Source organism: Sphingobacterium sp. NPDC055346 (assembly GCF_053645235.1).
In genome coordinates this window covers 757,717-815,387 of record NZ_JBSHMI010000001.1, presented here as the reverse complement: position 1 = coordinate 815,387, position 57,671 = coordinate 757,717, and the positions used below count along the sequence as shown (strand labels likewise).

Sequence of the window (57,671 nt, the reverse complement as noted above, 5' to 3'; positions counted from 1 at the left end):
GTCCACAACCATCTTGTCATGACTGAGCCTAAAGATATACAGGGAGGTATGGAAGAAGATGTCATCTCCCAATATTTCCGTATGCCAAACATCAGAGAAAAACCGCTCAGATTCCTGTAGCTTCTCTTTCAGGGAATGGAAGACCAACATGCCTTTATCATCACCTTCAAAATACCCAAGTTCATCCTGTCCACCTACATATATCCGGTCATTCTTGTCAATGGCCACCGAGCGAACCACAGTGGCATTCGGAAGTGGGTGAATTCGCCAGTTTCTGCCATCAAAGGATAGTAAACCTTCATTGTTCCCAAAATACATAACCCCTTTGGAATCTTGGGCCACACACCAATTCTGCAATCCCCCCTTATAGATGCTGCTTGTATAATTGAATATCTGTGGTTTAGAAATGGTGCCCTGCGCAAAACTATCCAGTGAAATAAATAATAATATCAGAAATAGAAATCTAAAGCAATAGTTCATAAAAAAGTATTGGGGGATAACCTATAGGTTAAAATTCGCTATGTAATATTACAAAATAAATATTTAAAAAGATTGTTGCAACAAGCTATAGTACATAATGATGCATTAAAGGGCATACCGAAGGATAGATTCCCCTCTGTGTTTGATTTCCTTTAAATTTCAAGGAAGTTAAAAATTATGCCTATCCTACCTTGCCAATAACTTCTGGAAACAGCATTCAAGCGGGTATAACCTTGCGTTCCATCCGCCATAAACGCCAAATCATTTCCATCAGCTGTATGGCCGTAATGGTAGCCTAAGTCCAGGAGTAACCTTAAGTTTTGATGGACAGTCCAAATAGGTGATATCGATGCTGAAACTTGATACCCTTTTGCGGTATGTTCAAAGCTTTTTGGATGGGCAAATTGAGTCATCAGGTTCCAATTACCCTCCGCGCGATAGTTGATTTGATGATATTGAAGGTTTGTTTGGAAGGCTAACCTTTCCATTGGGTTATAAATCATGTTGACACCTGCATATGGTCCCTTCCAATTCGTTTTATAGGAACTGTTTAACGTATTGCCTCCCTGTTCGATTCCATCATCTGACAACCAATAGTTATGCGAGGAAGTCTTATATCCAACCAATGGCTCTATATCCAAAGATTCACTTGGCTGAAAAGAATAAGCTAGATGGCCATAAAAGGAATGGTCAGAGCCTTTTTTGTTTTTTATATGGAGTTGATAGGAAGGGTTGGTTCGATTATCTCCCAAATAATCGATATCTGAAACATTGCCGCTTAGGGTCTTTCCAAAACTTCCTCCAGCTTCTATGGAGAGATTAGGAGTAAATTTAAATCGAGAAGCAATGGCAAAGTCAGCAATAACCAATTCTGTCCACTTCAGCTCTGATTTGATATTGGGGTTAGTACCCTCTAAATTTCCAGCAATGGACCAATCCATTTTTTCCAACCTTAATCCGGTTTTGCCCACAAAGATCAAACGATCTTGGCTTTGTGCACAGGTCAAAGCAGGTACAAAGTACCCTAAAATTGCAAGGAAAATGATTCTATAATGAAGCATAAATCTTGTTAACAAAAACACCAGTGATCCATTGGACCACTGGCTTTTTGGGAATTTATTATTCTAACTAATTGTATGCAAAGGTTTCCCATGCTTGGGGATAATCTCGTTCGCAGGTCATTGCCTTAAGTCCATTCTCTGAGGAAACATATTTACCATTATTTCCCTTTAATGCGACCCTTCCATCAGGCATGACCTCCCAGGTGAACTTTTCCCAGTCCCCCATATTTTCTCGGTCACAGGTCATGGGCTTAAGACCGTTCTCGGAAGAGAGATACTTATTCATGCTCCGTAGGCCAACCTTTCCATTTCCGGCGTCAACCACGGTAAATTGCTCCCATGCCTGTGCATTTGGCTTATTACAGAAAATAGGGCTTTTACCGTCCTGACCAGTTACATAAAGATTATTGCTTCCTTTCAAGCTGATTGTACGCCCGATGACAGAGCTGTTTTCCATCTTATAAACACGGACATAATCCACTTCCATTCTTCTCGGCCAGATATTTGGATCTGGATCACCTCCCCAATCTCCGCCTACCGCTAGATTCAGGATGATGTGGAAATCGTGGTTGAATGGCCAAGAACCCCAACCCGAATAGTCGTTATGTACCGTATAGTATTTATTGTTGTCGACAAAGAAGTCGATGCGGTCAGGAGACCACTCGACTGCATATACGTGATAGTTCGAGGTCGCATCGCCTACATAGGTTTTTCCGGTGCGCTGATTGCCAATCCTGAAATAATAATCCCGGCTATGCACAGAACCATGGATATTGTTCTGGTCCTTGCCCACATGCTCCAAGATGTCAATCTCACCACAGTTTGGCCACCAGTAATTGGTCGTATTGTTCCAGCCATATTTAGTTTCATCATTTGGATAAAGCCAAAAAGCTGGCCATGTTCCCCAACCTGAAGGAATTTTAATGCGAGCTTCCATCCTGCCGTAGCTCCAGCCAGCTTTAGAGTTTAAGCGGCCTGAAGTGTACTCATGTCCATTCCCCCAATCCCTTCTCGCTTCAATGATCAGGTTTCCATTCTCAACACGCGTGTTTTCAAGCCTATTGGTATAAGCCTGTTTCTCATTGTTTACCTGTCCTGGATTCCAAATGACGTGGCTCCATTTCTGACTGTTGGGTTGGCCAGAGTAATTGAACTCATCAGACCATACCAAGCTGTAGGTAGCTGCGCGTGCAGTTGCCTTAAATTCTTCGACTTGGTTTTCAGTGATTGTAGTCTCCTTTTCGCAGGAAACCATTCCGAGCAATGTAAAGAGGGACATAGCCCAAGTGACGCTCTGTGTCCATTTAATTTGAAAGATTCTCATAATAAATTTGGTTTATAGTTTAATTGTGATTTTCTTTATCATTGGTTATTCAAAATCCCTGGTCTATGCCGCCCGTATTCCCCAAGACGGATTAAAATTTCGAGATAGGAAAATCCATTATTAAAGTTCCAACAAAACTTTTATGCGAGAGTAAAATCATGGCCCTACATTGTCACTACAGAATGAAGGATTTTGAGATCTTTAAACGAAAATATCATACACAAATACACTACAGTTTTGAGTTAATCTATTAATATTCAGAAGGTTAGTTTTTGTAAAATTTTTATTACTTCAATAGGTTGCAATAGCCCTTTATTGACTGGAAAGGGGCTGTATAAATGAAAAGTGTATTTGAGAAGTGTAATTATTTATCCAAAATATTTAACCGCAGAGCATGATATGTATTATAGAAACCCTCCCAACTTTATCCCCACCCTCCTTTCAGATACTCTGAAGGAGTCTCACCAAATTCTTTTTTAAAAGCAGATGTAAAATAGAAAGACGAAGATATCTCCACCCGATACATTACTTGGGTAATTGTTGCATCTTCAGTCAAAAGAATCTGCCGAGCTCGTTCAATTCATTTTGGGCATCATCAGGTCACTTATGATCAGGTCTGGCAATTGACTCTCTATAATTTCCAGGGACTGTTCGCCATCCTATGGTTAGAAGGACCCTAAAGTTCGGCTGTCCTGAGATGATTTTCGAATAAGGTCAACACAAGATTTAATCGGAAGATTGAAAGTTCTACATGTTTTGTACAAATGCTAGAATCAGTCAGCAAGTTTTTTATGCTTTATCTATCAATAAGTTACATCTAGTGGAACCTTTTTGTTCTCCGTGGAACATTTTGTAGGAAACTGCAGCAAGAGGCCTAAATATAAAAAAGGTATTCAATGATGCGATCGATTTGTGCTTAGATATTAAAAGCCAGGGATTTTGTCGTTTTATATCTAAGGATATTTTTTCCTATCTTTCTTAAAAAATCAATTATGAGCCAATCCACTACCCTAATCATTGGAACTGGCCTTTCGGGTTTAGTTGCGGCCTATGAGATCACTAAAGCCGGCAAAAAGGTCATTATGTTGGATCAAGAGAACAGGAATAACTTGGGCGGTCAAGCTTTTTGGTCTTTCGGTGGTCTGTTTTTTATCGATTCGCCGGAACAAAGAAGGCTATCGGTAAAGGATTCCTTTGCATTGGCAAGGCAGGACTGGATGGGGAGTGCAGCATTTGATAGGCCGGAGGACCATTGGCCTAGGCAATGGGCAGAGGCTTACCTGAAATTTGCCCATCAGGAGAAGTATGCCTATGTCAAGGGCTTGGGGATGCGGTTCTTCCCGATTGTGGGCTGGGCTGAAAGAGGAGATGGTCGGGCACAGGGACATGGAAATTCGGTCCCTCGATTCCATATCACCTGGGGAACAGGTCCTGGAGTAGTGAAGCCTTTTGCGGAACATGCCCTAGAAATGGAGAAGAAAGGTTTATTGGAGTTTAAGTTTAGGCATCAGGTAAACAGAATGGAGTTGGTTTCTGATGATACGATCAAGCTGTTCGGCAATCAATTGCAGGAGGATGATTCAGAAAGAGGGAAGGCAAGCAACAGAGAGGTTATCGGCTCCTTTGAGTTTGAAGTAAACAGGGTGGTTATTGCCAGTGGTGGAATCGGAGCGAATCTGGAGATGGTGAAGAAGCAATGGCCAGAGAGGTTGGGCACCGCTCCGGAAAGGATGGTCTGTGGCGTGCCGGCCTATGTGGATGGCAAGATGTTGCAAGCAGCAGAAGAAGCCAACGTACGATTGATCAACAAGGACCGGATGTGGCATTATACGGAAGGTCTGGAAAACTGGGCGCCCATCTGGCCTAATCATGGTATCCGGATCCTTCCGGGACCTTCATCGATTTGGTTGGATGCCTATGGAAAGCGATTGCCGGCGCCATATTATCCGGGATTCGATACGCTGGGAACACTTAAACATATACAAGGAACAGGGAAAAGCTATTCCTGGTTTATATTGAACCAAAGTATTATCAAAAAGGAATTTGCCTTATCGGGATCGGAACAAAACCCAGACCTGACCAATAAAGACTATAAACTGATCGTGAAGAGGCTCTTTGGGAAAAAAGCGACCGCGCCCGTGGAAGCATTTAAGGAGCATGGGAAGGATTTTATTGTATCAGATTCCATCGAAGACCTTGTGGAGCGCATGAACAAGCTCAGTGGTGAAAACCTCTTGAAGCTGGAAGATGTGCGTGCTATCGTGGAAGCGCGGGATTTGGAATTGGACAATAAGTTCAGCAAGGATTTTCAGGTCAGCTATCTACAGAATACCCGACGATACTTTGGCGACAAGATCGCGCGAACGGCAAAACCCCATAAGATATTAGATCCCCATCATTACCCTTTGATTGCGGTACGGTTGAACATCCTGACCCGAAAAACCCTTGGTGGGATTGAAACCAATCTAAATGGCCAGGCCTTTAATCTGTCCGGAACCTGCATTCCAAACCTATTTGCGGTAGGAGAAGCTGCTGGATTTGGTGGTGGTGGGATGCATGGTTACAATTCCCTGGAAGGTACATTTTTGGGCGGTTGTATTTTCACGGGAAAGATGGTTGGGCACTACATTGCTAACTTGCCTCAGGATAGGTAAACAGAAAACTTCCTCAACAATAGTTTCTAAATATCAAGCGGAAGCCTTGATAATCAGTGGATTTTTGAGCATTTTTAAAAACAATAATCGAAATTTTGTTTAAAAACGGATGTGTTCAACCAGTTTTTCAAATATTTTAACAAATTGTTTGAAAAATGAAAAACTATTATTTAACTTTAGTCAAGCGATGAATAAAAGAGAACAGGTAAAGAGTCGGATCGAACAGGCCGCGATGGAATGTTTTGAGCGCTATGGTTTAGATAAAACCACTTTAGAAGATATTGCAAAGGCCGTTGGGCTGAATAAAACATCGTTGTATTATTATTACAAAAAGAAGGAGGACATATTTATCGAGGTTGCCCTGCGCGAAGGAGAAAAATATATCCAAACTCTACAAGAAGCTACAGCAGAGAAGACCGAGATCGAGGATTGTGTGGCCTTTTATCTGGAGTCAAGGTTCAATTACTACACCCAGGTGTTGAATATGAACCGCGTTTCGGTTGAGACCTTGCACAAACTTCTGCCTAGATTTTTTGAACTGTATGATGCCCTGATGCATCGTGAAAAGGAATTCTTGACGGCCCTTTTGGAAAAGGCCATCCAAGAGAAGAAGATCAGGATGAAAGATCCAAAGGAAGTGGCTTCCGTACTGATCAATTTCACCGATGCGCTGAAGCATAATGTTGAGCAACAAGCTATTCTCAAGAGAGAAACCAATATAGACTATACTCAGAGCCTTAAAGACATAAAGACCCTCGTGACTTTAATATTTGAAGGAATAAAATAGACTAAGCAGATCCCCAAGGTAATTGAGTTTATGGAGCTTGTTTGTAATTGTAACGAATTATAAACTAACCAAATAACCATGAGAAAAATTGCCTACATAATTTTGGTGATTTGCTTTCTTGCACCTTTTGCCGCAATTTCCCAACAGATTGTCCAAGGTGTTGTCAAAAACCAGATTACCCAAGAGCCAGCAACGGCTATTTCTATTCGCGTCAAAGATGATCGTGCAGGAACCTTTACTGACGATAAAGGCCACTTTCAACTGCGGTTGAACAAAGGCTTTCCCCTGACCCTATTGATTTCCTCCATAGGCTATGAAAAGCAGGAAGTGCTGGTCGAAAACAATCAAAGCCCTATTTTGATCGACCTCGTCCCAACTTCCACCTTAGCGCAGGAGGTGGTGGTTTCCGCAAGCCGTTCCGTACAGACCAAATTGTCCTCTCCGGTAACCATTGAGCAGATCAGTACCAAAGATGTGCAGAACTCGCCACAGATCAACTATATGGATATGGTGCAGGGCCTACGTGGGGTAGATGTTACGGTGTCCAGCTTGGGTTTTACCTCGGTTACGACCAGGGGTTTCAATACCAGTGGTAATACCAACTTTACCCAGATTGTAGACGGAATGGACAACCAGGCTCCGGGACTGAACTTCCCATTGGGATCGGTTATCGGGCTTACGCAATTGGATGTAGACAATATTGAATTATTATCAGGAGCTTCTTCGGCGCTCTATGGTTCCAGGGGATTGAACGGAACCATGGTAATGACCGGAAAAGATCCGTTTAAGTATAAAGGGTTAAGCGTTTTGGTGACACAAGGGGTAAACCATGTCAATAGCAAAAAGAACAATGACCCCGTATCGGCATCGCCGGTTTACGATTGGGTCATCCGATATGCCAATACCGTAAACGATAAATTTGCCTATAAGATCAATGCTCAGTATTCGAAAGCAAATGATTGGGTAGCCAATGATATGCAGAACAAGAATGGACCTGGAGGTCCAGATGTAGATCCGAATTACAATGGTATCAATATGTACGGAAGTGCAACAAATACGGATATCAATCCTTTCCTATATGCGGCCATGATGGGTAATCCGGCTTTGACGCCCTTGATCGAGCCCATGTTGGCAAAGCCAAACTATGTGGCTAGGACAGGGTACCCAGAATGGGGCTATCTGGACAATAATGCCAACATGTTTAAGGTGAACACTGAACTTCGATATAAGATAAATTCCGATTTGGAGGCTATCGCATCGGGAACCTTTGGTACAGGGAACATCGTCTATACTAATGATACCCGATATCAGATCAATGATTTCAAGGTGGCGCAGTATCGATTGGAGCTGAAGAGTGAAGATTGGTTCGTTAGGGCCTATACAACCCGTGAAAATTCTGGAAATACGCTGATTGCGGGACCGACCTCGCAGTTGATCAATGAGGGTTGGAAAGTAAGTTATGATGGCAATGTAGGTGGATGGTATCCTGAATATACCGAAGCCTTGGTGACAGCATTGGCAACGGGTTCGGATATGCAAGCGGCCCATATTGCCGCTAGGCAATTCGCTGATCAAGGAAGATTGGTAGAAGGCTCTGAAGGATTTAATGCACTGAAAAAACAGATTTCCCAAACGCCTATCTCGGAGGGGGGAACACTCTTCTTGGATCGCTCAAAACTGTATAACGCTGAATTCCAGTATAACTTCAGGAAGCTGATTCCATTTATGGATGTCATTGCCGGTGTAAACTGGAGACTGTACAGCCTGAACTCCAAAAACACGCTTTTCCCTGATTTGGACAAGCCGATCAACGTGAAAGAATATAGTGGCTATCTATCTCTTGGAAAACGTCTGGTCGACGATCGCTTGACCCTGAATACGTCCTTCCGATTGGATAAGAATACCCTATTCGGCAAGCCAAAATTGACCTCGAGAGCGTCGGCGGTCTTCCAGACAGCTTATCAGAATTACCTGAGGTTCTCTTATCAGAATGCCTATAGTTTCCCTTCTAATATCCAGGCTTTGCAGAATACCATGAATGGTTATAACAGTTACTCTTCAGGTGGTTCGAACCTTTTGTTGAACGATCATTATCACTTCAACGAATTCCCGCCATATACTTTGGCAAGTGTCCAGGAATTCCAGCAAACCAATGATCCTACTGTGCTAAAGAAATTTGAGTACGATGATATTAAACCCCAAACTGTCAATTCATTCGAGGTAGGCTATGCAGCATTGATTGCGAAGCGCGTCATGTTTGATGTATTAGGCTATTTCTCTACCTGGGAAAACTTTATTGGCTACGCGAATGTGGCGAATAGCCCGGGTACCGATGATGTAAATGCGTTTAAGGACCAAAGCAAATATGTGACCTACAATATGGCTTTCAATGGTGGTGAAACGGTAAATACCTATGGTTATGCAGCCAGCGTGAGCGTGGATCTAGGCAAGAACTTTTTGACGAAGGTGAATTACTTCTCAGACTTCCTGAAGAATAAGAACAATAGCCAGATCAATAATTTCAATACGCCAAACTACCATGTGAACATGGAATTTGGAAATAGTGGTTTCGGAAAGAAACAAGTTTGGTCATTTAATACTACCTTAAGGTATAAACCAGGTTTTCATTATGCAGCAGCAGGAGGATTGGGCGAAGGCCAAATTCCATCTTCGACTGTAATCGATGCGCAGATCAGTTATAAGATCCTGAAAGCACGTTCGGGAATCCGCATCGGAGGAACCAATATTACCAACAAATACTATACTACAGGTATTGCTAACCCGAGGATCGGAGCGATGTATTACGTTAGCTATGCCTATAATATTTTTTAAGATTAACCAAAAAAACAAATCACATGAAAAGCATTTCAATAGTTGCAATCTTCTGTTTGGCCCTGTTGGTCGGCTGTAAAAATTCGGCCGATAAGACCAGTGGTTATGGAACGCAATTGAGTTTCGGCCCTGGGGAGGAAGAAAAGATCGAGGAAGCATTCCTCTCGCTAAAAGACAGTACGGAGATTTTCCTGAAAGAGGGAAACTATAACTTCCAGAACTTGAGCATTGCTCAGGTAAACCATATCCTGATCCGCGGTGCAGGACCGACGAAAACGAAGTTGAACTTTAAGGACCAGAAGCAAGGGGGTGAAGGTATCCGCGTTACGGATGTGACCAACTTCAAGATACAGGGCATGGAAATCAGGGATTCCAAAGGGGACCTCCTGAAAAATAAACAATGGTAAGGATATCGTGATTTCCGAGCTGCATGCGATCTGGAGTACTGCCGATTCGACCAGTGGAGGTTATGGTATCTATCCGGTTCTCTGTAGCAATGTACTGATTGAAAACTGCTATGCAGAAGGCGCATCGGATGCGGGAATCTATGTTGGGCAGACCAAGGGTGCTATCGTAAGGAACAGCAAGGCGGCCAAAAATGTGGCCGGTTGTGAAATCGAGAACTCGACGGATGCAGAAGTCTATGATAATGAATTCTACGATAATACCGCTGGATTCTTGGTGTTCGACCTTCCTGATCTGTCCCAGCGTGGTGGCAGGATCAAGGCTTACAACAACAATATCCATGATAATAATTTCAGGAACTTTGCAAAAGCTGGGAGCTTCGGTACTTCCTGGGGAGTGGGAAATGCCTCACCGGGTAGCGGAGTAATTATTTTGGCCACTTCGGATGTTGAGATCTTTGATAACAAGATTACCAATAATAACAGCTCGGCCGTAACCATCGCTTCTGGATTTACCGTAGACGATAAGGCGGCAGAGAAAATCAATGATAAATACTCGCCGATCCCGACCAATATCAAGATCTATGGCAATACGATAACCATGGGGAATGAATTTCCCAAACCGGCCTATGAGCATAGGGTAGGACAATTGATCATTGCCACTGAACAGCAAATGAATGGAATCGATCCTAACAGAAAGAACAAGAGGATCCCTGCGATTCTATATGATGGGGTGACCAGCAATATCATGACCCAAGGAACAACGCCAAATCCTGATCAGGTCTGTATCAACCAACCTGGGGAAAATATGTTTGTGAATGCTGATTTCGCCAATGTTAAAGATCCGGCGAAATGGAAGCCCAACAGCAATGTTCAACCATTTGAATGTAAGTAGACATGTCTAACTTGATAAAGATATCTAGTTGTTTCCTGCTCTTGGTTTTCATGGTTCAAGCATGTCAAAACCAAGGTAAGAAACAGCAAAATACCCCTACTGAATTCCAGTTTAAGGAGAAACTATCTGATTATGGTTTCTTCAAAGGAAAGCTTTCGGAATTGAATCCTAATCCTGAATTGATTTCTTATGACCTGAGCAGTGCGTTATTTTCAGATTATGCTATCAAAGATCGATTTATCGTTTTGCCGGAAGGTAGCAAGATGAAGTATGTGGACAATGAAGAATTGGAGTTTCCGGATTCGACCATCATCATCAAGAATTTTGCCTATCGAAACAGCGATGATGAGAAGATCATGATTGAAACCAGGCTGTTGGTAAAGGACCCCGCCGACCATAATTGGAAGGTGATGAACTACCTGTGGGATGAGAAACAGGATGATGCGGTGAAATTTATCCGTGGTGTTGTCTTGCCTATCAGCCTGAAAGATGATGAGGGGAAATTGCACAAGACCAATTATATGGTGCCTAATACCAATGATTGTAAGCGCTGTCACATCAAGGACTCAAAACTATTACCAATTGGTCCAAAAGCAAGGAACATGAATTATACCCGAGCTGGTCAGACCGAAAATCAACTGGTCAGGTTAGCGAAGGCGGGTCATCTGGAAAATTTACCGGACCTGAAAGAGGTTGAAGCTTTGCCGAATTGGTTAGATAAAGCGAATTTCAGCCGTGAGCAGCGCGCTAGGGCATACCTGGATATTAACTGCAGCCATTGTCACCGTAGAGGTGGGGATGCTTTCAATACAGGATTGTTCCTGGAATATACCGAAACGGATACAGTACGATTGGGCTACCATAAGGGTCCGGTTTCAGCAGGTTCTGGAGCTGGGGGCTTGGATTTTGACCTCGTGCCCGGTTCTCCCGATAGGTCCATCTTGTATTACAGGATGAACAGCACGGAACCCGGAACGGCCATGCCTGAACTTGCGCGATCGATGATACATACAGAGGGGGTGGAATTAATAAAAGATTGGATAAAGCATTTGTAATCAAGAACTATAAAAAAACAGCATAAAGAATTAGAATAATGAATGATTCAATTCTACAATTGTTTGATGTTCAGCAAGAACATCAACAGGAGCTTCGTATGAGTTCTGCTAAGGTGCGCATCGCTAAGCTGCGGCGGTTGAAGGCTAATATTTTAAAGTTTGAGAACCGCATTTTTGAGGCTTTGGATGCAGACCTGCGGAAGAATGCATATGAGTCTGCTTTGACTGAGGTGTATTTTATCTATAGTGAGATTGATTTTGCGATCAAGCGACTTCCTTCCTGGATGAGAAAGAAGCGGAAACCCCATACCTTGACCAGTTTTTTGTCGAAAAACTGGATTCAGTATGAATCCTTGGGCACCTCTTTGATTATCTCCCCTTGGAATTACCCCTTTCAGTTGAGTATGAGTCCGTTGGTTTCTGCAATTGCTGCAGGCTGTTCAGTGATATTGAAGCCATCGGAATATAGTCCGAGGACTTCTGAAGTTATCCGGGACCTCATCAACGAAACCTTCCCGGAAAAGGAGGTGAAATGTGTATTGGGAGAAAAAGAACTGGCAACGGAATTACTTAAACTGCCATTCAACAAGATATTTTTTACGGGCAATCCAGAGGTAGGTAAGATTGTCATGAAAGCAGGGGCGGAGCATCTTTCGAGCGTCACGCTGGAGTTAGGTGGTAAATCGCCGGTCATCATTGCGGAGGATCATGACCTCAAGGCGGCCGCCCTTAAAATTGCCTGGGGCAAGTTGATCAATGCCGGGCAAACCTGCATCGCGCCAGACTACCTCTATATTCCCCAGGGGGCCATCGAAACTTTCACCCAAGCATTCCAGGAAGCCTGTCGGGAATTGTTCTATTCAGATGGTACCCTCGATTACAAGCGTTATGCAAAGATCATCAACAGCAGGCACCAACAACGGATTGAAAGGCTCCTCGACGATGCATTGATGCGGGATGCTAAGGTATTATGGCAAGCTGAAGGCGAAGACCATCAGTCAATATCGCCAGTCTTGCTCACAAATGTAGCCCAGGGAAGTAAGATCATGGAGGAGGAGATATTTGGTCCAATCCTACCTGTTATTCCATATAATGATATTCAGGAAGTGCTAGACCACATCAACTCCAATCCTAAACCATTGGCGATGTATATTTTCTCTGATAGCAATTCTTTTACCGATACATTGCTGAAACACTGCAGTTCTGGGTCTGTCTGTATCAATGATGTGCTGATCCAGGTCTCAAATCCTAATCTGCCTTTTGGTGGGGTAAACCACAGTGGTATAGGAAGCTGTCATGGATTCTATGGTTTTAAGGCCTTTTCACATGAAAGAGCCATTATGAAGCAAACGAAATTCTCATTTTCTAAAATGATCTATCCACCATATCAAGGTAAAGAGTCCGTATTCAAACTGTTGAAAAGATGGATGTAAAAGAGCTTGATCGTTAGTTAGTAGGTTTAATTGATTGAGGGAGTCTCCAAGCATTATTGGAGGCTTCTTTCTTTATTATAAAACCTTGGAATAGTTTCTGTTGTTCTATTCGATGAATCTATAATACGACATCAAATGAAATCTATATTATTTATTGGACCATTAGCGCTATATCTAGCAAGCTGCAATAACCCAAAGCAAGAAGCAAATAATGATAGTCCGGCAGTTGATAGCGTTCAAGCTGTTCCTGAATCTTCAGATACTACCCAAACAGATATACCTGAGAAGGCCATAGAGCTTAAGTCCAGTTGGGATTCCATCAGTCTTCATAAAATGTCTAAAATATCCGATACCATCAGTTTTGATAGTAAAGATTTTAAACAGATCGATGCGGAATTGCACAGCGACAAGCCCGGGAATATCCGTTTTAATCTGATTGTCCTGCCGGATAACAATACCGATGGTCCATTTGGGAAGGATGTTCAGTATAACTTGGATAAAAAGGGGACCTATAAATTGGTCATCGGAGAAAGCCTGATGCAGGGAGACCCTTTTGATGGTCATTATACCATAAGGTTCAAGGGGCAGTAAAAAAGAACCTAGCCTTTTGGGGTAGGCTAGGTCCAAACGATAACCTATTTATTTAGAGAAACTTTTCAGATTGTACCATATGGTTAGGCCGTATGTTCTGGGGTCTGCAATGATACCGGCATATTGCCCGTAACTACCAGGTGCGGCAAGTAATTGTTCGTAATAGTTTTTGTCCGTAAGGTTGCGGCTCCAGATGGACAGGGAGATTCCATTCTCCGCTTTGAATCCCAATCGGGCGTTTAATAACGCATATCCATCTATGTTCAAATATTGGGAAGGGGATGGACTCGATGAGAACTCGGATCTATAGAAGAGGTCAGATCCTAAGAAAAATGAGCCTTCCAGACCAATCAAACTTCCTTTTTGGCTCAGTTCAGCACCTAGGGAAGTCGTCCATTTCGAAATGCCCGGCAATCTTCCTCCGGAAATGTCCTTAAAAGCTTCAGGGCCTCCTACTTCCTCCAGTGGGACCGGGGCATTTGTGAATTTCACATATTTCCCATCTGTATAGGCCGCAGCGGCATTGATCCTGAGGTAATTCCCTATACGCAGGCTCCCGTCCAGTTCTATCCCTTTCACACTCACCTTTTCCGCATTGGCTAGATAACCTCGGTTTACTCCAGGTTCTGGCGTCTGCACCAATGTTTGGTAATCCTTGATATCAGTTTGATAAAGGGTCAGGTTAAGGATGGAATTTCTGCTGGGGCTTGATTTCAGTCCTATTTCTTTATGGTTGACAGCTTCCGGCTTTACCCTTGCGAGGTCCAGTAACACCTCGCCCTTGGCTGTAGGTAATCCACCAACATTGATCCCTACAGGCTTGTAGCTTATGGCATAGGTTGCGAAGGCATTCAGGTTTCGGTTCCACTTGTATTGTACTGATAGCTGACCTGAAAGATTGCCGGCAGAAGCATCGGTAACAAAAGACTGGTTGGTATATACAGTGTTTTTGAGGGCTATTAATGCTGGATCTTCAGTCTGTAGGCCTCCATAGGTCTTTCGATCGTAATTGGCCTCCTTCTTATCGTAGTTATAGCGTAGGCCCGGAAGGAGATGGAGCTTTTCCGTGATAGCCCAGTCTAATTGTGAATAAGCGGCCAAGCTTGTTGTTTTGATGCCGTATTTGGTCTTGATTCCAAAGTTGTCAAACAATCCCGGAGTACTCCACAGGTCGCTGTTGCTGTTCTGGGCAAATCGCCAGAGCGCAGATCCAGCCTCTTCGGTATGGACCGGGTCTGTCCTCAGATCTTGATATAATCCGAATAGCCCAACCACCAAATCGATGTTTTCCCTTATTTTTCCTGAATACCGAAACTCTTGGGAGTATTGGTCGTGGGCCGAATTACCGGCAGAGATGGTAAACACAGGTAGACCAATATAATCCCTGTCATTCAATGGGACCCATTTCCAATAGCGCCAAGCTGTCGTAGATGTTAGGGTTCCATTCCCTATTTTAATATCAGCATTCAAGGATATACCTCCCAGTTCATTGTCAGCTTTTGACTGCGTGTTTAGATCAACCTTTCTTTCAAAGGCGTTTTGATAGGGTTGTTCATACCCTAAATCTTTGATAATAGCATTGAATTGGCGATAATCTGCGCGCTGTGTTTCAACCACTCCCGCTATGCCCCAGCCATAACCATCAGGCTTTTGAATGCTCTTGTCGGCTGCAAGACTGATGTTGACTCTATCATTCGGCTTATAGAGCAATTGTGCCCTGAGGCCTAAGTTATTCATATTGTTGATCGCTCGATTGGTATGGACATTATACAGGGTGCCGTTTCTTTGGGTTCCTGAGAAGGAAATTCGGGCAGCTAATTTATTGCTGATCGGACCTGTCAGGGATGCCTTGCCTTGCAGGAAACCATAATTTCCATAACTCAATTCAAAATTCGCTGCCGGAGTGAATTCTGCGGGTTTTGATGTTACATTAAAAGCTCCTGAAGTGCTGTTCATTCCGAAGAGGGTTCCTTGTGGACCGCGTAGTACTTCCACCTGTTCAACATCGATAAAATCCAACCAAGTTGCCGCAGGTCTAGCCAGATAAACACCATCTAAATAGAATCCAACACCGGGATCAATGCCGTCATTGGTCAAGCCATAGGTAGAACCCAGACCTCGAATATTGAGTGTCGTATTTCTGGCGTTGGAAGCATAAAGCTGGACGGTGGGGGCAAGTTCCTTGATCCTATTGACGTTGAATGCCGAGGCATCATCTATGGTTGCTGCATTTATGGTCGTTATCGGAATCGGGATATCCTGAATCTGTTCCTTCCGTCTCCTGGAGGTCACCACAATCTGGTCCAGTTTTTCCAGGCTCGGTTTTAGAAGGATGGTCGCAGGAGATTGGTTGACTGATATCCGTTTCTTTTGATAACCTATCCTTGATATGATAAGCTTAAAAGGTAGTTTTTGTCCAGTAACAAAGTGGAATTCACCATTTTCATCCGTTTTCACTTGGTGAGTTACACCGTCCAACTGTAACGTCACATCAGGAATAGGTACTCCACTGATGGAGTCCAAAACGGTACCTCTTAGGGTGGCATTGATGATCGCTTGGGGTATTTCTTGTGCTATGCTGCCGTTGTTGCTTGCAAAAAAGGCAATAGCAAGGCTTAGAAAGCTAAAAGTTTTCTTAAAAATCATGAAATAAGTATTAGGGTTGATAGTTACTCCTGGTCAACAGGAGCCTTAAAGGAATGGATTAGCGGAAATGTTTTTCAATTCCCGCTTTAATCCTATTGGGGGAAGATAATTTCGCTGCACATTCGTTCAGATTCAATGCTGAACTTACCTTGCTTATTGTTGCTGTTGTTTTTTGTTAAGGTTTTGAGGGTTGATTTCTTGCTCTTCATTATGACTGTCGTTTGTTTTACAAAACAAATGTAAAGAGTATATTTAAATAAAGTCTACTAATATTGTAGACTTTATTTAAAATAGTTAATAACCTTTTGATTATTAGCTAAATAAAATTTATATAAACTGTAAAGCGAACCTTCTTTTCTGGGAAATAAACTTGCAGATGCTAATTTTTACAATAGAAGTCAATGGATTAATTGAATGAATTTTATTCTTTAAAAATGGTATTCTTCCATGAAATTAAAAATTTTGCTTAAAAACTCTTTTGCTATTCAGCGAATATGAAGTAAATTACATTTTGCTAATTCACATTTTGTACTAGCTAGCCAATTTAAATAGTGAGACGTTTATTTTTTAAGATACTTGTTACCATTTATGTTTTTATACTCATTCTATTCTGTCAGGAGTCTTATGGCCAGTATGGTTTAGAATTTTCCAGTCATGAAAAGGAGCTGGATAAGCGGACGAGCCTTTCGATCGGTACAGAGGAATCAATTGAGCTTGCGAAGCATACGGAATTGACCTTTGATATTCAATTTAAACCTTATCAGCAAGATTATTTCGGATATATCTTCCGCCTCATATTGGATGAGCAATTGAACATCGATCTCATCTATGACCGTAGGCAAGATAATGGAAGGCACTTTAAATTGGTGGTTGGGGATAAATTCACGGACATCAATTTTGATATACCCAAAAACGAGCTTTTCTATCAATGGATCAAAATCAAGATCTTACTTGATAAGGAAAAAGGAAGTTTAGTCCTATCCACTGCGAAGAACAGCTTCACCCATCAAATGGATTTAAAGGGCCGATCTGCCTTTAAATTGCTATTTGGTTTCAATGACTACAAATTCTTTCAGAGCTCCGACCTTCCGCCGATGCGGATCAAGGATGTACAGATATCTTGCGATGAAAAACTTTGCCATCATTGGAAGCTGGATGAAATAACTGGCAATACGGCAAGGGACGATCAAGGCTCTTTAAAGGCCTTTTCAAAAAACCCTTCATGGATCAAGAGGCAACGGCAAGAATGGCGACTTGAAAATGAATTCTATGTTTCCGGACAGGCTAGTGTTGCCTTTGACCAAAAAAATGAAAGTGTATACATCGTATCCGAAGACTCCTTGGTTCGGACTAATCTAGGAGCAACGGTCAGTACTTCATGGCCTTACCTGAATGGACCTCTTTACATGGTTAATGGAAGCCAATCCTTGTTTGATCCAAGCTCAGGGAAGGTCCTCAATATTTCCATCGATCAAAAGCTGGTATCTGCATTTGATACCTTGACAAGGTCCTGGTCCCAATCCTTCCAACATCCTGCACACGGAACGCATTACCTGTCCTTCAATAAATTTTATTCCGCAAAAGATTCCAGCATCTATATGGTGGCTGGATATGGACATTTCAGGTACAAGAGCGCCATCCACAAATACCATATTCCCAGTAATTCCTGGGATAGCCTATCCTATGCCGGAGACCCTTTGTTTCCGCATTACTTAGGCGCTATGGGGGTTGATAAGGGTGCTGTTTACCTATTGGGCGGATATGGTAGTACCACGGGCGACCAGATGCTGAACCCAAAGATTTCCAATGATTTCGTCTTGATGGACGTCAATTCCAAAACCTTCAAGACGCTAGGGGAAATCAAATTTCCTATTCCCGAAGCGGTATGGGCCAATTCTTTGGTCATGGATGAAGCATCCAATACCATGTATGGACTCATGTTCCCTAGGAATAAGTTCAAGTCTTTCTTACAGCTCGTAGCGATGTCCAAAGACGGAAAGAACCTTCAGGAATTGGGAAGTACCATTCCTTTTGATTTTCACGACATCAAATCATTTGCAGATTTCTTCTATTCCAAGGCCTCCAACCGATTTGTTGCCGTCACATTGTTTTATGATAGTGCGCTGAGTCAGAGCCGAGTTCGCATCTACAGTCTATTGGCGCCAGCTCTGCCATACCAGATCTTGGAAGGCAGTGCCAAGGCTAAATCAAACAATTGGATCTGGATAATTGGACTGGCCACCCTTGCCGGATTAGGATTACTATTCTGGCTTAAAAAAACGCATAGAAAAACTCCAGAAACCCAAAAGAATCCATCGGTTGAACGCAAGGATAAGGAAGAAAGCCCAGTATTGGCCCCTATTCTAAAAGAAACAGCTCCAAAAAACAGCAAGATCGATAGGGCCACCATCAATCTCTTCCGAGGCGATATCCAGATCTTTGATCAGCAGGGCGACGAGATCACCAAGCAGTTCTCGCCTTTACTGAAAGAGTTGCTGACCATGTTTGTGGTCTACACCATTTATCGTGGCAGGGGAGTCAGCTCCGAGAAATTAATGGAAATATTCTGGTCCGATAAATCCACCTCCAGTGCAACCAACAATAGATCGGTAAATATCGCCAAGATCAATGCCCTATTGGAGCAATTAGGCGAGATGAAAATATCCAAAAAAAGCGGCTATTGGAGTATTGAAAGCATTGAAGATGTCCATATCGACTTCTCCGACTTTATGTATCTCTTCAATAAATCTGAAAACTTAGATAGACAGGAAATAGACCGCTTGCTCAAAATCCTTGAAAAAGGAGGTTTCATGTTCGATACAGATTATGAGTGGCTAGATGGTATCAAGGACGAGGTGTCCATTCATGCAACCGGACTATTGTCCAGTCTGATGAAAAACTTGGACTTTGAAAAGGATTCCGAGACCATTATTGAAATTGCCAATCGAATCTTCCATTTTGATTCTGTCCACGAAGAGGCCATGGTCTATAAATGTAGAGCACTCGTACAGCGAGGTTACCACAGCCTAGCCCACCAATGTTTCGAGAACTTTTCCCAAGTCTATCAGCAATTATACGATGAATCCTATAACCGGACCTACCGGGAAATTGTATAAAGTAAAATATTAATAAAAAATAAAGCGCTGAATTTCAGTGCTTTATTTTTTATTTCCAGTCCATTAATGTTTTATTAATGCTTTGTTATAGTCCCCAAATTAATCTTGTTTCATAATCAATTTATAAACGATGAGACGAAAGCAAGAAACCTTTATCCTGCCTGATACCTAATCCAACTGGAGCCTTCGGTTTTAGAAACCAAAGGTCGTATCGACACCTATTTTAATACTTGATGGCGACATCAAGAGTGACTACCAATTTTCAACAAATTAAATTATGGGATTAAAAATCATCAATTCCTGCTCATCCTATTGGGGCAGGCGATTCAAACAATTATCCTGGCGATTGGCGATAGTACCAGTCTTGACGTTATCCTTAGGCACCGTATTCGGTCAGCAAAGGAATGTCAATGGTACAGTAAAATCAACCGACTCAAAACCTTTAGCTGGGGCGACCATCAAAAACACCAAGACCGGCATCAGTACCACCTCGGACTCCCAAGGCTTGTTTTCCATTGCCGTTTCACCGGGTGACCGATTGGTTATTTCTTATGTGGGCTACCTTGGTCAAGAAGTCCTAGTCGAGAACAATTCCAATATTCAGATCGAATTGCCGAATGACAATACCACTTTGGAAGATGTCGTGGTGGTTGGATATGGCACGCAGAAAAAAGCGACCCTTACTGGAGCCGTATCATCTGTGACCAATAAGGAGATTACGATTACCAAAAATGAAAACGTCGTAAACATGCTTACGGGCAAGCTTCCGGGGGTCCGTATCACCCAACAGACCGGACAGCCTGGAGCTTTTGAATCCAATATCGATATCCGCGGTATGGGCGAGCCCCTGATCGTTGTCGATGGTATCCCTAGGGACAAGGATTATCTATCCAGAATGGATGCCAATGAGATCGAAAGCGTATCTGTTCTGAAGGACGCATCCGCTGCGGTCTATGGTGTTCGTTCAGCGAATGGGGTATTGCTCGTGACCACCCGCAGGGGAGCCAGTGCAGATCAAGGCTTCGAAATCGGCTATTCCTATAACCGTGGTTTCCAACAGTTCCTGTATGTACCCAATACGGTCGGTGCAGCCGACTTCAGACGCTTGAGGAACGAAGAGCTTTGGAGAAATTTCAATAACAACTACCCGAACAAATTGCCCGCGACATGGGACGATGCCAGCATCAAAGAATATGAAGACGGTACTAAGCAGTCTTCCAACTTCCTTGACGCGGCTTTTGATAAAACCTCGCCGCAACAACAACATAACCTGACCGTCAATGGCGGTTCTGAAAAGGTGAATTACTTTTTCAACTTAGGTTACATGGACCAGATGGGTTCATACAAAAGCAAGAGCTTAAACTACAATCGCTATAACTTCCGTTCCAATGTAGATGTCAAGATCACGGATCGCCTAAAAGCATCCTTGGACCTTGGTGGCTATGCCGATGAGACCAATCAGCCTAGAACAGATATGTGGGCAGTTTATAAACAAGCTTGGCGACAAAGACCAGATATCCCAATCTTCCTGAACAATAACCCGATGTACCCGAACTTTGACATGATCGACAACGAACATCCTGTCTCCGTAACGGATGCCGCCCAAACCGGTTATAGAAAGTTCTTGAGAAAACAATTCAATAGTATCCTTTCCTTAGAGTACAAAATCCCGTATGTAGATGGATTGGTCGCGAAAGGTACCTATAACTATGATTTCAAATACACCGATAATACGGATTTCAAAAAATCTTACCCATTGTACAGCTACACACCAGCAGTATTGGGTCCGAATGGCGAAGTCATAACACCAGAACGCTATGATGCCCACGAGAAAAACTCTCCATCGTCCGTACGCCGTTCTGCCTATCCAGATTCCCATACGCTGATGCAGTTCTCCTTGAACTACAACAAATCCTTTGGAGTAGGGCATAATGTTTCCGGATTACTATTATTCGTTGAAGAATACAACAAATGGGATAGTTTCTACGCCCAACGCGAGATCAAGGTCAATTCCGAATACCTTTTTGCTGGAGAGGCTAAAAACCAATTGGCCGATATGGAAGGTATTGGCGAGCGTACCGCAAGAGGTTTTGTGGGTAAATTCAATTATGATTTTAAAGGGAAATACCTAGCTGAATTCAGTTTCCGTTATGATGGTTCTTCCAAATTTCCTAAAAATGAACGCTGGGGTTTCTTCCCTGGAGCTTCAGTGGGATGGAGGATCAGTGAGGAAAACTTTATCAAGGACAACTTCAGTTTTATAAACAACTTAAAAATCCGTGGTTCCTATGGTGTCCTTGGGGATGACCGTTCCGCTGGTAACTACCCTTCCACCTTTGTCGGATTTGCATTGGATCCGAATAACCTGGGCTGGATCTTTGGACAGGATATCGTTAGTGGCGCCTTGCCAACTGCTATTCCTAACCCGAACCTAACCTGGTATACCTCCAAAACTGCCGATATTGGTCTGGATGTCGATTTATGGAATGGTCTGTTTGGCATGACCTTCGACTACTTCAATCGATATCGCGATGGTCTATTGGCCACCCGCTTGGACCTGATTCCGGGAACTGTAGGAGCAAACCTGCCTCAGGAAAACCTGGAAAGCGACCGTACCTTTGGTTACGAGGTTTCCTTGACCCACCGCAATCAGATTAACGACTTCAATTATTTTGTGAATGCACAGGTTTCAACCACCAAGAGCCAATTCCAAAACAGGATCGAATCCCCTGCAGGAAACTCCTACGACCATTGGAGAAACCGCTATGCAGACCGCTACAAGGATATTTGGTGGGGTAATGAATATGTAGGTCAGTTCGGCTCTTACGAACAGATCTATAATCACCCAACACAGGTCGGTAGTGGAACCTTGCCAGGCGATTACTATTACAAAGACTGGAATGGCGATGGTTTTGTCAATGGAAATGATGACCACCCGATTGCAACCTTCAATATGCCATTGATCAATTATGGTTTCAATATCGGTGCATCCTGGAGAGGGGCAGATCTATCGATGAACTTCCAAGGAGCAAATAAAGTCTATACCCGTTATACAGAGGTTCTAGCCGCGCCATTGCAATTCCAAGGAGGTGCATTGACCCAATTCTTGGATCGATGGAGGCCGGTAGACCCTAATGCAGACCTCTTCAATCCAAACACACAATGGATTTCAGGTTACTATCCTTCTACAGGATCCCCAATGGCCGAGGGTACCCGTGCTATCCAAGATGCTTCGTACCTCAGGTTGAAAACCTTGGAACTGGGCTATACCTTCCCGAAAGAATGGTTGGAGTCCATTAAAGTGAAGAGCTTCAGACTTTACGTTAGTGGATATAACCTGATGACCTGGACGGGGATGAAATATTCAGATCCTGAACACCCGGGGTCAGAAGGAGGCTCATCATCACACATGGTGGATACCTACAAATACCCATTGAACAAGACCTATAACATTGGTGCATCCATTAAATTCTAAGTTTAATTGACATTATGAAAACTACATTATCAAAAATATTGGCTGTCCTCCTACTGGTTTTAGTGGGTTCCTGTCGCAAGATGGACCTTGAACCTCTAGGTGTATTGGACGAGAAAGCCTTATACGGAAATGAAGATGGAGCTAGGAAATTTGTTTCCGGAATTTATAGCCATCTTCCCATCGAAGACTTTGTTTACCACCCTGAAAGAGGTTTCCGTTGGGACAATTATTGGGTGAACTCCGATATCTTGGCTGCTATATCTGGAGAGATGACCGGACAGTTCTGGGGCGTTGCTGGTGCTCAAGGTTTTGGCTATTGGCCTTATGACCGGATCCGGAACGTCAATGGTTTTATTGCAGGATTGCCGACCTACAAAGAGAACTTTTCTGAGGATGGATATAATAATATCCTTGGCGAAGCTCATTTCCTGCGGGCATTCTTTTACTTCGCATTGGTAAAGCGCTATGGTGGAGTGCCAATCGTAAAAGATGTCCAAGATCCGCAAGCGGAAAAGGAAACCCTATTGGTTCCGAGAAACAAAGAAGCAGATGTCTATAAGTTCATCCAAGAAGACCTACAGTTTGCTGTAGATAACATGTCCAGTACCTCTGAGAAAGGGAGGGCGAATAAGTATGTAGCGGCGGCCTTATTGTCCCGTGCAATGTTATATGCGGCGAGCGTTGCCAAATATGGTTTCTACTCCAATTTGCAGGGCGATGCAGCAAGCAAAGGCTTTGTCGGTATTCCAAGACAGGAAGCTGAATGGTTCTATCAAAAAGCTTATGATGCTGCAACAGTAGTGCTTAATGGACCTTATTCTTTATACAACAAGAAACCAGAAGACAAGGAGATGAACTATGTTGACGTGTTTATCGATGATAACAGTCCTGAAGACATCTTAATCAAGCAGTACAATATTACGGCACCTTATGGAACCCGCTTGAAACATAGTTATGATGCGACTTTGCTCCCTAACCCAACCTTTTCAAGTGATGCAGAATCTATGGCTTATCCAGTTTACAATATCGTTGAACTGTTTGGCGAATTGCCAGTAAATGATGCTTCTGGTACACCTATCCGATATACCGATCGCAAAGCCTTATATGCAGATGCAGAACCTCGTCTCCGTGCAACCGTTTATTTCTCTGGAATGGAACTACGTGAAGGTGCCGAAAAGAGAAGCTTTGATATGTTGCGTGGGCTTTATGTCTCTTTTCCTGGCAAAGCTAGCGATGCGCAGATGGGTTCCAATTCAGCTCCTATCAACAGTGAAGCCAACAGAATCTTGGCCGGCCCGAAAAATACACAATACACGTATAAGGGAACCAAGATTGGAGTCACAGGAGAGCATGGTATGTGGAAAGACGGGCATGCAAATAATAGCCGTACTGGGTTCTATGTCCGTAAATACATCAACTACAAAATGTCCACCAAGGAGGTTAAGTTTTATAGCAGTACCCAGCCTTGGAAGGTTATCCGTTTGGCAGAAATTATGCTGAACAAGGCAGAAGCGGCATATGAATTAGGCTTGTTGAAATCCAATGAAGCCTTGGAAACGGAAGCTTTTACCTATATCGCCAAGGTCCGTGATCGCGCTGGTGCTAAACCTTACGCATACAACCCTACAGCTGCCAACATCAATAAATATGGTTATCCATTGGATGGCAACCTGCAGTTTATCCGAGAGGAAAGAGAACGGGAGCTATGCTTTGAAAACCATCACTGGTGGGATATCAAAAGATGGAGAATTGCGGATGTGGAACTGAACAATTTCGTGCCGAATTCACTCATGCCTTATTTGGTATTGGATGAGTTGAAATACAAGCCAAACGGCGAAAGGATCAATTCTTACATCTTTATCAAAGAAAGAGAGCCTTGGAACAAGACCTTCAATTTTGAGAAGAAATGGTATTACGAACCACTTCCAGGGGGAGAGTTGAACAAGAATCCAAATTTATATCCTCAGAATCCTATTTATTAATCTAATGAGAATGACAATGAAAAAGATATTCTTACTATTCACGGTGCTCCCTGTCCTTTTGCTGAGTTCCTGTGCAGATATCGATAATTTTGAAGCGCCCAATGCCACCCTTTCTGGAAAGGTATTGGACAAAACTACGGGGCAGCCCTTTTTAACTGGGCCTGGGGAATTTGCCATCCGTCTCTTGGAGACCAGTTATGGCGAGAACCCTGCTCCCCAAGACCTTGCCGTGAAGCAGGATGGATCCTTTATCAACAATAAACTGTTTTCCGCGACTTACTCCATGCAACCTTATGCTGGGGCATTTTGGCCAGCAGATATTGTTACAGATTTCAAACTGAGTGGATCCGGTAACCAAGACTTCAATGTGACCCCATATCTGAAGATAAAAAATGCAAAATTTGTATTGAAGGAAGGAAATAAAATTGATGTTTCCTGTACCTTGGAGGCCCCAATTCCTCAAGGATTGCCTCAGGTGATCGAGGTGCGTCCATTCCTGAGCTTGACGCCATATTGTGGTGCTGGTAGCCGCATCGAGGCCTATTACAAAGATGAATTTAGGATTCTGATCAATAAAAACTGGGAAGAAATCGGTAATATGTCTAATGGTATTGGCAAAGAAACCTATACCATCAATGATATACCTTTGAAATCCGGATACACCTATTACTTCCGTATGGGAGCAAAAGTTCGTGATACATTTGAAAAGTTCAACTATTCAGAAGTAGTTGAAATAAAGGTCCCTTAAGGACAGAATGGATTAATTAATAATTGCTAATCAATAAAATTACATGCTATGACATTTAATGTGAAAAGACTAAACATGGTCCTGCTAGCCCTAATCATTGGGATGTTCAGTGCCTGTTCGAAGACAACGACCAATCAAGAAAAGGAAGAACCCGAAAAACCTAATCCCGTAGATTCCACAGATGGATACGACACTTCAGGTTTATTGTACCCGAAGTATGAAGGATTGGTGATGGCGGGTTACCAAGGCTGGTTCAATGCGGAAGGTGATGGCGCCAATAGAGGCTGGTATCATTATCAGGGCGACAACAATGTTTTCGAACCTGGGGTGACCAAGGTGGATTTCTGGCCAGACATGACCGAATATACCAAGAAGTATAAATCTCCTTTCAAATTTGCCGACGGATCCGATGCCTATCTATTCAGTTCCAATGACGAAGAAACCATTGATCTACATTTTAAATGGATGAAGGATTATGGAATCGATGGTGTCCACATGCAGCGCTTCCTGGGAGAGGTAAAACCAAGCAACCCTTCTGGCAAAGCCCATTTCAACAAGGTCTTGACCAGTGCATTGAAAGCCGCCAAAAAATATGGTCGTGCCATCAGCATCATGTATGACCTGAGCGGATCTGTGCCTCAAGACTTTGCAGCCTTGGAACAAGATTGGAAGGAATTGGTAGAAACCCATAAACTTTATGACAAAGAGGCCAATCCAACTTACCTGTGGCATAATGGCAAACCGCTGATGTCCATTTGGGGAGTAGGCTTTAGTGACGATCGTCAATATAGCATTCAGGATGTAGATAAACTCGTAGATAAACTGAAGGCTGGTGAGAAGAAAGTATCCATTATGCTAGGTATTCCTTACTACTGGCGTACGTTAGATAGAGATACGGAACCAGACCCAGCACTACATGCCTTGATCAAAAAAGCAGATATCATCATGCCATGGGCAGTTGGCCGTTACAAAATGGAAGATTTCAACCCTAATATTGTACGAGAGGATATGCAATGGGCCGCGCAGAATAAGGTCGATTATGTGCCACTGGTTTTCCCAGGTTTTAGTTGGGGGAATTTGCAGAAAAAGCCTGAACTCTATTATCAGATCCCAAGATTGAAGGGTGATTTCATCTGGAAGCAGATGTCGAATGCAATTTCAGCAGGAGCTATGTCTCTGTATGTTGCAATGTTTGATGAAATCGATGAAGGTACGGCCATTTTTAAATCTGCAAGAGAAAAGGATACGCCACTAAATGGTGACAAATTCAGGTTTGTCGGCATTGAAAACGACCTGCCAACGGATCATTACCTATGGTTGACAGGAGAGTCCGCAAAATGGATCAAAGGTGGAACCGGTTACACCGCTGAAAGACCTGTAAGACCTTAGATTTTTACTGAGAATAGCTGGTTTGTTAGTTATTATATAGATGGTTGGAAAGCGAGCGCAATGCTCGCTTTTCTTTTTTCTAGCCTATTTAATTTATCAAAAAAGCCTAATCAAATTATATAAATGTGTCAGCTATTGAAGGCTTAATATAATAAAATAATCTTTTGAAAGCTCTAATTTCATACTTGTATCCAATCCATGGTACACTAATCGCACTGATATGAAAGCTTTAAAAATTATGCAGCCCAAGCTTTGGGTATTCCTGATGTTGCCCATGTTGCTGCAACTGATGTCTTGCTCCAAAGATTCCAATGCAAGTCCGGATAATCAAGTCCAACCTGACCTACAGCTGGGCTTCGACACCAGTTTTGCCACCTTTGGAGACTATGTAAAAAATGAGGATAAGGTATATGTGGACAAGAACCTAAGACAGGTAGAAAAGAGTAAGGCGGTCTACTACCTAAAAAGGGATTTGCTGGGTAGGGACATCGTTCCTAATGATGACGAGACCGGCAATTACTGGGAAGACCGCAAATATTTCAAGGGGACACCGGTTCTGCTTTTCTTTTACGAATACTACCGCGTAGATAACAATCAATTGCATTTTGCCGTAAATGTTTCCGAGCTTGAAAACACCAATACCTACATGTTTCATGGCAAAGCCCTTTGGGCGTCCCATGATAAACCCCTGGCACAGGGAGCTTACTCCATTGGCGAATTGGACGGAGACTTTACCGTTTACAACCCCAATGGTTCTGTAAAGGACCAATTTGGCTTTGATCGCGGCCGCAAATATTCCAACATGCAAAAAGCCGAAGACGTCTACAAACCCCTAGTAGGTAAGTGGGAAGCCATAGCGGCGCAGGACGGAAATTTTAAAATGGTAAGCCAAGTCTATGAGTTAAATTCGAATGGATCTATCAATTTCTATCCGATTACCTATCTTGGATCAGGTGGAGCAACCCCAGGATGGAGACCAGTGGACGGGGAAACCATCAAGACCTTAGGATCTTGGAAATATACCGGTCAAAGTTCAAATTCAGGAACCATGGAATTGTTCTTTAAGGGAAATTCCATCATGAAAGGAACGCTCAATATTGTTTCTGGAACTCAATTTAAACTGAAGCCTACCTGGGTGGATGACCATTTTAAAAATGAGAATTCCTTCAAGGAATTAACCTTCAATAAGAAGTAAATAAAAGGCGGTATTGCTAAGCCTTTTTTTGTCAAAAAATAGGGGTTTCATTCGAGGCATATTCGAGAGATGTTCGAGAAACATCTGAGATTGGGAATGTCCAGTTCGAGCGTGTCTCGAATGTGTCTCGAATGAGTCTCGAATATGTCTCGAATGAGTCCCAAAAAATGAAACTAATTTTCCCAAAAGATTAGCAAATTAGCAGTTTTCAGTTTTCTTTTTTAGCATTCCCTTTCAAAATCAGAATTCTAGCGCGATAAATCAGCTTTTTGTTGATATATAGGTGGTTATGGTTTTAGCAGTTAGGGGTATGTATAATATTTAGTTTAAAATTAAATTAATTTCATTATTAAAACAACCGATTGCATAAAATACGCAAACGTTTGAGTGCGGGTAATATTTTAGCAACATTAATTTAATAATTATTTTAAACCAATCTAAACTTTATAATAATAACTGTTAATAATGAAAAAAAGGTTTACTAAGCAATTATTAGTAAACAAATCTTACCACTTAGCTACAGCTCTTATACTCGGAATCACCATGCCGAATTATGGATTTGCCACAACGCCTAAGTTTGACGTAAGCCCTTTGTTTGCTCAAAATCAAGAAACTGTAAATGGTACGGTTTCGGATGAAAACGGACCACTAGCTGGAGCCACCGTAACACTGAAGAACAATTCCAGAGTTGCGACTTCAACAGATGAAAACGGTAGGTTTTCAATCCAAGTACCCCTCGGAGAGACGTTAGTCTTTACTGCAATAGGCTATGCAAGCCAAGAAAAAGTAGTAGAGTCGACTACCCTCAATGTACAATTAAGCTCTTCTAACCAAGATATTGACGAGGTTGTCGTGGTTGCTTTTGGTACCCAAAAGAAAGTGAACTTAACAGGTTCGGTAGCTTCCGTAACGCCAAAACAATTAGCGGAGCGCCCAGTAACCTCATTACAGAATGCATTGCAAGGGGTTTCGCCAGGTATTACGGTTATCAGTAGACCAATGGCTCCTAAAAAAGGTAACAATGCGACCTTAACCGTCCGCGGACGTTCAAACCTAGGTTCTCCAGGACCGATGTACATCATCGATGGTATCCCTGCATCAGGAGCGGAATTTGCAGCAATCAGCCCTGCAGATATCAGCAGCATGTCGGTGTTGAAAGATGCAGCATCAGCTTCTCTTTATGGTTCCCGTGCAGCAAACGGCGTTATCTTGGTAACGACAAAACGTGGTGGCGGTGAACGTGCTATCATCGGATTTTCCGCAAACCAAGGTTGGCAAAGCACGACTTTCCTGCCAAACTTTGCTAATTCATTGGAATATATCGAACTGTACAACCGTGCGATGAAAAATGCCGGCAAGCAAACGATCTTTACCGATGATATCATTGAAAAATATAGATCAGGTTCTGATAAGGACATGTATCCGAATACCAATTGGTTTGACGAGATCATAGACCAATCTGCTCCACAAAGAGATGTTAACTTAAATGTCAATGCGCCAGGAAAATTGGCCAACTACTATTTAGGCTTAAATTATTTCGATCAAAACTCTATCGTTCCCGGAATGAAACAGGACCGTATCAACATCAAGTTGAATACGCAGAGTGACGTGATTGAAAACCTATTGAAAATTGGAACCAATATCTCTTTCTTAAAACAGGATTATGACCGTCAAGGTGGTGAAATCAGTTGGGTTGAAATGGGTAGAGCATTGCCTATGACGGTAATGCAGCAGTCCAATGGGGAGTATGGAACCATTTCAAATGGTGTAACCAATGCAACCATCGCAAAGAACAACCAATTGAGAAATATCCAAGAAGCTGGACAGGGAAGAAACAGGGACAATTACTTGCAATTGGCAGGTAATGCCTCTTTGACTCCATTTGAAGGTTTCTCATTGGATGGATTGGTATCCTTGAAATATACAAATACCAATAGCTGGGATTTCATCAATAGACTGGATCCATTGACGGACTTCTTAACGCAAAAGCCTTTACCGTCTACAGCAGTTCCTATCAATGAGATGAAAGAATACTGGGGTAAACGTGAAGAATTATTGCTTCAGGCATTGGCAAATTATGAAAGACGTTTTGATGATCACTATGGTAAGATTACTGCCGGTGTCACCCAAGAGTCTAACACATATAGAGAAGCATTCTTAGGTCGTAAAAACTTTGTGAACAACGATCTAGAAACTATCATCAATGGTTCTTCCGCACAGACTGACGTAAGTAGCGATGGAACCGGACTAGCGAATAGAACGATTCAAGATGAGTGGTCTATCCGTTCATTCTTTGGTCGTTTCAACTATAACTATCAAGAGAAATACCTATTCGAAGCAAACGCTCGTATAGATTATTCTTCACGCTTTGCACCAGAGGTACGTAGAGCAGTGTTCCCTTCTATTTCAGCAGGATGGAGTATTGATAAGGAGCAGTTTATGCAAAACGTGAACTGGATTGATGCCTTGAAATTAAGAGGTTCATGGGGTTCATTGGGTAACCAAGATGCGGTTGCAATCGGTAACTACTTCAACTTGATCAGGATCAGTTCACTATACAGCTTTGATGGTGTGCCGGTGGACGGTGCTTTACAGACAGCAGCGGTAAACAGAGGTGCCCTTTGGGAAAAAGTATATCAATCAAACGTTGGTTTGGACGCTACTTTATTCAATGGCAAGGTTAATTTGACTGCTGAATACTATATCAAGAACACAAAAGGAATCTTGTTGCAACCTACATTCTTGGCTACTTCAGGATGGGGAACAGCAGCTTACTTTAACCAAGGTGAAACCAAGAACAAAGGTATTGAGGTTATTGCCACTTATAATGGACAAGTTGGCGAGGAGTTCAAATACTCGATCTCAGGAAACATCTCTAAGATCAAGAACGAAATCATTAACCTAGGTACAGGTAGAGATGAAATCGTGAGTGGTTATTACATCAACCGCGTTGGTGGATCAGTTGGTGATTACTATGGTTATAAATCAGCAGGTCTATTCACCTCTCAGGAGGAAATCGATAACCACCCTAGCCAAAAAAGTATTGCTGGTAACTCCAAGATTGGAGACATCAAATATGTAGACGTGAATGGTGATGGTGTATTAGATCCGAAAGACAGAACGATCTTAGGTAATGATGTACCTTGGTTCAACTACGGTTTTGCCGTGAATGCATCATACAAAGGATTTGACCTGAACGTACTTACCTACGGTGTAGGAGGTGTGAAAACATACTTTGAGCAAGAGGCTGCACATCCTTTCTTCAACGGTGGTAACATCAAAAAAGAATGGTTGCAAGGTTGGACAGAGGAGAACAACTCGGCATCTGCGCCATTCCCTCGTATCACATTAACGGGTGATGCTCAGCAAAACTATATCACTTCAGATTTCTGGTTGTTCAGTGGAAATTACTTCAGGATCCGTGCCATTACCTTAGGTTATACGTTCGACAAGAAATTGATCGAAAAGGCAAAAATGTCTAACCTAAGATTGTTTGCGTCCTCAAATAATCCATTTACGTTCATGGCGGATAAGAGATTATCAGATTATGATCCAGAAACAGGTTCAGGAAGAGCGAGCTTCTTAGGGGTGAAAACTTTCTCTATCGGTTTGAATGCTAATTTTTAACCAGCAACTATTAATAGAAAAATGAAAAGATTTATATATATCGGTCTATTTGCAGCCCTTACTTTAACATCCTGTAAGGATGAATTCTTGGAAAGGATTCCATTGAATTCCGTATCGGAAGAGACCTTTTGGAAAACTGAAAATGATGTTTACCTAGCGGTAAACGGAATATACGCAACATTGCCAGGGGATGGCATCATCTACGAGGATGGAGCATCAGATATTGCGCATGCACAATACCCTTGGGAGAGCACTGCTACGTCCGTTTCTTCAGGAATCGTAAGTACAGCCTTGAACGCAGGTTGGGATTATGAGACCGTTCGTAAGACCAACTATTTCTTGGAGAATGTGGACAAGGCTACCATGGACGAGACCTTAAAGAACCGTTTTAAAGCTGAGGTTCGTTTTATGCGTGCTTACCGCTATTTTAATATGGCTAGCAAGTTTGGCGGAGTTCCATTGATTACAAAGGTTTTGGGCTTTGCGGAAGAGGAACTGAACGTTCCTACATCTTCCAAAGATGAGGTAATCTCTTTTGTGTTGAAAGAATTGGATGAGGTTGCAAAAATCCTTCCTACTTCTTATTCTGGTGGTAAATCCAATGAGAAAGGAAGAATTACAAAAGGTGCAGCTTTGGCCTTGAAATCAAGAATTCTCCTGAATGAAGCGAAGTATGCGGAAGCTGCTGCAGCGGCACAGGAAGTAATGGGTCTAGGTTATCAATTATTCAAGACTTCGCAAGAAGCTGAGGTTGACCAAAAAGACGATTACAGTAAGTTGGTGGATTTCGCTAATGCAGCAGAACAAGAGAAATTCAGATTGGCTTTGCGTAGCTATGAGGGGATTTTCCATCAAGCTAATGAAGGTAATTCGGAAGTTATCCTGGAAAGACAATATATCCAACAGGCACAGCCAAACTATTTAAACACCTATCTATTAGAAGGTGGAGTAGGTGGATGGAGTTCCTTAACGCCGACACAGGAGCTGGTGAACAGTTACCAGAACTTCAAGACTGGGGAAGCAGTTACTGCACCGAGTAACCAAGAGCGTGCTCAACGATATGCAGACAAGGACAAAACAGCTTTCCTTCAGGAATACAAAAACAGGGATCCTCGTTTCTATGCATCCATTCTATTTGAAACAGCGCCTTGGAATGCTTTGACCATCGATGGTGGATATAAGTACTCGTGGGTGGATGGAGCGAGCAATATGTCCAAAACGGGCTATAACTTTAGGAAAATGGTGGATACGAAGGCGAATAGGGATAACCTGGATAACCATGCAAACGTGATCTTGATCCGTTATGCTGAAGTTCTTTTGAACTACGCAGAGGCGAAAAATGAGGCTACTGGACCAGATGCAACGGTTTATGCTTCCATTGACCAGATCCGTGAGCGTGCGGGAATGCCAAAGCTAGACCGTACAAAATACGCTAGCAAGGAAGCCCTTAGGAACGCAATCCGTCAGGAAAGAAAAGTGGAGTTAGCATTGGAGGGTATGCGTTATTTGGATATTCGTCGTTGGAAAACTGCACCTGATGTGATGAAGAATATCTATAACCTGAAAAACTCATTGGCGCAAGAGCGTATCTGGGACAATAAATTGTATTTGATGCCTGTACCTCAGGGTCAAATGGACTTGTCTTACGGCGTACTTGTTCAAAACCCAGGTTACTAAGAGTAGTCAATAATAGTTAATCAATAAATAATGCAAAAGAGGTGTCCGAATGGGCGCCTCTTTTTTTGTTGTGTATCGGTAAAAGTTTATCCAATAGCTATTAATTTATCCAATATGAATGGGGTTTAAAATCGAGTCCATAGCCTATCGAAAATCCCAATATTTATGCGCATTGCTTTTCTATCTTTTATTTGTCGATTCTCAAGCGATATATGGATAGCAGTTTGAACATCTAAATTTTTAATATTAAAAACCAACATGTGAATCATTGTCCTAAATAAAAAAAGTAAAATAATTTTAAGTCAATATATGTTTAAACGTGTATGTTTCAAAATGTCATCTGAGTGTACTTGTGGTGCACATTTTTGCGTTTTTCTGAAAGGAAAAATTTGCTATGATTCGGGTGTTGCAATTTTCGTTTAACATCTTTTGGTAAGATTCTTGTGACAAGAAAGGCTGGTAAAATTTTACGACTTAATAATTTTGAGCCTATATTTTTATTGAACTTATAATAAAGGGCCTCAAAATTCGTCTAAATAATAATGTATTGTATTGCTAACAAGAATTCTTAACATGAAAAAAACTATTTTTTCTTTACTATTATTTGCAGTTTGTGGTTTTAAATCAGCGCAAGCACAATTCTCTCGTCCGATTAGTGTTGGTGTTGGAGCGGGGCCTACGATCAATCTGACCGACTTGGCGAATGTCGAAACTAATTTAGCGGGTCATATTGATGTGGATGGATTGATTACTCCCTTTATTTCGGCCGGTATTCATGCAGAAAAAGGTGCTTTAGGAGGGAATGGTTATGCCAGTACTTTTAAGAATGACTACTATGCATTTAATGCGAATGCGAAGGTTAGGATTGGTCAATTTATGAACCTACCGGATAATTATAGCTATTATAATCTCCAATCAGATCCTTTCCACAAAATCCTTGCAAACATCTATTTAGGTGCCGGTGCTGGAGTGGTGAAAAACAACATTAAAAACAACATTGATCCTAATTATGCAAATGCTGTTGTTGGGCAGGGTGGTGAAATTTCACAGGATCTGGATGGTTTCCAATTTGTGGTTCCCATCAACCTAGGGGTTGATTTTCCAATTGGAAGAGGCTTGTATGGTCCGCAATGGGCAATCAACTTGAACTACCAACATACGATCACGACCAAAGACAATCTGGACGGTGTGATCAACAGTAAACAAGATCACTATAGCTATATCTCAATAGGGGTTAAATATGCTTTGTTTCAGCGTAAATAAGCATTCCTAAATCAATCATTTTCAACTACTATAAAATTAAACAATGGAAAGTATGAATAGCGTATTCCTAAATCGAATATATACTGCAGCTTGCTTATTGCTTGTTTTTGCTATTACAGGCTGTAACTCTTCAAACAATTTTTACAAAGCCCCAAAAGTATCTGCATTCCGTGGCGGAAAATTGCCAGCTCCTCCGGGGATGGTGTATATCCCTTCGGGAACAATCTTGTTCAAAGGTTCTTTGGACAGCGGAAATGTGGGCAAGAACGTCAGTTTGAGTGCCTTTTTTATCGATGAGACTGAAGTTACCAACAAGCAATATCGCCAGTTCGTAAACTGGGTAGCGGATTCGATCGCAATTACTGATTATTTGCAGGATGACCAGTATTTTCTGGATATCGCAAGTGAAAGTGGCGAAGGAAGGCGAATTAACTGGAAAAAGGTAAGGAGTATTTCTCCTATTTGGATGAGTTCAGATCCTACCATCGCCGAGCGCATTGCTCCCATGTTGGAGATGAAAGGTTCGACGAGGGCCTTGAATCCGGAAGTGATCAAATACCGTTTCTCCTTTTTGAAGACCAAAGGCAACCTGAAAAAAGAATATGTGACCGATACAGTTTCGGTAGTTACAGCTGAAGACATTTGGTCGAGAGACTTTCCAAATGCCCAATTAACCTCCCTAGATGCCAATTATTTCACCCACCAATCTTTTGATTATTATCCCGTAGTCGGCGTTTCATGGAGACAGGCTCGTGCCTATTCGGATTGGAGAGGTAAGGAAATGATGGCCAACCTGATGAAAAACTCCTACTTGAGCGGTTACCAACTGACATTCAGTCTTCCTACGGAAGCCCAGTGGCAATACGCTGCGGAAGGTAAAATCGACCCTCGAGATACGATTGCAGGAACGAAAATGACTATTGATGGTAATGATGGAAAAGAGAAACTGGCTGTGAACTATAAACAGGGTGAGGGTACCTATTCTAGGGATGGTGCAACATTTACCTTGCCGGTTAAATCTTATACGCCTAATAAATTCGGTGTGTACAACATGGCTGGTAATGTTTCAGAATGGACCCTGGATGCATATTCGCCTTCGGCTGTTGCGTTTGTGAACGACCTGAACCCAGTATTGCTTTATGATGCTGATGAACAGGATGCCGATGCATTGAAGAGAAAAGTTGTTCGTGGTGGATCTTGGAAAGACAATGGTGAGCAATTGAACAGCGAAACCAGAAACTATTCAGTGGATTATGAACCACATTCATATATAGGGTTTAGATGTGTGATGTCGGCATTCGAGTTGCCGACAGTACAGAGCAAGACCCGTAAATATTAACATCAATCTGTGAACGATTTAAAGATTATTAAAATGAAAAATTGGATGATGGTAGTGGCCATGGCGTTTGGAATATCTCCAATAATGGCACAAAGTATCGATACGATACCTGATAGCACCGTAATTAACCAGACAGTAATCCAAATGCGGGATGATTCTACGATGCAAGTACCGCAGGGAGAGATCCTGTCTGACACGATACCGACTACAGATGGCTTTTACCAAGTGAACAACTTGGAAGATGCTGTCCCTTTTGCCTATCCGGAGGTAAACCTGAAGAACATCAGGTTTTACAAAAGGGTATGGCGGGATATTGACCTGAAGGATGAACGTAACTTTATCTATGCCGTTCCTGGGAATTCCTTGATGGAAGTGATCATGAAAGGTATAGAAACAGGTAAACTGACGCCGTACAACCCTGAGGATGATTCCTTCAAAGGGAAGCTTTCGGCAAGTGAGGGTATGGCAAGGTTTGCCGATTCGGTATTGGTGCCAATCTTTGATGATGAAGGTAACCAGATTGATTCAAGGATGACCTTGAATGAATTTAATCCGGAACGTGTAACCAAATTCAGGATCAAGGAGGACATCTTCTTTGATAAACAGCGTGGTCGCCTAGAAACTAGGATCATTGGTGTTGCTCCATTGATGGACATTACCACTTCTTCGGAATTGGCGACTTCGGTAGGTTCTACACCAGCTTTCTGGTTGTATTTCCCTCAGTTGCGCTATAGTCTAGTCAAAGTTGATATTTCTGACCCCGACCGTGGCCTTTATGATATGACCATGGACGACCTGTTTGTACAGCGTAAGTTTGCCAGCAAGATTGTCCGTGAATCTTCTCCAGGCATGTTGCAACAGGCAACCTTTGCGGGAACGGACAGTTTGCAAACCGATAACTCCCAAGTGCTGGAAGACAAGCTCGACTCTTATAAAAAGAAATTGTGGACTACGCCTAAAGGTGTGAAAGCCGAAAACCTGGAAGGTCATGAACAAGACCTGAAGATTGAGGAAGAGCAGAAGAGACAAAAGGAATTGATGGAGCAGCAGCACCAACAAAGACAAAACCAACAGCAGCAACAAAGTGAGCAGCAGTTGGAGGAATTGTTGAAACAGAGTGAGCAGAACAATCAAGAAACCGAAAGTGGTACCGAGGAAGGCAGCACGGAGGAAGGCTCCTCCACGGAAGAAGGAAGTTATAACGAAGAAAGTCAATTTTAGAATCCAATAAACATCCCACTTATACAGGGTTAGCAAAATTTACATTATGAGTAGAAAGAAAGACAATTCAAGATGGCTACATGTTGCCATTTCTTGGGGAGCAAGTATCGTAATTATCGGTGTATTATTTAAAATCCTTCATCTAGGAGGGTCATGGGCAAATTACATGATCGGATTAGGTCTGACGGTGGAAGCAATTCTATTCTTTTTGATGGGTTTCAATCCTCCACCTCAAGAACCAGATTGGTCAAGAGTGTATCCTGAATTGGATGAAAAGTTTCAAGGTGAATTGCCGGTGCGATCTGCACAGGTGGTGAATGCTCCGCAAGGACCTTCTGCAACTGCAGCCTTGGATAAAATGTTCGCAGATGCAAATATTGAACCTGCTACCATTGAGAACCTTGGAAGAGGTTTGCGCGATTTTGGTGAAAAGGTGTCTGCCATCAACAGGATCAGCGATGTTTCCCTGGCTACGGATGAGTTTACCCAGAAGTTGAGATCTGCGACCAGCAAATTTGACAACTTAGGTGTAGCTTTCGAGAAAGCTTCTGCTAACCTGGTAGCCATGGCTAATACCAACACGGATACAACCGGCTATCATGAGCAAGTACAGAACCTGACTTCCAACTTGCGCCAGCTGAATACGATGTATGAAAAAGAACTTCGTGATTCGGCTTCTCACTTGCAGTCGATGAACCATTTCTACGAGAATTTAAGTTTTACAATGAAAAACTTCAATGAATCTTTGGATGATTCCAAAGCTTTCAAAGACGAGGTAAACAAATTAGCGAAAAACCTCAACGCACTGAATGCCGTGTATGGCAATATGTTGAGCGCTATGAACCAGCCTCGAGTGTAATTCATCCAAGTAAAATTTTAAAAAAGAAATATGGCATTAGGAAGAGAGACGCCAAGGCAACGGATGATAAACATTCTTTATCTCGTGTTACTTGCCTTGCTCGCATTAAATGTACCCGATTCAATATTGGATGCCTTTAAGAATATCAATAACAGTTTGGAGACTTCAAAATCCAACGTAAATAACTCTGTCCAGCAATTGTTCGCAGCATTTGAAAGCACCAAGTTAAAGGATGAACCCGGTAGGGCAAAACCTATTTACGATAAGGCTAAGAATGCACAGGCAATTATCAACGACTTAAACCAGTACATCAACGGTATCAAAGAGGAGTTCGTAAAACAAGGTGGCGGCTATGATGAAAAAACCGGTGACCTGAAGATGCGCGAGAATGAAGATATCGCCCCTAGTTTGATGATCAACCAGAAAAAAGGGGAAGAACTGAAAGAGAAGATCAACAGTACCCGTTCTAAGTTATTGGCGCTATTGACTCCGGAAGAACAGAAATCTGTTTCTTTCTCTCTGGAAGCCAGTGACCCTGAAAAAGCAGTGAACGGAAAGCGCAAATGGGAAGAGATCAACTTTGGAAGTGGTACACCCTTGACGGCAGCCATGACCATTTTGACGAAGATCCAAACGGATGCACAAAATGCGGAGTCTGATGTGGTGAAATTGATCTTAGGGAAAATGGATCAGGCGGTAGTGAACTTGGATAAGTTTGCTGCGGTAGCTGTAGCTCCTACTTCTTACTTGGTTCAAGGCCAACCTTATTCAGCTGAAGTCTTCTTGACGGCTTCGGATTCCAAGTCGCAACCGGCAATTTCGGTAAATGGAAATAATCTGGAGGTAGTGGATGGAAAAGGTGTTTACCGTGTTCCTACGAATCAGGAAGGGATCTTTACTTGGTCAGGTGTGATCAAGGTGAAGCAGACTGATGGTTCGATCAAGGAATACCGGACCCCTCAACAGACTTATCAGGTATCAAGACCATCTGCTGTGGTATCGCCAGATAAAATGAACGTACTATATATTGGAGTAACTAACCCTATTTCGGTTTCAGCTCCAGGTACTCCGACCAATAAGATCAAGGTCAGCATGGCTGGAGGTAGCATCAGTGGTTCGGGTGGAAAATACAATGTAAAGGTGAGTTCTCCGGGGACAGCAAGGATTTCTGTTTCTGCTGAGGTTGCTCCTGGAAAAACCCAGACCTTGAGTACAACGGATTTCCGTGTGAAAAGAATTCCAGATCCAATTGCGCAGTTTGCAGGTAAAACGGGCGGTGCAATGGCAACTGTGGCCATCAAAGCTCAGAATGCTATCTTCGCTAAACTGGATAACTTCGATTTTGATGCTTCTTTTAGAGTAACAAAATTCTCATTGATCATTGCTAAACCACGTGCAGATGCCATTGTCCTTTCTACTTCAGGAGGGAAATTGAGTTCTGCCATGAAATCAGCTTTGAATGGTATCACCCCAGGTTCCCGCGTTATTTTTGATAATATAATTGCCGTAGGACCAGATGGTACCCCAAGACAATTGAATGCAGTAGCTTTAACAGCTAACTAACATAAACAAAGATGCCCGAGATTATCGGGCATCTTTGTTTTATACGCTGTTTAGTTGCTATTGATAGATCTAAATTCATTCGGGCTATTTCCAACGGCATTCTTGAAAAACCGGGAAAAGTGCTGAGGATACTTAAAGCCTAGATCGTAGGCGATCTCATTGATGCTCTTATTTCGATCAAACAATAGATCTTTTGCTTCCTTGATCAACTTCTGATGTATATATTCTTGTGGAGATTTACCTGTTTCTTTTTTGATCAGGTCCCCGAAGTAATTTGCGGATAGATGTAATTGATCAGCGCAAAAGGATACGGAAGGCATTCCCAAGAGTTTTGGTTTATCAGAGTGAAAGTACTCATCCAAGAGCTCTTCAAAGCGATGCAAGATTCCCTTGTTGACATGTTCCCTTGTGATAAATTGGCGGTCATAGAAGCGCTCGCAGTAATTTAAGAACAATTCGATATTGGACACGATGAGCTGTTTGCTATGCTTGTCCATATTCTGCTCCAGTTCATATTCTATTTTAGAAAAACAGTCCAAGATGATATTTCTTTCCTTTTCAGATAGGTGCAATGCTTCATTCACGGCATAGGAGAAGAAATGTAATTCCTTCATGCGTTTAGCTAGACTTGTACCAGCCAACAGGTCGGGATGAAAGGCAAGGGCATATCCCTGAGGTTTATAGGCTTCAGTTCCATTCTCGCCGATGACTTGGCCCGGTGAAATAAAAATCAAGGTACCTTCCTCATAATCGTAGTTTTCAAGACCATAACGCAGATCGCCACATTTGATCTTTTTCAGGAAAACTAAATAAAAGTCATACCTCATTTTTCGTAAGGTCCTAACATCAGCTTTATCCAGGTCAATTACACTGACCAACGGATGTAAGGTTTTGTTATTATTGAAAGCGTTGTATTCGCTGATATGGTCAAAGATTAGAATGTCCTGCATAGCTACCATGTTTTTCTATTCGAAAATAACAATCCTAGGATGATTTAGTTCAAGGTAGCTATTCAATCAGTAAAAATGGTATTAAAAACCGTAGTAGATATAATGTGTATAGGCGAGGAGGATAAATTATGTTATTTTTAATTGACTGTTATACATCATACTGATATAGTACAAGCGATATACATGGAAAGAGTTAGATTTTGGAATAAGGTTCTGGTCCTTTGCTTTTCGTTGGTTTGGTTAATCAACGGATTATTCTGTAAGGTATTGAACCTGGTACCGAGGCATCAACAGATCGTCGCTGAGATCTTGGGAGAGACCTATGCAAGACCTCTGACTATTGCTATCGGAATTTCTGAAGTGTTCATGGCTATCTGGATAATTTCAAGGAAATATAGCCGGCTGAGTGCTATTGCCCAGATCCTTTTGATTGTAAGCATGAATATCATGGAGTTTGTTCTTGCAGCCCATTTGTTGCTCTGGGGCAGGTTCAACATTGTCTTTGCATGCTGTTTGGCAGCATTGATTTACTACCAGGAATTTGTTCTGCAAGCAGGTTTAGAAAGGAGTAACCGAATTGCTTAACTTCCAAAATCATCCCTTTGCGGTTGAAGCTTATTTTGAGAGCTCAACGATCCTGACCTTTGCCGTTGCTAAAGAAGAATTGGAAAAATATGTTCCTAAGCCATTGACACTGGATCTATATGAAGATAAATGGGGCTTTTTGACGATAGCAATGGTCAAGACCAAGGATCTCAGACCAAAGGGATTTCCCAAGTTTCTAGGGAATGATTTCTTTCTGATAGGCTATAGAATCTTTGTAAGATATCAGACCAGTACCGGTAAAAACCTGCGCGGTCTCTATATCCTTAAATCTGAAACCAATAAATTGAAAATGGAGCTCTTAGGCAATCTCTTTACCCGTTATGCTTATACCACCACTGATATTTCACAAAAAATAGAAGGTCATCAAGTTGAAATACAATCCGATAAATCAAAATTTACCCTGCTGTATTCAAGAAAAACTGATGGCGAGATGAAACTCCCCGTCAACTCTGTATTTCCCTCATGGAAAGAAGCTCGACGTTTTGTAGGGCCATTACCCTTTACATTTGAGATCGATCAAACAAAGAACCAAGTTTTGATAATTGAAGGCGTGAGGGAGAACTGGACTGCTCAACCCATTGAATTAATCACTGCCGATTTTGATTTCATTGATCGTTTTAACTTTCAGCATATTCAACTCTCTAATGCCTTTGAGATCCGTGATGTTCCATATTATTGGAAGAAAGGAGTATTTGATCCATGCTAACAAGGACAAATTTTCAAGGAGTTTGGAATATCGTACGCTTTAACTGGCATCAATACTTCATATTATTTGTTGTCGCTCTGCTGTTGCTTATATGGGGGGCAATGAGCAGTGGAATGCTACAGCTTATTATCTATGTTCTTGTTCTCCTTTCATTCGCACAGGTTTTGGTCACTTTAATGGTTTCCTACTATGTATACGATCTTTCCGGCCTATATGAATTAAAACAGGTTGGTGATCTAAATTGCTTGAAGGTCCTAAACATCAGTGCTGGATTTGATGAGACCAGTGACATCCTGAAGCAGCAATTCCCCGGCATTATCTTGCAGAAGGCGGATTTCTATGACCCATTACAACATACCGAGATCTCCATAAAGAGGGCGAGGAAGGCTTATCCATCCAGTCAAGATACACTGATAGTCAAGACAGAAGAACTTCCTTTTGCAGAGGCTTCCTTTGATAAGGTTATCTGCATCTTTTCCGCACATGAGATCAGGAATGTGAATGAGCGGATAGCCTTTCTGAAAGAGTTAGCAAGGGTTTGTGATGCTAGGGGTGAAATTATTATTATGGAGCATTTAAGGGATGTTCCAAACTTTTTGGCCTATAACATCGGATTTATGCACTTTTATCCGAAAAGCAATTGGGAGACCTGCTTTGCCACTGCTGGATTAAAGGTGACGGAAGAACTGAAAACAACTAAATTTGTCTCCATATTTAAACTTAAACCGAATGGAACTCCAAATTGAGATTATTGGTTACTTATTGATACTCTTATCCTGCATCCATGTCATATTCCCGAAGTACTTTGGCTGGAAGGAAGACCTGGCCCCTCTGCAGCAGATCAATAGATCGATGATGAAAGTGCACACCTTTTTTATTGCGCTTACAGTGTTCTTGATGGGGCTGCTTTGTGTTACATCTGCAGAAGATCTGTTACAAACTGAATTAGGAAGGAAGATTTGCTTAGGTTTAGGGCTTTTCTGGCTGATAAGGCTGTTTTTTCAATTTTTTATATACCCATCATCCTTATGGAAAGGAAGAAGATTGGAGACTGTAATCCATATTGTTGCTATTGTATTCTGGGTTTTCCTCAGTTACAGCTTTTTATGGGGATATTTTAGCAAAGGGAATTAAGAAAACAACGCTTTTATTAATTCACAGATAATTAACAACTACCTGACGTGTAATTATTTACCTAAACAACTGTTGTTCAAACAATTTTATTTTTTTCTTGCATTATTAATATTTTATTTTTGTAAACTTGTAGCTACAAAATGAAAAACATCTTTTGTTCTACTATCAGTTGACAAGATTAGGATACTTAATTAATACTGGGCATTATGGGAAGCAACAAGAAAATGAGTGAGGTTATCAGAGATTTGAACCTACAACGCAAGCTTACTTTCGCTATTATTTGTGGCGGAGCAATGGCTATGACCTTATTAATAACTACTGTTGGGCTTTTTGTTAAACAAGAAAAAACTTTAATACTTTCTGTTTTGGTGGCTGCTTCGATTTTAGTCATCCTTCCAGCGGTATTAAAGCTTATCAAACTCAATTCAATCTTAAAGTCTGGAATGGAACTTTCTAGGTCCTAATTCTAAAGATATTATTCCTGATTATTTCGGAAAAAACTAATTGGTCCAAAGCTAAGCCTTGGACCTCATTTATTTTACTCCCTTGGCATTGTGCTAAAGTATAAGGGAGTTTTACCCTCCATTATTTTCCCGTTTTTATCTGAAGGAAATAACGTCAGGTTATTATTCATGTCATCCATTTGGAAGACAAAATAATTATCTCCTTTATTTAACCCTTTAACAGGGGCAGTACCCGCATTGATTGGAATCAATAAGGTGTTATTGTCAAAATAGCTGACCTCAATTTCCGTTTCCTCGTTCAACAGGACAAAATCTTGATCTTCTGCAAAAAACAGGTTTAAACCTTTATCCATATAGGAAGGGTTAGAACCGTAAGTTGATGGGTTAGCAGTTTGGATCAAGCCTTTTCCTTTGACGGCATCAGATTTCTTCATGACCAAAGGTTGGCCAAGAAATTCTTTACTAAACTGTAAAGGAGGCGTGTCGGATTCTAACCACTCGTCATAAATGCTGACCTCAAAGGAGAATGGTTTATTCCCTTTAAAAACCAAATAAGGCTCCTCCACATGGAAATCTCCAGTTAGGCCCTTTATTTTTTCATCGATGAAAGTGGAAAATTGTGACTCATTATAATCGATGTTAATGATGCTAAGATCTTCGGGTTTATCATAGCTAAATGAAACCGTCAATGCTACGGAGTTTCCATTTTCTTGAAGGCTGATCTCTTTATTTTTAAAGATGCTGAGTTCATTTGCCCAATTCAACTCCTTGTTCTTAAGTTTTTGGAACTCCTCCGTTTTCTGAACAGATTGCTCTTCGACGGTCGATATCAAGTTCTTTTGAACGATGACCACCTGCTTTTTAATAGGGTCCACACTTATCACGGCCTTCTCTGCAACCAAGCTGGGTTGCTCACGCATAAAAAAAGTCCCAATAATGATAAAGAATATTTTTACCTCATTCATTGTATTAATCTTTGTCTTCTAAGCTGTTTAATAAGATTTCGAACATTTCATTAGCCTCCTTAAGGACCTCTTGGTTGATCTCCGTTGTACGACTAGTACGGCTCAATTTCCCTAATTTTTCAGAGATTTCTATGTATGCCATGACCGTCTTATCGCCCCATAAATAATCATAAATAAAAGCCACCCCTTTCGCGTCTGGCTCTAGGTGTGCCGCCAGATCCTTGATCCAAGAGATCATTGGCAAGATCTCCGTATAGTTTTCCGAAAACTGTAGGCCTAACAGATACCAATACCCATCTTTATAGGCTTGTCTAGCAACTATATATTTATCTTCCAAGATATCCTCAAGAAAGTCTCCATTCGTAGGAACGATATATGCCGGGACATTTTTGAGGTCCATCTTGGAATGCATCACTCTAGAGTCCCACCATTCCAGCCAGTTACTGTTTATGGTACTTGCAATGGGTCTTGCCTTTAGGAAAGCATCAAGGTCTTCTTTCGAAATCCTTACTTTGATATATAATGAACATTGTTCAGACATAATTTAGGGTTTAAATGATACCATATTTGAATAACACATAGCCAGTGCCAATTGTTAGCATCGGCAGGGCAAAAAGCATGAGGATAATACTGCCCAGATGCAATCCCCAATAAGATACAATCCTTGCAGACTGCGGTTCTGAAGCTTCATAGACCACAGGAACCTTTTCACCTACCTTATATTGAGGCGGATTGGACCTGAAGTTAGGGCTAAAGGGATAGGTCTTTTCTCCCGCTTTTATTTCCATCACAGGTTGGTACATCATCGAAGTACCCTTTTCGTCCGTGGAGCGCACTAATTTGTTCTCTATCACGACAGCACTCCCGTAAACACCTTTTGCCAACATTTTCTTTGTCTTTAAATATAGGGAAATCGAAAACCCTAATAGGATCAGACCCAGAAATAATAATGACCAATGTATAATTGCAGACATATCAAATTACTTTGTTGTTTTCAATAAAAGGGAATTTATCCATAAAATATTCTCCTATAAAAGGAAGAGGCTTCTCAACATTATTAATAGCATGAAGAATGCCAACAATCATCAAAATAAAAATTAGCAGACTAAATAAGTTGAAAATAAAGGCAATAGATGGAGCTAAAGCCATTAATATGGACAGAATGATCACGAACAAAAAGGAGGAGATGATTAACCCCAGACCTTGGCGCAAATGGTAGGCGCTGAATTGATCCCTATTATTTTTCCCCGCAAAATAGGCCAGCAACCAAAGGATTCCCAGATAACTTAATACTGCTTGTGCTTTTGAACTCATATTCCTTCCTGAATTTAATAATGTGTGTGAAGCCTTTCTCTCTGTAACCTAATTACGGAACTCTAAAGCTCTCTTTTCTTCAATTTAAATTTCTTAAACATTTTTGGAAACTTCAGTACTCGGTTGAGCACAATCTGTATACAGGCTCCAACTCTGTATATACAAAGTATATACAGAAAACGCAACAATCTGGCTTACAGCGCCATAATTCCTTGGCTAGGTTTTTGATTCTTTCCTGAAGAAACCATTCTATCAAAAAAAAATAATAGATTGCCAATTCCAATTTTTGTTCAATTATCCATATGAGAAATATCCTGATCCTTTTTCTTTTGCTTAATACGGTTACGGTATGGGGACAAAGCCTACTCGATGGCACTGAGGATGTGGTGAAGCAAGTGGAGCTCCTAAACCTGAAAAATCAGGACGATAAATCTTTAGAAATCCTTAACCAAGCCCTTAAGAATCCCGCCAATGGACCCGATGATCTTATCTATCTGAATACCTTCAAGAGCGGAATCCTATTGGAAAGGGACAGCTTGAAACTGGGAAGTCAAGCCGTAGATATCGTCATCGAGCAACAGGACAAAACCAATAGCCCCATCAGCAAAGCGATGGCTTTAAGAGCGAAAGCATTCTTAAATAGCTACCTGAACCTGACTGATGAAGTCATCAAGGATTCCAAGGAAGCCCTCAAGCTTTTGGAAAATGAAAAGAACGTAGATAATCTCAATTATTATTTCAACTACTTGATCTATGCGACTTACACAGGTTGGGATGAAAACGACAAAATGCAGCATTATATCCAAGAATGTGATAAATACGCCAAAAAGACCAACAATAAGAACTACATCGCCAATGTCCATCTCGGTTTTGCCAGCGTGTACTTAAATAGATATAGGAAGACCAATGAACAAAAGGATATCGACAGCAATTTCTACCACTTGGAAAAGGCCTATCAACTCTTTGAGCAATTTCCTGCCGAGGTGAGCAGCAATACCTTTGTTGTGGCATCCATTAATTTGGCCAACTATTATCTGGAGTTTGATAATGGCCCGATTGCCAAGAGAAAGGAACAAGCCTATAAGTATTTGGATGAAGCCGAAATAGAACTTAAAAACGATCGCGCGAGGTTCAGCAGATGGATCAACATTTACGGCATCAAAAGTGATTTTGCTATCAAAGAAGGAAATATTGCCTTGGCAGAACAATATCTGATCCAGGGAGTCAGCCGATTGGACTCCCGAAGGGATAATTCCCTGTTCCGATTAGAATACCTGCTCTATAAGCATCTTGCAGACCTTTCTGAGAAAAAGGGTGATATCACCTCTGCGCTGAATTACCAGAAAAAGTCGGAAAGCGTCCTGAAACAGAACTTCGATCAGGAGCAGATTACCAATACCCAAAAGCTGGAAATCCAGTATGAAACCGAGAAAAAAGATCAACAACTAAAGCTTTTGGGAGAAACGGCTGATTTGCGCCAGAGACAGAACTACCTCTATGGTGGATTGGCTATACTGGCCACCCTTGGCTTGGCCTTTATGTTTAGGTCCTATCACTTCAAACTTCGTTATTCCATCGAACGCGAAAAGAAATTGGCGATGGAAAAAGAAGATGCTGAGTTGAATGCCGAAATGCAGGTAAAGTTGGAGAGGGAAGAGCAAGCTAGGTTAAAGGCCGAGCAGGATCTTTTGGAGCTGAAACATCAACAGCTGCAAAAAGAAGCCCTTGCCAATTCACTGATCATTGAGCACAAAAATGATATGCTCAAGCAGATCCAATCCAAATTGCAGGATGGTGATTCGCGCGATATTCAACGTTTGTTGCGTGAAGAAACCCTCTTGAATGCAGATTTCGATGATATTAAATGGCAGATCCAGCAATTGCACCCGACTTTCTTCTCTCAATTGATTGAAAAAGCGAACCAAAAACTGACTCCATTAGATCTGCGGTACTGTGCATACATCTATTTACAGATGTCAACCAAGCAGATTGCCCAAGTGCTGCACATTGAAGCCCAATCAGTCCGGATGTTCAAATATAGATTGAAACAGAAGTTTGGTCTTTCCAAAGACAGTGACCTTGAATCCTTCCTGCAAGAAGTTGGGTCTTAAAAATCCTCGCCTATGAAAATCACCCTAACTATCAAATGGAGCTATAAAGCGATCCTGATTTCGGTTCTTAGCTGTTCATTTTTTAGCTCCTGCAAAGCTCAGGTCAATGAAAATTACATTTCGATCGACAAAGTTCCCGAATTGACTGAAAAGGAAAACTATAGTTTCGATATTCCATTTCAGCCATCGAAGATAAAAAACGCTGCAAATGGAACGGAAGCCGATATCCTATTTCAAAATAATGATCTCTCCTTTAGCTTTTTCAATGACGTATTGTTTCTCAGCCCCCAAAAAGGTCTGATTGTAGGTGGTACCAATCTCAGCATACGTGCTACAACCGATGCAGGGAAAAACTGGAAGGCCTTAGACTTTTCCAGGTTTGCAAATGCTTTCCATAGTATAGCCAAGACCAAAGAGCACATCTTTGTTTTAGGAGAAAGTAAATATGTATTCAGGACCGACCAGAATCTTGAAAAATGGGAGGTATTCAATTCCCAATCCTTATACTCCTCGGAGGCAAGCATTGCTTGGTATAAGCTCCGTTTCTTAAATGATAGTTTTGGAATAGTTGTAGGTCAAAGGAAAGACAACGGAAGACCTATCATGATGTCGACCAAAGATGCAGGGAACACCTGGGAAGCGATAAATTTGGAAGGGTCGGTTCTCAAGGATTATGCCTTGGTTGAACTATCTATCTTGGACCAAAAGACATGGATTATTTTGGATGATTCCATTGGGATAACCTATATCACTACTGATGCTGGTATAACTTGGCAGGATATCACTTCCAATATGCAATACAATACGGATGCGACGCTGCGATCCTTATGGTCGGTCAATCCCAATGAATTGTTTGCAGCAGGTTCCAGATCCTTTTGGAGATCGACCGACTTGGCCAAAAACTGGACAAGACTGGATTTTCCAAAACCTTTCAACCCAATCGAGATCTATAACGAAGGCGATTATTTAACCCTTACCGATATCACCGGATTAGGTCAAGATATCTATGTGACCAGCATGGCTTCGGATAATGACGATGGACGTACAGCCTTTGCCTATAAATTGGATCGAGGAGATATGACTTTGAAACCATTATTGCGTTCTGATAGCTCCACCTTTATCGGGGAATCACATGCCATTTATGCTTTAGATAAAGAGCATATTTACCTCTTGGACCGGGATAAACTATATCGGGTTCAGGATAGGTAAGCACATAAAAAAAGGAGGCCATTCAGCCTCCTTTCCCATGAATCATTTATTTACTAATAACCTGGATTCTGTGTCAATCCTCCACCTAAAGATATTTGGGCTGTAGGTATTGGATAGACCATAAACTCCTCCTTGGTTAATGTCTTGTACTTTTTCATCGCCAATTTTGTCCGAACAAAATCGAACCAGGTCTCACCCTCAAACATCAGTTCGCGTTCTTTTTCTTCCTGAACAGCAGTGATGAAATTTGCAAGGCTGCCAAAGGAACCAATTGCTTTGGATACTCCGGCACGATCCTGGACCATCTTTAATGAATTATAAGCAGCCTGGCTTACGCTATTGTCTACCCTTGCCTTCGCTTCTGCATGGATTAGATACAGTTCTGCCAATCGGATGACCGTAACATTTTGGCTTGAGGGCGAAAAGTTTGGAAACTTACCCATGAAGTAGTTGTCATTGCTTCCTTTTTTGATGGTAAATGCTTTTCGCTTATCAGCATCTTCATACAGGTCCAGTACCGTTGAATCCTTTGCAAAGAACAAAACCGATGGATTATCATTGGCTACTGCTGCCAATGGATTGGTCACCTGGTCATCAAATTGCAGTTCAAAGATTGCTTCGTTTGTATTCTGGGTTGTCCAGATGGTACTGAAATCTGACACCAAACTGAAACCTCCCGAAGTAATCACTTCATTGGCCAAGTCAGCGGCTTTCTTGTAATCATTGGTAAAGGCAGCTTGGTATAGATATACCTTGGCCAATAAGGCTTTTGCACCCCAATGCGAGGCTCTTCCTCTACCTGCATCGCCAGTATAAGGGTTTTCCTTCGGTAAGGCAGCGATAGCCTCAGTTAGGTCCTTGACGATCTGTGCGTAGGTATCCTCTTTCTTTGCCTGAGGAGTTTTTATATCATCACCTTCTTTCGTCGCTTTTAATTTTAGGGGAACCCTTTCAAAAGCTCTGACCAAGAAAAAGTAATTTAAGGCTCTGATGAATTTTGCCTCTCCGATAAAGATCTTTTTCTTTTCTTCCGAAATCATGGAACCGTCCATGTTGGGAACTTCATCGATCACGTTGTTTGCCGCATTGATCGTTGCGTACAAGGCCTGCCACATATTGGAAGTCCAAGGATTGATAGCCTGGATTTCATGGCTGGCGAAGGTCTCATACTCTGGATAGACCGCAGAATGCCTTACATGCACCGCTGAAAATTCAGGAACGACCAAGGTGGACTGACCATAGGAAAAAGGACTGGTCATGGTCCTATATGCACCGATTACGGCAGCATTTGCATTCGTTTCCGAGTTGAAAAACTCATCTTCTGCAATCTGTCCCAAAGGGTCTTTGTCTAAAAACTTGTTGCATGAACTCAGTGAAACCGCTGTCAATGCAACGAAACATATGGATAATATTCTATTTTTCATTTTCATATTCGCGACTCTTAGAAAGTTAAGTTAATACCTGTTGTGAAAATCCTTGGTTGTGGATAACTTCCATAGTCATAACCGTAAATTAAACCTGTGTTTGCTCCGCCGTGGCTAGAACTAACCTCTGGGTCATATCCTCTGTATTTGGTAAATACGTAGGCATTCTGAACCGTTACGTAGAAACGTAATCTCTTCATCTTGATGCGTTCCGCAATCTCGTTAGGAAGGGAATAACCTAAGGTGATATTTCTGATCCTGAAGAAAGAGCCATCTTCTACAAAGCGTGAGGATACCGCTCCATTGTCTAAGCTTCCCGGTGCTGGTCTTGGAACATCCGTGATGTCTCCCGGTTCGCGCCATCTGTCCACAAAATCAACAAACTGGTTAGAACTCGGGTTGAAGCCCTCTAAACCCGATGCCAAGTTGTAGTTGAAGATATCATTGCCATAAGAGAATTGACCTAAAATGCTCAAGTCAAAATTCTTGTACTCAAAGTTATTGCTGATGCCACCAAAGAACTGTGGATTCGGATCACCGATCATCACATGGTCTTCATAATTTGTAGGTGCAACTGCTTCACCATTCTTGCCTAGGTAATCGATCATACCTGTTTCTGGATTAACACCCAAAGCTTTCCAGCCATAGAAAACACCTAATGGCATTCCTGGAACAGCTCTGTTCAGATCACCTACACCACCGCGCATTTCAGTCAGTCCTTCTGGCAAAGCCAAAACTTTATTTCTATTGAAAGTCATGTTCAGGGATGTGCTCCATTTGAATTCGCCCACTAAGTTTTTGCTGCTTAATTCAAATTCGAAACCTTTGTTTTCAATATCTCCAGAGTTGGTGAAACGGTTGATAAATCCTGAACTGGTCAAGATCGGTAGACCGATCAACAGATCCGTGGTTTTCTTGTAGTAGTAATCTGCCAATAAGGAAATCCTATCATTGAAGAAACCAGCATCTACACCCACGTTCCATTGTCTTGTGGTTTCCCATTTCAAACCCTTGTCACCAAGTACGTTTGGAATAAAACCGGCTTGGCCCATGTAGTTGTTTCCGCTTGAGTATAATGAACGGCTGGCATAGTTACCGATGTTCTGGTTACCGGTGATACCCCAGCTGGCTCTCAATTTCAAGTCGCTGAACGTGCTGTTGTCTTTCAGGAAGTCTTCCTCAGAAATCCTCCAAGCTGCAGCCATGGATGGGAAAACTGCCCAACGGTTGTCAGAACCGAAGCGTGATGAACCGTCCATACGAACATTCGCATTGACAATATATTTGTCTTTGTACACATAAGATGCTCTTGCAAAACCTGATGCAATGGCCCATTCTTCTGGATATGCATTGGCTCCGGTGATCACACCCCCTGCAGTTACATAAGGGATATCATTGTTCGGAAATCCGGTCCTTTGTGCATGGGTAAATTCTAAACGAGAACCTTGAACCGAGAAACCTCCCAATGCATTGATATAATGGTCTCCCATGGTCTTGTCAAAGGTCAAGGTCGTCTCATTGATCCATAATTGGTCACGCGTACTTCTGCTTGCTCCTATACCACCCTGACTGGCATATGAACGCAAACCAGTTGGGGGCATGAAGAAAGTCTCATCAATAAAGCTTAAATCTGTACCAAAACTGGTCTTCAACAATAATTCAGGGATGATGTTATATTCTGCACTGGCATTTGCCAAGATGCGGTAAGTCTGTGCCTTATTTGTTGGCAATTCAAGCATGGCAACTGGGTTCTCCCTGGTCAACCTGACTTGGTCATAATAATAATTGCCATTCTCACCATATACCGGAATATTCGGTGGAGAGAAGATCCCCGATTTGGTCGATCCTTCTTTCGAATTCTCTTCCTGTACACGATGGTTTGTCGCTCTGGTCAAATTGATCGAGGTCGCGAACCTTAACTTGTCACTGTGTTGGTGATTTAAGTTCAAGCGCCCACTTAAGCGGTCAAAATCTGAAGAAAGCAATACACCGCCTTGTTTCATGTAACCAACCGAAGTATAATATTGTGTCTTATCGCTTCCACCACTTGCTGCAAGCTCGTAGTTCCTGGTTGGAGAAGTCCTGAAAATTGCATTTTGCCAATCGGTATTGATACCTGGGTTAGCAAAGATTTGATCAGGGATAGGCTTTGACGGATCTTGCTCTTGCAAGATTCTATAATAGTCTTTCATGTAATCTTGGTACTGTGCCGTATTCATGAAGTCATAATATCTTTCTTTCGGAACTTGGGAGAAACCTTCATACATGTTGAATGTAAACTGGCTCTGTCCAGCAAGTCCTTTTTTCGTAGTGATCAATACCACACCATTAGCCGCTCTGGAACCGTAGATGGATGAAGAGGCCGCATCTTTCAGGACTTCAATGGATTGAACATCCGAAGGGTTGATGGATGACAGCACATTGATCCCTTGGGTACCACCACCGAAATCAAAAGTGGAACCACCTGTAAAGTTGGTCGTACTGTTCACGGGGATTCCATCTACCACATATAGTGGATCAGAACTGGCATTGATGGAGGTTGTACCACGAACACGGATACTGATACCACCACCTGGTGAGCCCGATTTTTGGGTAACCTGTACACCACCGGCTTTACCTTGGATGGCCTGGGTTACACTAGGCAATACCTCATCTTCGATTTCATTGGCACCGATACTGGATACCGCCGTTGGTAGGGTTGCTCTTTTCATCGTACCATAACCTACAGCAACCACCTGAACGGATTCAATCGTATTGGTTTCTGTCGCCATCACAACTTGGATATCCTTTCGGTTTCCCACAGCCTGGGTAATGGTCTTGTAGCCTACGGACGAAAAACGGATCCTACTTTTTGCATCGGCAGCGATCTGGAATTTACCATTTTCATCGGTACTGGCACTTAGATCCGTTCCGACTACTTTCACGGTAATTCCCGGAAGAGGGCCTGATGGGCCGCTAACTGTACCTGTGATCACATTTTGACCAGTAGGTGCTGCAACAGCCGCATCGGTCTGTGCGGTACTGTCTGTCGCAACTGCCGTCTGTGTACTGTCGGTCTGTACTTGGGTACTGTCCGTTTGGGTTGCCGAACTATCGGTTTGTTCTGTGCCTTCTGTTTCAGCAGCTTCCGTTTCTGGAGTTGCAACCAGCATCTTCACGTCCAACTGTTTTTGGTTGTTGACATGAACTTCCTGTGTGGCAAATCCCGATTTTAAAAAGACCAACATCCCATTTGGGTTGGCCGCGATTTTGTATTCGCCATTTTCATTGGATAGCACACTGTTTGTTGTCCCCTGCTCTGTTACCACTACGCCCTCAATGGCTGTTCCAGTGGAGTCAGTAATCTTACCAATGATATCTAAGGAATCAATGGAAGGATGGTGGGGATTGATTTTAAAGTTTGTTTCTAGTTTGTGATTCTTTTCTGTGGCGCTTGCCCGTCCTTGATGGCAAAAGAGCATGAGAGCACATGCTAAGAAAAGCGAACGGTAAAGGATTTGCATCATATGTTAATTATTTATCAGGGTAATTTTCTTAATAGAATTCCGCTCAAAAGTTGGTTATCAAAACTTGTTGCGAGAACAAGGATTAGTGCTTTTTTGACAACCATTATATCAAGTTTGTTACATTGATACGTAATACTTAAACGCCAACAAACCTTTTTTGTTGTTAAAAAATGTGAAATAATTAAAATAACAACAATTTAAGACAAAATATACTTTTATTAAATGCTTAATAATTAAGCTAAAATGGATAGAATTCCGGCTAGAAACGGCATCCAATAATTCACTTAAAAGCTGTATTTTTCTGTGAAAACTTTTTCGGGATTAAAGAAAAATGGAGTGAGTTTGGGGAAGATTCTTCGATAATGGTTTTACCCATATTCGAGCCATATTGCTAAAATTCGGAATGTGTCTCGAATAAGGTCCAATTCAGATCAACAACTTATTTAGGGATTTACTTGGATTAAAAATTGGTCATTTTTATTGCCAAAGATTTCATGCTTGAATAAATTTCCTTGACCGGATCAATATACATAAAAAAAACAGCAGCAGCTTGGGGCTACTACTGTTTCAGATCTTATATTTTATAGGCGATTAAATACCTAATATTTCTCTATTGAAGTTTTCATCAGCTCCAGTTGCTGCGAAATCGTCGAATGCTTTATCGGTAACTTTGATAATATGGTTCTTGATAAATTCTGCACCTTCTGTTGCACCATCAACCGAATTCTTCAAGGCACATTCCCATTCCATTACTGCCCATCCATCAAAATCATAAGCAGCCAGTTTACTAAAGATTCCCTTGAAGTCCACCTGTCCATCTCCTAATGAACGGAACCTTCCTGCGCGTTCTACCCAGCCTGAGTAACCGCCATAAACACCTTGTTTACCCGTTGGGTTAAACTCCGCATCTTTAACATGGAACATCTTGATACGCTCATGGTAATGATCGATATAGCTTAAATAATCCATGCCCTGTAATAATAGATGGGATGGATCGTATAGTAAGCAAGCTCTTGGGTGATTGTTTGCCGCTTGTAGAAAGCGCTCATAACTTACCCCATCATGTAGGTCTTCACCGGGATGGATTTCGTAACAAACATCCACGCCATTTTTGTCGAATTCATCCAAAATTGGAAGCCATCTTTTTGCTAATTCCTTGAAGCCTGTTTCGACTGCACCGGCAGGACGTTGAGGCCAAGGATAGACCATATGCCATAACAAGGCTCCACTGAATGTCGCATGGGCATTAAGGCCCAGGTTAGCTGAAGCTTTGGCCGCTAACTTCAATTGGTCGATAGCCCATTCGGTCCTGGCCTTAGGGTTATTTCTATATTTTTCAGGAGCGAATCCATCAAAAAGTTTATCATAGGCAGGGTGAACCGCCACTAATTGACCTTGAAGGTGGGTAGATAACTCTGTAATCTCAACCCCTTGTTCTTTAAGTTTTCCCTTGATTTCATCTGCATAGGTTTTGCTTTCCGCAACTTTCTGCACATCAAAGAAGTTTGGGTCATTAGTCGGGATCTGTACACCTTTAAAACCCAATGAGCTCGCCCATTTACTAATGGTTTCTAAATTATTGTACGGTGCTTCATCGGCTATAAATTGGGCTAGGAAAATGCCCGGTCCTTTTAATGTTTTCATAAAAAAATAGTTTGACTAAATATAACAATTCAATCCGTTATATAGTGTATTTGAAACACTAAATTCTATTTCAGTAACAAATCATTTGCAAAATCTGTAGGTCTTTTGCCCGTCGTCTGGAGAAAGGTGTTGGAAAAGGAAGCGATGCTTTTATAGCCTACGGCATAACTTATTTCGCTGATGCTCCTTTCTCTGGCAAGGATTAATTCAATGGAACGGATGATGCGGGCGGTCTTGACAAATTGCAAGAATGAGGTATGTAGATGCTGCTCAAACAATCGGCTCAAGCTCCGTACACCGAGATTGAATTTTTTCGCAACGACTTCCAATCGCAGATCGGTATGGAGCATATTGCTGATATAGGAAAGTATGGGCTTGAGTTGATGTTGATTGGATGTTGGCAAGGATAAACTGAACCGCATGGGACTCAATTGAGGAAGTAGCTGAACCATGGAATGAAGAAAGTTGTGTTGTTCCTCTCCTTTGTTGAAAACCGAAGTTCCGCAGAATTTTAGGCTTTCAATAATCAAGGGATGTGCCGGGAAAATCCCGATTTCCTGATGGAAAGGTTTGAGCTGTTTCTTACTTAATGGGATATAAAGGTTCCGGACCAGTACATGTTGTTCACGCTGATGGCTAAATTTGTGCTCCAAATGTGGAGGGATCCATAAATAGTGATAGGAAGGAATAAAATAAGCCTTTTCTCTTGTATGCAAATAGGTTAGACCACCCTCCAACAGGGTAAGCTGGGCTTTGGCGTGAGAATGGAAATCGAAATGTTCGGGTTTCATCTGAAAGGTCAAGACCTGCTGATCCTCTGTACTTACCCATTTTAAGAAATCCTTTTCCATAGTAAGGTCAAAGATAGAAAGGTTTGGCTAGAAAAATATAATTTATGTCCCATTATATAAAAAACAGCTAGTGTTAATTGTGGACCTTTGTGCCTCAATATGAATACGAATAAAATTTGGACGAGGGATTTTATATTATCCTGTTTAGGCTGTTTCTTTCTTTTTGTAAACTTCTATATGCTGTTATCATCCATGCCATTGGCGATCAAGCAGCATATGGGCGGTACTGCTCGAGACATGAGTTTGGTTGTTTCCGTTTATCTGTTGGGGATTGTATTGTTACGTCCGTTTTCCGGGGTGATTTCAGATCGAATCGGATCTAAAAAGATTTCCGTTATTACCATGTTTTTATTTGTGGTCTGTTCATTTATGTATCTTGGGATTCATGCCATAGTACCATTACTGCTTGTTCGGATGATACACGGTGTTTTCCATTCGCTTTCCACAACGGCACATGCCGCCATGGCCATCACTATGGTTCCCACTAGCAGAAAGGGCGAGGGAGTTGGCTATTATGGCTTGGCGATGAGCCTCTCCATGGTGCTTGGGCCAGCTTTGGGACTGTATATCTTAAATTCATTTGGCTTCGAGGTCTTGATCCTTGTGGCGTCAATCTTCTCGGTCATAAGTTGGCTATTGACCTTGTTCATAAAAAATCCAGAAACAGTTAAACACGCAGTACCTGCCAAAGTTGGAAAGCAGAAATTCAGTTTTTCAAACTTTATTGAAATGAAGGCCGTCCCGGTCTGCATTTCAGCGATGTTGTTTGCTTTCTCATATTCCTCCATTATCTCCTTTATGGCGGTTTATACGACCGAGTTAGGCATGCCGATAGCGGCTATGTATTATTTTATCACCTTCGCTATCAGCATCATGGTAACCCGCCCCATCATAGGGAAGTTATTGGATTCCAAAGGACCTAGTTATTTGATCATTCCTTCATTGATCATATTTGCCCTTGGCCTGATGATCATGGGATCAGCTACTTCCATGTTCCAGATCTTAATTTCTGGTGTGATTCTAGGGGTTGCTTACGGTGCGATATTCCCAAGTTTCCAGACCATCACCATCAAATTAAGTCCTGTGGACAAAGCCGGTTCAGCTACAGCAACCTTCTTTCTATTTTACGATAGTGGATTTGGACTGGGAGCCTTTGCTCTGGCCGTCGTGG

The 57,671-nt window shown here is 42.0% G+C and carries 43 protein-coding genes (2 of these 43 only partly in view); 29 read left to right on the top strand and 14 right to left on the bottom strand.

The genetic code is table 11. The features are described from left to right. From ACWICE_RS03460 to ACWICE_RS03445, 4 genes are all read right to left on the bottom strand, one after another. On the bottom strand, positions 1-480 hold the 5' portion of the coding sequence (locus ACWICE_RS03460; protein WP_454297651.1) for a triple tyrosine motif-containing protein. Its footprint begins 2,427 nt before the window's first position; the window shows 480 of its 2,907 coding nt (coding positions 1-480); it begins with the start codon at positions 478-480; its stop codon lies beyond the left edge, outside the window. A 152-nt stretch (positions 481-632) separates the two neighbouring features. Then, complete coding sequence (locus ACWICE_RS03455; RefSeq protein ID WP_454297650.1) at positions 633-1,541, bottom strand: hypothetical protein; 909 nt, start codon at positions 1,539-1,541, stop codon at positions 633-635. 67 nt (positions 1,542-1,608) lie between these two features. After that, positions 1,609-2,865, bottom strand: coding sequence for a family 16 glycosylhydrolase (locus ACWICE_RS03450; protein ID WP_454297649.1), 1,257 nt, complete (start codon positions 2,863-2,865; stop codon positions 1,609-1,611). 424 nt (positions 2,866-3,289) lie between these two features. Beyond that, positions 3,290-3,445: a helix-turn-helix domain-containing protein gene (locus ACWICE_RS03445; protein ID WP_409529767.1), complete on the bottom strand. Its 156-nt coding sequence runs from the start codon at positions 3,443-3,445 to the stop codon at positions 3,290-3,292. 412 nt (positions 3,446-3,857) lie between these two features. Between ACWICE_RS03445 and ACWICE_RS03440 the strand changes: the two genes are divergently transcribed. The 8 genes from ACWICE_RS03440 (at position 3,858) to ACWICE_RS03405 (ending at position 13,516) form a co-directional block, all read left to right on the top strand. Next, positions 3,858-5,519, top strand: a complete 1,662-nt coding sequence (locus ACWICE_RS03440; RefSeq protein ID WP_454297648.1) for an FAD-binding dehydrogenase — start codon at positions 3,858-3,860, stop codon at positions 5,517-5,519. Between the two features lie 187 nt (positions 5,520-5,706). Then, a complete protein-coding gene (locus tag ACWICE_RS03435) occupies positions 5,707-6,306 on the top strand; it encodes a TetR/AcrR family transcriptional regulator (protein WP_185212838.1) in 600 nt (199 codons plus the stop codon). 78 nt (positions 6,307-6,384) lie between these two features. Further along, entirely contained in the window at positions 6,385-9,138 is a 2,754-nt protein-coding gene (locus ACWICE_RS03430; protein ID WP_185215735.1) for a TonB-dependent receptor, read from the top strand. 23 nt (positions 9,139-9,161) lie between these two features. Continuing rightward, the gene (locus tag ACWICE_RS03425; protein WP_454297647.1) at positions 9,162-9,545 is read left to right on the top strand and encodes a hypothetical protein; all 384 of its coding nucleotides are present in this window, start codon (positions 9,162-9,164) and stop codon (positions 9,543-9,545) included. A 7-nt stretch (positions 9,546-9,552) separates the two neighbouring features. Next, positions 9,553-10,437, top strand: a complete 885-nt coding sequence (locus tag ACWICE_RS03420; RefSeq protein WP_454297646.1) for a parallel beta-helix domain-containing protein — start codon at positions 9,553-9,555, stop codon at positions 10,435-10,437. Between the two features lie 2 nt (positions 10,438-10,439). Then, entirely contained in the window at positions 10,440-11,492 is a 1,053-nt protein-coding gene (locus ACWICE_RS03415; RefSeq protein ID WP_454297645.1) for an SO2930 family diheme c-type cytochrome, read from the top strand. A gap of 38 nt (positions 11,493-11,530) precedes the next feature. Beyond that, on the top strand, positions 11,531-12,925 hold the full coding sequence (locus ACWICE_RS03410; RefSeq protein ID WP_454297644.1) for an aldehyde dehydrogenase family protein: 1,395 nt from the start codon (positions 11,531-11,533) through the stop codon (positions 12,923-12,925). Between the two features lie 135 nt (positions 12,926-13,060). Further along, a complete protein-coding gene (locus tag ACWICE_RS03405) occupies positions 13,061-13,516 on the top strand; it encodes a hypothetical protein (protein ID WP_454297643.1) in 456 nt (151 codons plus the stop codon). Positions 13,517-13,564: 48 nt separating this feature from the next. On the opposite strand, the gene ACWICE_RS03400 is transcribed toward ACWICE_RS03405, so the two are convergent. Beyond that, positions 13,565-16,162 carry a TonB-dependent receptor gene (locus ACWICE_RS03400; RefSeq protein ID WP_454297642.1) on the bottom strand — a complete coding sequence of 866 codons (2,598 nt, stop codon included), beginning with the start codon at positions 16,160-16,162 and terminating at the stop codon, positions 13,565-13,567. Positions 16,163-16,713: 551 nt separating this feature from the next. On the opposite strand from ACWICE_RS03400, the gene ACWICE_RS03395 reads away from it, so the two are divergent. From ACWICE_RS03395 to porM, 13 genes are all read left to right on the top strand, one after another. Next, positions 16,714-19,278 carry a hypothetical protein gene (locus ACWICE_RS03395; RefSeq protein ID WP_454297641.1) on the top strand — a complete coding sequence of 855 codons (2,565 nt, stop codon included), beginning with the start codon at positions 16,714-16,716 and terminating at the stop codon, positions 19,276-19,278. A 277-nt stretch (positions 19,279-19,555) separates the two neighbouring features. Further along, positions 19,556-22,753, top strand: a complete 3,198-nt coding sequence (locus tag ACWICE_RS03390) for a SusC/RagA family TonB-linked outer membrane protein (RefSeq protein ID WP_185212846.1) — start codon at positions 19,556-19,558, stop codon at positions 22,751-22,753. 14 nt (positions 22,754-22,767) lie between these two features. Beyond that, the gene (locus ACWICE_RS03385; protein WP_454297640.1) at positions 22,768-24,735 is read left to right on the top strand and encodes a RagB/SusD family nutrient uptake outer membrane protein; all 1,968 of its coding nucleotides are present in this window, start codon (positions 22,768-22,770) and stop codon (positions 24,733-24,735) included. A gap of 16 nt (positions 24,736-24,751) precedes the next feature. Further along, positions 24,752-25,483, top strand: coding sequence for a DUF3823 domain-containing protein (locus tag ACWICE_RS03380; RefSeq protein WP_454297639.1), 732 nt, complete (start codon positions 24,752-24,754; stop codon positions 25,481-25,483). Between the two features lie 48 nt (positions 25,484-25,531). Further along, positions 25,532-26,872 (top strand): glycoside hydrolase family 71/99-like protein, encoded by a 1,341-nt coding sequence (locus ACWICE_RS03375; protein ID WP_185212849.1) that lies wholly within the window; start codon positions 25,532-25,534, stop codon positions 26,870-26,872. A 220-nt stretch (positions 26,873-27,092) separates the two neighbouring features. Beyond that, positions 27,093-28,067 (top strand): hypothetical protein, encoded by a 975-nt coding sequence (locus ACWICE_RS03370; RefSeq protein WP_454297638.1) that lies wholly within the window; start codon positions 27,093-27,095, stop codon positions 28,065-28,067. A 465-nt stretch (positions 28,068-28,532) separates the two neighbouring features. Next, positions 28,533-31,694: a SusC/RagA family TonB-linked outer membrane protein gene (locus tag ACWICE_RS03365; protein WP_313261315.1), complete on the top strand. Its 3,162-nt coding sequence runs from the start codon at positions 28,533-28,535 to the stop codon at positions 31,692-31,694. Between the two features lie 21 nt (positions 31,695-31,715). Beyond that, positions 31,716-33,371 (top strand): RagB/SusD family nutrient uptake outer membrane protein, encoded by a 1,656-nt coding sequence (locus ACWICE_RS03360; protein WP_454297637.1) that lies wholly within the window; start codon positions 31,716-31,718, stop codon positions 33,369-33,371. Between the two features lie 573 nt (positions 33,372-33,944). After that, positions 33,945-34,634, top strand: a complete 690-nt coding sequence (locus tag ACWICE_RS03355) for an outer membrane beta-barrel protein (protein WP_185212853.1) — start codon at positions 33,945-33,947, stop codon at positions 34,632-34,634. 52 nt (positions 34,635-34,686) lie between these two features. Continuing rightward, complete coding sequence (gene porK, locus ACWICE_RS03350; RefSeq protein WP_454297636.1) at positions 34,687-35,973, top strand: type IX secretion system lipoprotein PorK/GldK; 1,287 nt, start codon at positions 34,687-34,689, stop codon at positions 35,971-35,973. Positions 35,974-36,006: 33 nt separating this feature from the next. After that, the gene (porN, locus tag ACWICE_RS03345) at positions 36,007-37,194 is read left to right on the top strand and encodes a type IX secretion system ring subunit PorN/GldN (protein ID WP_185212855.1); all 1,188 of its coding nucleotides are present in this window, start codon (positions 36,007-36,009) and stop codon (positions 37,192-37,194) included. 46 nt (positions 37,195-37,240) lie between these two features. Further along, positions 37,241-38,053, top strand: a complete 813-nt coding sequence (porL, locus tag ACWICE_RS03340) for a type IX secretion system motor protein PorL/GldL (RefSeq protein WP_185212856.1) — start codon at positions 37,241-37,243, stop codon at positions 38,051-38,053. A 30-nt stretch (positions 38,054-38,083) separates the two neighbouring features. Next, the gene (porM, locus tag ACWICE_RS03335) at positions 38,084-39,616 is read left to right on the top strand and encodes a type IX secretion system motor protein PorM/GldM (RefSeq protein WP_454297635.1); all 1,533 of its coding nucleotides are present in this window, start codon (positions 38,084-38,086) and stop codon (positions 39,614-39,616) included. A 50-nt stretch (positions 39,617-39,666) separates the two neighbouring features. Here porM and ACWICE_RS03330 read toward each other — a convergent pair whose 3' ends face one another. Then, positions 39,667-40,566 (bottom strand): helix-turn-helix domain-containing protein, encoded by a 900-nt coding sequence (locus ACWICE_RS03330; protein WP_454291473.1) that lies wholly within the window; start codon positions 40,564-40,566, stop codon positions 39,667-39,669. Positions 40,567-40,749: 183 nt separating this feature from the next. On the opposite strand from ACWICE_RS03330, the gene ACWICE_RS03325 reads away from it, so the two are divergent. The 5 genes from ACWICE_RS03325 (at position 40,750) to ACWICE_RS03305 (ending at position 43,476) form a co-directional block, all read left to right on the top strand. Continuing rightward, entirely contained in the window at positions 40,750-41,151 is a 402-nt protein-coding gene (locus tag ACWICE_RS03325; RefSeq protein WP_454297634.1) for a DoxX-like family protein, read from the top strand. Beyond that, on the top strand, positions 41,144-41,878 hold the full coding sequence (locus tag ACWICE_RS03320) for a DUF2071 domain-containing protein (protein WP_185212860.1): 735 nt from the start codon (positions 41,144-41,146) through the stop codon (positions 41,876-41,878). Before ACWICE_RS03325 ends, ACWICE_RS03320 begins: the two co-directional genes overlap by 8 nt. Then, entirely contained in the window at positions 41,872-42,624 is a 753-nt protein-coding gene (locus ACWICE_RS03315; RefSeq protein ID WP_454297633.1) for a class I SAM-dependent methyltransferase, read from the top strand. Before ACWICE_RS03320 ends, ACWICE_RS03315 begins: the two co-directional genes overlap by 7 nt. Next, positions 42,608-43,012 (top strand): hypothetical protein, encoded by a 405-nt coding sequence (locus ACWICE_RS03310; protein WP_185212862.1) that lies wholly within the window; start codon positions 42,608-42,610, stop codon positions 43,010-43,012. The genes ACWICE_RS03315 and ACWICE_RS03310 overlap by 17 nt, the downstream gene beginning before the upstream one ends. 206 nt (positions 43,013-43,218) lie before the next feature. Next, positions 43,219-43,476, top strand: a complete 258-nt coding sequence (locus ACWICE_RS03305) for a hypothetical protein (RefSeq protein WP_185212863.1) — start codon at positions 43,219-43,221, stop codon at positions 43,474-43,476. 74 nt (positions 43,477-43,550) lie between these two features. Here the strand turns inward: ACWICE_RS03305 and ACWICE_RS03300 are convergent, their stop codons facing one another. The 4 genes from ACWICE_RS03300 to ACWICE_RS03285 are packed head-to-tail and all read right to left on the bottom strand — an operon-like array spanning position 43,551 to position 45,755. Further along, positions 43,551-44,441 carry a hypothetical protein gene (locus ACWICE_RS03300; protein ID WP_454297632.1) on the bottom strand — a complete coding sequence of 297 codons (891 nt, stop codon included), beginning with the start codon at positions 44,439-44,441 and terminating at the stop codon, positions 43,551-43,553. A gap of 4 nt (positions 44,442-44,445) precedes the next feature. Then, positions 44,446-44,982, bottom strand: coding sequence for a hypothetical protein (locus tag ACWICE_RS03295; protein WP_185215755.1), 537 nt, complete (start codon positions 44,980-44,982; stop codon positions 44,446-44,448). A gap of 10 nt (positions 44,983-44,992) precedes the next feature. Continuing rightward, positions 44,993-45,415, bottom strand: coding sequence for a DUF3592 domain-containing protein (locus tag ACWICE_RS03290; protein WP_454297631.1), 423 nt, complete (start codon positions 45,413-45,415; stop codon positions 44,993-44,995). A gap of 1 nt (position 45,416) precedes the next feature. Further along, complete coding sequence (locus ACWICE_RS03285) at positions 45,417-45,755, bottom strand: DUF4870 domain-containing protein (protein WP_454297630.1); 339 nt, start codon at positions 45,753-45,755, stop codon at positions 45,417-45,419. 302 nt (positions 45,756-46,057) lie between these two features. On the opposite strand from ACWICE_RS03285, the gene ACWICE_RS03280 reads away from it, so the two are divergent. Beyond that, on the top strand, positions 46,058-47,866 hold the full coding sequence (locus tag ACWICE_RS03280; protein WP_185212868.1) for a helix-turn-helix transcriptional regulator: 1,809 nt from the start codon (positions 46,058-46,060) through the stop codon (positions 47,864-47,866). A 12-nt stretch (positions 47,867-47,878) separates the two neighbouring features. Beyond that, positions 47,879-49,075, top strand: coding sequence for a WD40/YVTN/BNR-like repeat-containing protein (locus ACWICE_RS03275; RefSeq protein ID WP_454297629.1), 1,197 nt, complete (start codon positions 47,879-47,881; stop codon positions 49,073-49,075). 53 nt (positions 49,076-49,128) lie between these two features. Here ACWICE_RS03275 and ACWICE_RS03270 read toward each other — a convergent pair whose 3' ends face one another. From ACWICE_RS03270 to ACWICE_RS03255, 4 genes are all read right to left on the bottom strand, one after another. Further along, positions 49,129-50,499, bottom strand: coding sequence for a RagB/SusD family nutrient uptake outer membrane protein (locus ACWICE_RS03270; protein ID WP_185216108.1), 1,371 nt, complete (start codon positions 50,497-50,499; stop codon positions 49,129-49,131). Positions 50,500-50,516: 17 nt separating this feature from the next. Next, positions 50,517-54,005, bottom strand: a complete 3,489-nt coding sequence (locus ACWICE_RS03265; RefSeq protein WP_454297628.1) for a SusC/RagA family TonB-linked outer membrane protein — start codon at positions 54,003-54,005, stop codon at positions 50,517-50,519. Between the two features lie 591 nt (positions 54,006-54,596). Then, complete coding sequence (locus ACWICE_RS03260) at positions 54,597-55,649, bottom strand: sugar phosphate isomerase/epimerase family protein (protein ID WP_454297627.1); 1,053 nt, start codon at positions 55,647-55,649, stop codon at positions 54,597-54,599. A 65-nt stretch (positions 55,650-55,714) separates the two neighbouring features. Next, positions 55,715-56,500, bottom strand: coding sequence for an AraC family transcriptional regulator (locus tag ACWICE_RS03255; protein ID WP_454297626.1), 786 nt, complete (start codon positions 56,498-56,500; stop codon positions 55,715-55,717). A gap of 99 nt (positions 56,501-56,599) precedes the next feature. Here ACWICE_RS03255 and ACWICE_RS03250 point away from each other — a divergent pair, with 99 nt between their 5' ends. After that, a protein-coding gene (locus ACWICE_RS03250) for an MFS transporter (RefSeq protein ID WP_262890975.1) crosses the window boundary here: on the top strand, positions 56,600-57,671 show its 5' portion. The gene runs 116 nt beyond the window's last position; the window shows 1,072 of its 1,188 coding nt (coding positions 1-1,072); the start codon lies at positions 56,600-56,602; the stop codon falls past the right edge of the window.

What these genes read in the sequence shown, in the direction of transcription:
- ACWICE_RS03455 (WP_454297650.1), bottom strand. Translation starts at nt 1,541, where the DNA reads ATGCTTCATTATAGAATCATTTTCCTTGCAATTTTAGGGTACTTTGTA.
- ACWICE_RS03450 (WP_454297649.1), bottom strand. Translation starts at nt 2,865, where the DNA reads ATGAGAATCTTTCAAATTAAATGGACACAGAGCGTCACTTGGGCTATG.
- ACWICE_RS03440 (WP_454297648.1), top strand. Translation starts at nt 3,858, where the DNA reads ATGAGCCAATCCACTACCCTAATCATTGGAACTGGCCTTTCGGGTTTA.
- ACWICE_RS03435 (WP_185212838.1), top strand. Translation starts at nt 5,707, where the DNA reads ATGAATAAAAGAGAACAGGTAAAGAGTCGGATCGAACAGGCCGCGATG.
- ACWICE_RS03430 (WP_185215735.1), top strand. Translation starts at nt 6,385, where the DNA reads ATGAGAAAAATTGCCTACATAATTTTGGTGATTTGCTTTCTTGCACCT.
- ACWICE_RS03425 (WP_454297647.1), top strand. Translation starts at nt 9,162, where the DNA reads ATGAAAAGCATTTCAATAGTTGCAATCTTCTGTTTGGCCCTGTTGGTC.
- ACWICE_RS03415 (WP_454297645.1), top strand. Translation starts at nt 10,440, where the DNA reads ATGTCTAACTTGATAAAGATATCTAGTTGTTTCCTGCTCTTGGTTTTC.
- ACWICE_RS03410 (WP_454297644.1), top strand. Translation starts at nt 11,531, where the DNA reads ATGAATGATTCAATTCTACAATTGTTTGATGTTCAGCAAGAACATCAA.
- ACWICE_RS03405 (WP_454297643.1), top strand. Translation starts at nt 13,061, where the DNA reads ATGAAATCTATATTATTTATTGGACCATTAGCGCTATATCTAGCAAGC.
- ACWICE_RS03400 (WP_454297642.1), bottom strand. Translation starts at nt 16,162, where the DNA reads ATGATTTTTAAGAAAACTTTTAGCTTTCTAAGCCTTGCTATTGCCTTT.
- ACWICE_RS03390 (WP_185212846.1), top strand. Translation starts at nt 19,556, where the DNA reads ATGGGATTAAAAATCATCAATTCCTGCTCATCCTATTGGGGCAGGCGA.
- ACWICE_RS03385 (WP_454297640.1), top strand. Translation starts at nt 22,768, where the DNA reads ATGAAAACTACATTATCAAAAATATTGGCTGTCCTCCTACTGGTTTTA.
- ACWICE_RS03380 (WP_454297639.1), top strand. Translation starts at nt 24,752, where the DNA reads ATGAAAAAGATATTCTTACTATTCACGGTGCTCCCTGTCCTTTTGCTG.
- ACWICE_RS03375 (WP_185212849.1), top strand. Translation starts at nt 25,532, where the DNA reads ATGACATTTAATGTGAAAAGACTAAACATGGTCCTGCTAGCCCTAATC.
- ACWICE_RS03370 (WP_454297638.1), top strand. Translation starts at nt 27,093, where the DNA reads ATGAAAGCTTTAAAAATTATGCAGCCCAAGCTTTGGGTATTCCTGATG.
- ACWICE_RS03365 (WP_313261315.1), top strand. Translation starts at nt 28,533, where the DNA reads ATGAAAAAAAGGTTTACTAAGCAATTATTAGTAAACAAATCTTACCAC.
- ACWICE_RS03360 (WP_454297637.1), top strand. Translation starts at nt 31,716, where the DNA reads ATGAAAAGATTTATATATATCGGTCTATTTGCAGCCCTTACTTTAACA.
- ACWICE_RS03355 (WP_185212853.1), top strand. Translation starts at nt 33,945, where the DNA reads ATGAAAAAAACTATTTTTTCTTTACTATTATTTGCAGTTTGTGGTTTT.
- porK (WP_454297636.1), top strand. Translation starts at nt 34,687, where the DNA reads ATGAATAGCGTATTCCTAAATCGAATATATACTGCAGCTTGCTTATTG.
- porN (WP_185212855.1), top strand. Translation starts at nt 36,007, where the DNA reads ATGAAAAATTGGATGATGGTAGTGGCCATGGCGTTTGGAATATCTCCA.
- porL (WP_185212856.1), top strand. Translation starts at nt 37,241, where the DNA reads ATGAGTAGAAAGAAAGACAATTCAAGATGGCTACATGTTGCCATTTCT.
- porM (WP_454297635.1), top strand. Translation starts at nt 38,084, where the DNA reads ATGGCATTAGGAAGAGAGACGCCAAGGCAACGGATGATAAACATTCTT.
- ACWICE_RS03330 (WP_454291473.1), bottom strand. Translation starts at nt 40,566, where the DNA reads ATGCAGGACATTCTAATCTTTGACCATATCAGCGAATACAACGCTTTC.
- ACWICE_RS03325 (WP_454297634.1), top strand. Translation starts at nt 40,750, where the DNA reads ATGGAAAGAGTTAGATTTTGGAATAAGGTTCTGGTCCTTTGCTTTTCG.
- ACWICE_RS03315 (WP_454297633.1), top strand. Translation starts at nt 41,872, where the DNA reads ATGCTAACAAGGACAAATTTTCAAGGAGTTTGGAATATCGTACGCTTT.
- ACWICE_RS03310 (WP_185212862.1), top strand. Translation starts at nt 42,608, where the DNA reads ATGGAACTCCAAATTGAGATTATTGGTTACTTATTGATACTCTTATCC.
- ACWICE_RS03305 (WP_185212863.1), top strand. Translation starts at nt 43,219, where the DNA reads ATGGGAAGCAACAAGAAAATGAGTGAGGTTATCAGAGATTTGAACCTA.
- ACWICE_RS03300 (WP_454297632.1), bottom strand. Translation starts at nt 44,441, where the DNA reads ATGAATGAGGTAAAAATATTCTTTATCATTATTGGGACTTTTTTTATG.
- ACWICE_RS03295 (WP_185215755.1), bottom strand. Translation starts at nt 44,982, where the DNA reads ATGTCTGAACAATGTTCATTATATATCAAAGTAAGGATTTCGAAAGAA.
- ACWICE_RS03290 (WP_454297631.1), bottom strand. Translation starts at nt 45,415, where the DNA reads ATGTCTGCAATTATACATTGGTCATTATTATTTCTGGGTCTGATCCTA.
- ACWICE_RS03285 (WP_454297630.1), bottom strand. Translation starts at nt 45,755, where the DNA reads ATGAGTTCAAAAGCACAAGCAGTATTAAGTTATCTGGGAATCCTTTGG.
- ACWICE_RS03280 (WP_185212868.1), top strand. Translation starts at nt 46,058, where the DNA reads ATGAGAAATATCCTGATCCTTTTTCTTTTGCTTAATACGGTTACGGTA.
- ACWICE_RS03275 (WP_454297629.1), top strand. Translation starts at nt 47,879, where the DNA reads ATGAAAATCACCCTAACTATCAAATGGAGCTATAAAGCGATCCTGATT.
- ACWICE_RS03270 (WP_185216108.1), bottom strand. Translation starts at nt 50,499, where the DNA reads ATGAAAAATAGAATATTATCCATATGTTTCGTTGCATTGACAGCGGTT.
- ACWICE_RS03265 (WP_454297628.1), bottom strand. Translation starts at nt 54,005, where the DNA reads ATGATGCAAATCCTTTACCGTTCGCTTTTCTTAGCATGTGCTCTCATG.
- ACWICE_RS03260 (WP_454297627.1), bottom strand. Translation starts at nt 55,649, where the DNA reads ATGAAAACATTAAAAGGACCGGGCATTTTCCTAGCCCAATTTATAGCC.
- ACWICE_RS03255 (WP_454297626.1), bottom strand. Translation starts at nt 56,500, where the DNA reads ATGGAAAAGGATTTCTTAAAATGGGTAAGTACAGAGGATCAGCAGGTC.